The sequence below is a fragment of the Serratia sp. CoH_122_TC_1 genome, from assembly GCF_058191755.1.
This window is the reverse complement of the sequence record NZ_JBXWLA010000005.1, coordinates 115,344-170,899: the sequence shown is the minus strand read 5'-3', so window position 1 is coordinate 170,899 and position 55,556 is coordinate 115,344. Positions and strand designations below refer to the sequence as shown.

61 protein-coding genes (2 of these 61 cut by a window edge) are annotated in these 55,556 nt (G+C 54.1%); 24 read left to right on the top strand and 37 right to left on the bottom strand.

All coding sequences use genetic code 11. From position 1 onward, the window contains the following. On the bottom strand, positions 1–489 hold the 5' end (the start) of the coding sequence (gene arcB / locus AC2FC2_RS08385) for an aerobic respiration two-component sensor histidine kinase ArcB (protein WP_209637177.1). Its footprint begins 1,851 nt before the window's first position; 489 of the gene's 2,340 nt are visible here — the first part of the coding sequence; its start codon is at positions 487–489; its stop codon lies off the left edge, out of view. A 410-nt stretch (positions 490–899) separates the two neighbouring features. Here arcB and AC2FC2_RS08380 point away from each other — a divergent pair, with 410 nt between their 5' ends. Next, positions 900–1,607, top strand: coding sequence for an acid phosphatase (locus tag AC2FC2_RS08380; RefSeq protein ID WP_490659067.1), 708 nt, complete (start codon positions 900–902; stop codon positions 1,605–1,607). On the opposite strand, the gene mnmL is transcribed toward AC2FC2_RS08380, so the two are convergent. Further along, positions 1,602–2,534 carry a tRNA modification radical SAM protein MnmL/YtqA gene (mnmL, locus tag AC2FC2_RS08375; protein ID WP_490659101.1) on the bottom strand — a complete coding sequence of 311 codons (933 nt, stop codon included), beginning with the start codon at positions 2,532–2,534 and terminating at the stop codon, positions 1,602–1,604. The genes AC2FC2_RS08380 and mnmL overlap by 6 nt on opposite strands. Positions 2,535–3,228: 694 nt before the next feature. On the opposite strand from mnmL, the gene gltB reads away from it, so the two are divergent. The 3 genes from gltB (at position 3,229) to AC2FC2_RS08360 (ending at position 9,781) form a co-directional block, all read left to right on the top strand. Next, entirely contained in the window at positions 3,229–7,689 is a 4,461-nt protein-coding gene (gltB, locus tag AC2FC2_RS08370; protein WP_490659066.1) for a glutamate synthase large subunit, read from the top strand. A 10-nt stretch (positions 7,690–7,699) separates the two neighbouring features. After that, positions 7,700–9,118, top strand: a complete 1,419-nt coding sequence (locus tag AC2FC2_RS08365; protein ID WP_265555903.1) for a glutamate synthase small subunit — start codon at positions 7,700–7,702, stop codon at positions 9,116–9,118. Positions 9,119–9,301: 183 nt separating this feature from the next. Then, positions 9,302–9,781: a hypothetical protein gene (locus AC2FC2_RS08360; RefSeq protein WP_209637168.1), complete on the top strand. Its 480-nt coding sequence runs from the start codon at positions 9,302–9,304 to the stop codon at positions 9,779–9,781. Between the two features lie 65 nt (positions 9,782–9,846). Here AC2FC2_RS08360 and sspB read toward each other — a convergent pair whose 3' ends face one another. From sspB to zapE, 5 genes are all read right to left on the bottom strand, one after another. Then, the gene (gene sspB, locus AC2FC2_RS08355; RefSeq protein ID WP_209637166.1) at positions 9,847–10,341 is read right to left on the bottom strand and encodes a ClpXP protease specificity-enhancing factor; all 495 of its coding nucleotides are present in this window, start codon (positions 10,339–10,341) and stop codon (positions 9,847–9,849) included. A gap of 5 nt (positions 10,342–10,346) precedes the next feature. Continuing rightward, positions 10,347–10,988: a stringent starvation protein SspA gene (sspA, locus tag AC2FC2_RS08350; RefSeq protein ID WP_037416363.1), complete on the bottom strand. Its 642-nt coding sequence runs from the start codon at positions 10,986–10,988 to the stop codon at positions 10,347–10,349. A gap of 458 nt (positions 10,989–11,446) precedes the next feature. Beyond that, complete coding sequence (gene rpsI, locus AC2FC2_RS08345; RefSeq protein WP_020831838.1) at positions 11,447–11,839, bottom strand: 30S ribosomal protein S9; 393 nt, start codon at positions 11,837–11,839, stop codon at positions 11,447–11,449. A gap of 15 nt (positions 11,840–11,854) precedes the next feature. Further along, complete coding sequence (rplM, locus tag AC2FC2_RS08340) at positions 11,855–12,283, bottom strand: 50S ribosomal protein L13 (RefSeq protein WP_209637165.1); 429 nt, start codon at positions 12,281–12,283, stop codon at positions 11,855–11,857. Between the two features lie 276 nt (positions 12,284–12,559). Beyond that, positions 12,560–13,687, bottom strand: coding sequence for a cell division protein ZapE (gene zapE / locus AC2FC2_RS08335; RefSeq protein ID WP_490659100.1), 1,128 nt, complete (start codon positions 13,685–13,687; stop codon positions 12,560–12,562). 353 nt (positions 13,688–14,040) lie between these two features. On the opposite strand from zapE, the gene zapG reads away from it, so the two are divergent. The 3 genes from zapG (at position 14,041) to degS (ending at position 17,162) form a co-directional block, all read left to right on the top strand. Next, positions 14,041–14,442, top strand: coding sequence for a Z-ring associated protein ZapG (gene zapG / locus AC2FC2_RS08330; protein ID WP_006317094.1), 402 nt, complete (start codon positions 14,041–14,043; stop codon positions 14,440–14,442). A gap of 194 nt (positions 14,443–14,636) precedes the next feature. After that, the gene (gene degQ, locus AC2FC2_RS08325; protein WP_209637164.1) at positions 14,637–16,007 is read left to right on the top strand and encodes a serine endoprotease DegQ; all 1,371 of its coding nucleotides are present in this window, start codon (positions 14,637–14,639) and stop codon (positions 16,005–16,007) included. Positions 16,008–16,103: 96 nt separating this feature from the next. Then, a complete protein-coding gene (degS, locus tag AC2FC2_RS08320) occupies positions 16,104–17,162 on the top strand; it encodes an outer membrane-stress sensor serine endopeptidase DegS (protein ID WP_061807832.1) in 1,059 nt (352 codons plus the stop codon). A gap of 69 nt (positions 17,163–17,231) precedes the next feature. Here degS and murA read toward each other — a convergent pair whose 3' ends face one another. The 7 genes from murA to mlaF all read right to left on the bottom strand — a co-directional run bounded on the left by murA (position 17,232) and on the right by mlaF (position 22,046). Next, positions 17,232–18,491, bottom strand: coding sequence for a UDP-N-acetylglucosamine 1-carboxyvinyltransferase (gene murA / locus AC2FC2_RS08315; RefSeq protein ID WP_209637162.1), 1,260 nt, complete (start codon positions 18,489–18,491; stop codon positions 17,232–17,234). A 55-nt stretch (positions 18,492–18,546) separates the two neighbouring features. Beyond that, on the bottom strand, positions 18,547–18,801 hold the full coding sequence (ibaG, locus tag AC2FC2_RS08310; protein ID WP_017894138.1) for a BolA family iron metabolism protein IbaG: 255 nt from the start codon (positions 18,799–18,801) through the stop codon (positions 18,547–18,549). A gap of 140 nt (positions 18,802–18,941) precedes the next feature. Continuing rightward, positions 18,942–19,244 (bottom strand): lipid asymmetry maintenance protein MlaB, encoded by a 303-nt coding sequence (gene mlaB, locus AC2FC2_RS08305; protein WP_490307890.1) that lies wholly within the window; start codon positions 19,242–19,244, stop codon positions 18,942–18,944. Beyond that, positions 19,244–19,873, bottom strand: coding sequence for a phospholipid-binding protein MlaC (mlaC, locus tag AC2FC2_RS08300; protein ID WP_209637159.1), 630 nt, complete (start codon positions 19,871–19,873; stop codon positions 19,244–19,246). Before mlaC ends, mlaB begins: the two co-directional genes overlap by 1 nt. A 14-nt stretch (positions 19,874–19,887) precedes the next feature. Next, positions 19,888–20,439, bottom strand: coding sequence for an outer membrane lipid asymmetry maintenance protein MlaD (gene mlaD, locus AC2FC2_RS08295; RefSeq protein WP_209637157.1), 552 nt, complete (start codon positions 20,437–20,439; stop codon positions 19,888–19,890). A gap of 4 nt (positions 20,440–20,443) precedes the next feature. Then, a complete protein-coding gene (gene mlaE / locus AC2FC2_RS08290; protein WP_037416339.1) occupies positions 20,444–21,226 on the bottom strand; it encodes a lipid asymmetry maintenance ABC transporter permease subunit MlaE in 783 nt (260 codons plus the stop codon). 4 nt (positions 21,227–21,230) lie between these two features. Beyond that, positions 21,231–22,046 carry a phospholipid ABC transporter ATP-binding protein MlaF gene (gene mlaF / locus AC2FC2_RS08285; protein ID WP_037416336.1) on the bottom strand — a complete coding sequence of 272 codons (816 nt, stop codon included), beginning with the start codon at positions 22,044–22,046 and terminating at the stop codon, positions 21,231–21,233. On the opposite strand from mlaF, the gene AC2FC2_RS08280 reads away from it, so the two are divergent. From AC2FC2_RS08280 to npr, 12 genes are all read left to right on the top strand, one after another. After that, positions 22,045–22,416 carry a hypothetical protein gene (locus tag AC2FC2_RS08280; protein WP_490659065.1) on the top strand — a complete coding sequence of 124 codons (372 nt, stop codon included), beginning with the start codon at positions 22,045–22,047 and terminating at the stop codon, positions 22,414–22,416. The two genes, mlaF and AC2FC2_RS08280, sit on opposite strands and share 2 nt — an antisense overlap. Positions 22,417–22,436: 20 nt before the next feature. Then, the gene (locus AC2FC2_RS08275) at positions 22,437–23,414 is read left to right on the top strand and encodes a calcium/sodium antiporter (protein WP_265555901.1); all 978 of its coding nucleotides are present in this window, start codon (positions 22,437–22,439) and stop codon (positions 23,412–23,414) included. Positions 23,415–23,430: 16 nt separating this feature from the next. Then, positions 23,431–24,417: an arabinose-5-phosphate isomerase KdsD gene (gene kdsD / locus AC2FC2_RS08270; protein ID WP_209637147.1), complete on the top strand. Its 987-nt coding sequence runs from the start codon at positions 23,431–23,433 to the stop codon at positions 24,415–24,417. Between the two features lie 17 nt (positions 24,418–24,434). Further along, on the top strand, positions 24,435–24,989 hold the full coding sequence (gene kdsC, locus AC2FC2_RS08265) for a 3-deoxy-manno-octulosonate-8-phosphatase KdsC (protein ID WP_209637145.1): 555 nt from the start codon (positions 24,435–24,437) through the stop codon (positions 24,987–24,989). Next, positions 24,986–25,564, top strand: coding sequence for an LPS export ABC transporter periplasmic protein LptC (gene lptC, locus AC2FC2_RS08260; protein WP_209637143.1), 579 nt, complete (start codon positions 24,986–24,988; stop codon positions 25,562–25,564). Before kdsC ends, lptC begins: the two co-directional genes overlap by 4 nt. Further along, complete coding sequence (lptA, locus tag AC2FC2_RS08255) at positions 25,533–26,072, top strand: lipopolysaccharide ABC transporter substrate-binding protein LptA (protein ID WP_006317105.1); 540 nt, start codon at positions 25,533–25,535, stop codon at positions 26,070–26,072. The genes lptC and lptA overlap by 32 nt, the downstream gene beginning before the upstream one ends. 6 nt (positions 26,073–26,078) lie before the next feature. Next, positions 26,079–26,804: an LPS export ABC transporter ATP-binding protein gene (lptB, locus tag AC2FC2_RS08250; protein ID WP_037416315.1), complete on the top strand. Its 726-nt coding sequence runs from the start codon at positions 26,079–26,081 to the stop codon at positions 26,802–26,804. Between the two features lie 49 nt (positions 26,805–26,853). Next, positions 26,854–28,287: an RNA polymerase factor sigma-54 gene (rpoN, locus tag AC2FC2_RS08245; RefSeq protein WP_209637141.1), complete on the top strand. Its 1,434-nt coding sequence runs from the start codon at positions 26,854–26,856 to the stop codon at positions 28,285–28,287. 23 nt (positions 28,288–28,310) lie between these two features. Continuing rightward, positions 28,311–28,598 (top strand): ribosome hibernation promoting factor, encoded by a 288-nt coding sequence (hpf, locus tag AC2FC2_RS08240; RefSeq protein WP_004948547.1) that lies wholly within the window; start codon positions 28,311–28,313, stop codon positions 28,596–28,598. Between the two features lie 154 nt (positions 28,599–28,752). After that, positions 28,753–29,214, top strand: coding sequence for a PTS IIA-like nitrogen regulatory protein PtsN (gene ptsN / locus AC2FC2_RS08235; RefSeq protein WP_172479792.1), 462 nt, complete (start codon positions 28,753–28,755; stop codon positions 29,212–29,214). A 130-nt stretch (positions 29,215–29,344) separates the two neighbouring features. Beyond that, on the top strand, positions 29,345–30,199 hold the full coding sequence (rapZ, locus tag AC2FC2_RS08230; RefSeq protein ID WP_012147065.1) for an RNase adapter RapZ: 855 nt from the start codon (positions 29,345–29,347) through the stop codon (positions 30,197–30,199). Then, the gene (npr, locus tag AC2FC2_RS08225; RefSeq protein WP_020831874.1) at positions 30,196–30,468 is read left to right on the top strand and encodes a PTS phosphocarrier protein NPr; all 273 of its coding nucleotides are present in this window, start codon (positions 30,196–30,198) and stop codon (positions 30,466–30,468) included. Before rapZ ends, npr begins: the two co-directional genes overlap by 4 nt. 55 nt (positions 30,469–30,523) lie before the next feature. Here the strand turns inward: npr and AC2FC2_RS08220 are convergent, their stop codons facing one another. From AC2FC2_RS08220 to AC2FC2_RS08175, 10 genes are all read right to left on the bottom strand, one after another. Next, on the bottom strand, positions 30,524–32,440 hold the full coding sequence (locus AC2FC2_RS08220; protein WP_265555900.1) for a BglG family transcription antiterminator: 1,917 nt from the start codon (positions 32,438–32,440) through the stop codon (positions 30,524–30,526). Between the two features lie 52 nt (positions 32,441–32,492). Further along, entirely contained in the window at positions 32,493–33,707 is a 1,215-nt protein-coding gene (locus tag AC2FC2_RS08215; protein WP_404760522.1) for a lactonase family protein, read from the bottom strand. A 148-nt stretch (positions 33,708–33,855) separates the two neighbouring features. Further along, positions 33,856–34,596 (bottom strand): 2-dehydro-3-deoxy-phosphogluconate aldolase, encoded by a 741-nt coding sequence (gene dagF, locus AC2FC2_RS08210; protein ID WP_209637135.1) that lies wholly within the window; start codon positions 34,594–34,596, stop codon positions 33,856–33,858. After that, a complete protein-coding gene (locus AC2FC2_RS08205; RefSeq protein ID WP_490659064.1) occupies positions 34,593–35,711 on the bottom strand; it encodes a DgaE family pyridoxal phosphate-dependent ammonia lyase in 1,119 nt (372 codons plus the stop codon). The genes dagF and AC2FC2_RS08205 overlap by 4 nt, the downstream gene beginning before the upstream one ends. Continuing rightward, positions 35,695–36,834: an amidohydrolase/deacetylase family metallohydrolase gene (locus AC2FC2_RS08200; RefSeq protein ID WP_490659063.1), complete on the bottom strand. Its 1,140-nt coding sequence runs from the start codon at positions 36,832–36,834 to the stop codon at positions 35,695–35,697. Before AC2FC2_RS08200 ends, AC2FC2_RS08205 begins: the two co-directional genes overlap by 17 nt. Before the next feature lie 62 nt (positions 36,835–36,896). Continuing rightward, positions 36,897–37,547, bottom strand: coding sequence for a DUF4310 family protein (locus AC2FC2_RS08195; protein ID WP_037416299.1), 651 nt, complete (start codon positions 37,545–37,547; stop codon positions 36,897–36,899). Positions 37,548–37,558: 11 nt separating this feature from the next. Then, a complete protein-coding gene (locus tag AC2FC2_RS08190) occupies positions 37,559–38,335 on the bottom strand; it encodes a DUF4311 domain-containing protein (protein WP_012147073.1) in 777 nt (258 codons plus the stop codon). A gap of 30 nt (positions 38,336–38,365) precedes the next feature. Beyond that, complete coding sequence (locus tag AC2FC2_RS08185; protein WP_209637127.1) at positions 38,366–38,662, bottom strand: DUF4312 family protein; 297 nt, start codon at positions 38,660–38,662, stop codon at positions 38,366–38,368. Beyond that, positions 38,662–39,027 carry an SFCGS family glycine-rich protein gene (locus AC2FC2_RS08180; RefSeq protein WP_209637125.1) on the bottom strand — a complete coding sequence of 122 codons (366 nt, stop codon included), beginning with the start codon at positions 39,025–39,027 and terminating at the stop codon, positions 38,662–38,664. Before AC2FC2_RS08180 ends, AC2FC2_RS08185 begins: the two co-directional genes overlap by 1 nt. Positions 39,028–39,062: 35 nt before the next feature. Continuing rightward, the gene (locus tag AC2FC2_RS08175; protein ID WP_314590645.1) at positions 39,063–39,410 is read right to left on the bottom strand and encodes a glycine dehydrogenase; all 348 of its coding nucleotides are present in this window, start codon (positions 39,408–39,410) and stop codon (positions 39,063–39,065) included. A 425-nt stretch (positions 39,411–39,835) separates the two neighbouring features. On the opposite strand from AC2FC2_RS08175, the gene rnk reads away from it, so the two are divergent. Then, on the top strand, positions 39,836–40,246 hold the full coding sequence (rnk, locus tag AC2FC2_RS08170) for a nucleoside diphosphate kinase regulator (RefSeq protein WP_209637123.1): 411 nt from the start codon (positions 39,836–39,838) through the stop codon (positions 40,244–40,246). 39 nt (positions 40,247–40,285) lie between these two features. Here rnk and AC2FC2_RS08165 read toward each other — a convergent pair whose 3' ends face one another. The 3 genes from AC2FC2_RS08165 to AC2FC2_RS08155 are packed head-to-tail and all read right to left on the bottom strand — an operon-like array spanning position 40,286 to position 43,399. Continuing rightward, on the bottom strand, positions 40,286–41,074 hold the full coding sequence (locus tag AC2FC2_RS08165) for a sulfite exporter TauE/SafE family protein (protein WP_490659062.1): 789 nt from the start codon (positions 41,072–41,074) through the stop codon (positions 40,286–40,288). Beyond that, positions 41,067–41,948, bottom strand: a complete 882-nt coding sequence (locus tag AC2FC2_RS08160; RefSeq protein ID WP_490659061.1) for a formyltransferase family protein — start codon at positions 41,946–41,948, stop codon at positions 41,067–41,069. The genes AC2FC2_RS08165 and AC2FC2_RS08160 overlap by 8 nt, the downstream gene beginning before the upstream one ends. Further along, entirely contained in the window at positions 41,945–43,399 is a 1,455-nt protein-coding gene (locus AC2FC2_RS08155; protein WP_490659060.1) for an FAD/NAD(P)-binding protein, read from the bottom strand. Before AC2FC2_RS08155 ends, AC2FC2_RS08160 begins: the two co-directional genes overlap by 4 nt. A 282-nt stretch (positions 43,400–43,681) precedes the next feature. On the opposite strand from AC2FC2_RS08155, the gene AC2FC2_RS08150 reads away from it, so the two are divergent. After that, positions 43,682–44,467 carry an AraC family transcriptional regulator gene (locus AC2FC2_RS08150; protein ID WP_490659059.1) on the top strand — a complete coding sequence of 262 codons (786 nt, stop codon included), beginning with the start codon at positions 43,682–43,684 and terminating at the stop codon, positions 44,465–44,467. Here the strand turns inward: AC2FC2_RS08150 and cybC are convergent. After that, on the bottom strand, positions 44,464–44,850 hold the full coding sequence (cybC, locus tag AC2FC2_RS08145; RefSeq protein WP_265555889.1) for a cytochrome b562: 387 nt from the start codon (positions 44,848–44,850) through the stop codon (positions 44,464–44,466). The two genes, AC2FC2_RS08150 and cybC, sit on opposite strands and share 4 nt — an antisense overlap. Positions 44,851–45,127: 277 nt before the next feature. After that, a complete protein-coding gene (gene pmbA, locus AC2FC2_RS08140) occupies positions 45,128–46,468 on the bottom strand; it encodes a metalloprotease PmbA (RefSeq protein WP_404760527.1) in 1,341 nt (446 codons plus the stop codon). Positions 46,469–46,645: 177 nt separating this feature from the next. Here pmbA and yjgA point away from each other — a divergent pair, with 177 nt between their 5' ends. Further along, on the top strand, positions 46,646–47,194 hold the full coding sequence (yjgA, locus tag AC2FC2_RS08135; protein ID WP_209637109.1) for a ribosome biogenesis factor YjgA: 549 nt from the start codon (positions 46,646–46,648) through the stop codon (positions 47,192–47,194). A gap of 30 nt (positions 47,195–47,224) precedes the next feature. Here yjgA and AC2FC2_RS08130 read toward each other — a convergent pair whose 3' ends face one another. The 5 genes from AC2FC2_RS08130 to aaeX form a co-directional block, all read right to left on the bottom strand. Continuing rightward, positions 47,225–47,524, bottom strand: a complete 300-nt coding sequence (locus AC2FC2_RS08130) for a barstar family protein (protein WP_209637107.1) — start codon at positions 47,522–47,524, stop codon at positions 47,225–47,227. A 5-nt stretch (positions 47,525–47,529) separates the two neighbouring features. Beyond that, positions 47,530–47,979 (bottom strand): ribonuclease, encoded by a 450-nt coding sequence (locus AC2FC2_RS08125; protein ID WP_209637105.1) that lies wholly within the window; start codon positions 47,977–47,979, stop codon positions 47,530–47,532. Between the two features lie 244 nt (positions 47,980–48,223). After that, a complete protein-coding gene (gene aaeB, locus AC2FC2_RS08120) occupies positions 48,224–50,191 on the bottom strand; it encodes a p-hydroxybenzoic acid efflux pump subunit AaeB (protein ID WP_209637103.1) in 1,968 nt (655 codons plus the stop codon). Further along, positions 50,191–51,126 (bottom strand): p-hydroxybenzoic acid efflux pump subunit AaeA, encoded by a 936-nt coding sequence (aaeA, locus tag AC2FC2_RS08115; protein ID WP_209637101.1) that lies wholly within the window; start codon positions 51,124–51,126, stop codon positions 50,191–50,193. Before aaeA ends, aaeB begins: the two co-directional genes overlap by 1 nt. A gap of 7 nt (positions 51,127–51,133) precedes the next feature. Next, a complete protein-coding gene (gene aaeX, locus AC2FC2_RS08110; RefSeq protein ID WP_004936952.1) occupies positions 51,134–51,337 on the bottom strand; it encodes a p-hydroxybenzoic acid efflux pump operon protein AaeX in 204 nt (67 codons plus the stop codon). Between the two features lie 433 nt (positions 51,338–51,770). Here aaeX and aaeR point away from each other — a divergent pair, with 433 nt between their 5' ends. Next, entirely contained in the window at positions 51,771–52,682 is a 912-nt protein-coding gene (aaeR, locus tag AC2FC2_RS08105) for an HTH-type transcriptional activator AaeR (RefSeq protein ID WP_265555887.1), read from the top strand. Here the strand turns inward: aaeR and AC2FC2_RS08100 are convergent. Further along, positions 52,645–53,022, bottom strand: a complete 378-nt coding sequence (locus AC2FC2_RS08100) for a hypothetical protein (RefSeq protein WP_490659058.1) — start codon at positions 53,020–53,022, stop codon at positions 52,645–52,647. The genes aaeR and AC2FC2_RS08100 overlap by 38 nt on opposite strands. Further along, positions 53,019–53,306 (bottom strand): zinc ribbon domain-containing protein, encoded by a 288-nt coding sequence (locus AC2FC2_RS08095; RefSeq protein ID WP_490659057.1) that lies wholly within the window; start codon positions 53,304–53,306, stop codon positions 53,019–53,021. Before AC2FC2_RS08095 ends, AC2FC2_RS08100 begins: the two co-directional genes overlap by 4 nt. Positions 53,307–53,515: 209 nt before the next feature. On the opposite strand from AC2FC2_RS08095, the gene uriH reads away from it, so the two are divergent. Next, the gene (uriH, locus tag AC2FC2_RS08090) at positions 53,516–54,460 is read left to right on the top strand and encodes a uridine-preferring nucleoside hydrolase UriH (protein ID WP_490659056.1); all 945 of its coding nucleotides are present in this window, start codon (positions 53,516–53,518) and stop codon (positions 54,458–54,460) included. Positions 54,461–54,534: 74 nt separating this feature from the next. Here the strand turns inward: uriH and tldD are convergent, their stop codons facing one another. Beyond that, on the bottom strand, positions 54,535–55,556 hold the 3' portion of the coding sequence (gene tldD, locus AC2FC2_RS08085; RefSeq protein WP_209637092.1) for a metalloprotease TldD. It continues 424 nt past the right edge of the window; only the last 1,022 of its 1,446 coding nucleotides appear in the window; its start codon lies off the right edge, out of view; its stop codon occupies positions 54,535–54,537.

Sequence of the window (55,556 nt, the reverse complement as noted above, 5' to 3'; positions counted from 1 at the left end):
GGCATCGAGGAATGAACGTAACAGTGCCGACTGCTGACCCAGTTCGATCTGCGCTAACTCACGCTGTTCCATCTCTTCGGTCAGCTTGTCCATCACCTGCTGGCGTTCTTCTTCTGCCTTGATACGGTCGGCGATTTCCTGATTCAGTTGGCTGATGTTGTCCTTAAGCTGTTGATTAAGCTCGAGGTCGCGGTGGCGCATTTCTTCCAGCTTATCAACCAGCCGCGCCAGACGCTGGCGTGACTCCTCAAGCTGTTCGACCACCACAGACAGAAAGTAAACCGCCCACGGCGTAATCAATAGACCGAAGAAAATTGAGCGCACCACGTCAATGCTTTCTACTTCGCCACGCAGCAGCATGGTCACCGCCATCTGCACCACCATCGCCAGCACCACCAATGCCGACGCCAGCAGCAGCGAAAAACGCACTAGCCCCAGTTTTACCATTAAATCAACGTAGTACTGGGCTAACACCCTGATTTGCTTCATAGCGGCTCCCATCAGACATAATCTTTTGAATCATACCGCAAATTTTTCCGCCGTGTCTGAGAGTCAAGTCCTGCTAACGGAAAATAGCGGCGTCTGGCGTGCAAAAGGCAGTTCATCGCCCTGCCGCAGTCCAAAACCACATTAATCAACCCGCTCATACTTAGGGATTAATCACTTGTAGCGAAAAGATTTTTTCTGTGACCCACCCCACACCTCAGCCGCTTGAGAGCGCCTTTCCGTTAATATATTAATGATGCACCGTGCATGCGCTTGCTTTCGCAGACACGGATAGCGAAGCCTTGAGGCTTGAAGTAAGGGAAAGGATTTCATCCCGCGGTTTACTTTCACCGGCAGCAGCGCTGTGGCCGGCCCCGGCAGGCTTCCTCATTTCCCTGATGTGAGGATTGACCATGTTAACCATCTATCGCACCACCCTGCTCGCCCTGTTTCTGACCGTTATTTTTCCCCTGAAGGCCGCAGCCACCGTTACCGGCTATCTGAGTGCGGAACAGCGGCAAATCGCCCCGTTGTTGCCACCGCCCCCCTCAATGGATACGCCGCTGAACCGGGCGGATCTGCAGGCGGTGTTGGCCCTACAGGCTAGCCGCACCACGGAACAAATCGCCAAAGCCAAGCGGGATGATCATCTGGCGGACGCCGCATTTCCCTTCGCCCGCGATATCTTCGGCCCGACGTTCACCGCCGATCGTCATCCGATCACCGCGGCCCTGTTCCGCCGGGTCTATCAAGATTTTGAACAAAGCCTGATGCCCGCCAAAGCCTTCTATGGTCGCCCGCGCCCTTATGAGGCCGACAACCGCGTGAAGCCGCTGTTGCCGCCGCCAGAAGGCGACTCTTACCCCAGCGGACACGCGATGGACAGCTACCTGACGGCGATCCTGCTGGCGCAGATGGTGCCGGAAAAACGCAGCGCGCTGTTTGAACAGGCGGCGAGTAATGCGCAAAGCAGGGTGATTGCCGGCGTTCACTACCCGAGCGATTTGGAAGGCGGCAAATTGGCGGCGACGGCGCTCGCCGCTCGGCTGATGGCGAACCCGCAGCTGCAGGCCGACTTGCAACGCGCACGATCGGAAGTTCGCACCAGCCTGCAGTTATAGCGTCGGTGAATAACACAGGGCGGCGTCCAGCGCGCTGCCCTGCCCGCCGTGACGTTGCAAGTAGCCACCGACTGCCTGCATACCGTTCCAACGGTTTTCGCACCATAATGGTGCCAATAACGTCGGCCTGCGTGCGCTGGCAGAGATACGGTGATACACCACGTCTTTCGGCGTATGGCGGATCATCTCACCCGCACTGGTGGCATACTCATCAAGCGCTAACTCGGGCAGCCTGCCAGCCCGCCAGGCCCGCGCCAGCGTGCTCCCCGTAACAATATGCAGCGGATGCAGTTTGATGCCATCCACACCGCAGTCCACCACCTGTTCCAGCGAAGCCAAGTGGTCGGCGGCGCTTTCCCCAGGCAACCCGACGATCAGGTGACTGCACACCTTCAGCCCGCGCTCGCGTGCCAACCGGGCCGTATGTTGATAACAGGAGAAATCATGGCCTCGATTGATGCGTTTTAGCGTTTTATCGTGCGCCGTCTGCAACCCAAGCTCCAACCAGACTTCGTAGCCCTGCTCGAGGTAACTCGCCAGCAAATCCAGTGCGGCGGGTGGCACACAGTCCGGGCGCGTGCCGACGCAGATACCCACCATATCCGCCTGTGCCAGCGCCTGTTGGTACATCTGCGCCAACAGGCTCACTTCTGCATAAGTACTGGTATAAGCCTGAAAATAGGCGAGGTAGCGCTTTGCGCGATTCACTCTGACGGCCTGATGTGCCAGCTGTTCAGCTATGCTCTGTTGTTGCATCTGCTCATCGGCAAAAGAGGCAACATGACAAAAGGTGCAGCCACCGCGCCCCAGCGTGCCGTCGCGGTTAGGGCAACTAAAACCGCCGTGTAGCGTGAGTTTATGGATCTTTTCACCGTGTCGGCGCTGAAGATCAGCGCCAAACATATTGACTAATTGCGGCAACTGCATAATCTTGATTGTCTCTGTGCTCAAAGCCCGTGATGCTAATAAGAAACGGCTTTTCCCGCGATGACAGAGATCAACGCTTTCCTCGCAAGGCTTCACCAGGCATAACTATTCATTATAAATGCAAATAAAATCATCTTGGCTGAGATGAATTTTTCTTATTTGCACGCAACCGTTAACGCCAGTGTGACAAAGCGATGAAAAATAGTTTCAAACAACAAAAAATAATAAATTACTAGAATAAAACTCTGACATTCCCGCCCGCACTAGCATGGTGCAGAGATTCAGGCGTTGCACTATAGTGAGACAGCTCACATTTCTCTGGGACCTTGCGCGCCGTCACACAACCTCAAAAATTGAAATAAATCATTATATATCAAATCATTAATTACCATTAATTCAATAAAAAACCCCCTTAGGCCTATATTTGACCTGCGTATTCTTTCTCGCTAAGTTGGAAGTCCGCTGGAAGCTTTCTGGACGGGCAAACGTCTCGTCATATTTATGCAGTAATTTAAGACTCCCTCTTAAAACAAGTCATGTACCACTTGTGAGAACCGTCACGAGAGGCCATTAACGGAGGGCGGAAAAGCAGATCGGCGATATCAAGCTTGCTGATTGGACTTCTGCCAACGTTGGGAAGCCCGCTCGTGAGTCGGTTGTGAGAGTCACGCAGAGCCTGGGGAGGTTCACTGATATGTTGTACGATAAATCCCAAGAGCGGGACAACTGTGGTTTCGGCCTGATCGCCCACATAGAAGGCGAACCTAGCCATAAGGTCGTGCGTACCGCGATTCACGCATTGGCCCGTATGCAGCACCGTGGCGCAATCCTTGCTGACGGCAAGACTGGCGACGGTTGCGGCCTGTTATTGCAAAAGCCCGACCGCTTTTTCCGCATGGTGGCGGAAGAGCGCGGCTGGCGTTTAGCTAAGAACTACGCCGTTGGCATGATGTTCCTCAGCCAGAATGAAGAGGAAGCCCGTGCCAGCCGCCGCATTGTCGAAGAAGAACTGCAAAATGAAACGCTGTCCGTTGTCGGCTGGCGTGAAGTGCCGACCAACCCGGACGTGCTGGGCGAGATTGCCCTCTCTTCTCTGCCGCGTATTGAGCAAATCTTTGTTAACGCCCCGGCCGGTTGGCGCCCGCGTGATATGGAACGTCGCCTGTTTATCGCGCGCCGCCGTATAGAGAAACGCGTTAAGGACGACAGTTTCTATGTGTGCAGCTTCTCGAATCTGGTTACGATCTATAAAGGTCTGTGCATGCCTGCGGATCTGCCACGCTTCTATCTTGATCTGGCGGATCTGCGTTTGGAATCGGCTATTTGCCTGTTCCACCAGCGTTTTTCCACCAACACCGTGCCGCGCTGGCCGCTGGCACAGCCGTTCCGCTACCTGGCGCACAACGGCGAGATCAACACCATCACCGGCAACCGCCAGTGGGCTCGCGCACGTACTTATAAATTCCAGACGCCGCTGATTCCGGACCTGCAAACGGCAGCGCCGTTCGTTAACGAAACCGGCTCCGATTCCAGCTCGCTGGATAACATGTTGGAGCTGCTGCTGGCAGGCGGTATGGATTTGATCCGCGCCATGCGTCTGCTGGTACCGCCTGCCTGGCAGAATAACCCGGACATGGATACCGATCTGCGTGCCTTCTTCGACTTCAACTCGATGCACATGGAACCGTGGGACGGCCCTGCCGGTATCGTGATGTCCGATGGTCGCTACGCTGCCTGTAACCTGGACCGTAACGGTCTGCGTCCGGCGCGCTACGTCATCACCAAAGACAAACTGATTACCTGCGCTTCGGAAGTCGGCATTTGGGATTACCAGCCAGATGAAGTGGTAGAGAAAGGCCGTGTTGGCCCAGGCGAACTGATGGTGATCGACACCCGCAGCGGTAAGATCCTGCATTCCGCCGAGACCGATGACGATCTGAAAAGCCGCCATCCGTATAAAGAATGGATGGAAAAGAACGTTAAGCGCCTGGTGCCGTTTGAAGACTTGCCGGCCGATCAGGTTGGCAGCCGTGAACTGGACGACTCGCAGCTTGAAACTTACCAGAAGCAGTTTGGCTACAGCAGCGAAGAGCTGGATCAGGTGATCCGCGTGCTGGGCGAGATTGGTCAGGAAGCTACCGGCTCAATGGGTGACGATACCCCGTTCGCCGTGCTCTCCAGCCGTCCGCGTATTATTTACGACTATTTCCGCCAGCAGTTCGCCCAGGTGACCAACCCGCCTATCGATCCACTGCGCGAAGCGCATGTGATGTCGCTGGCGACCAGCATCGGCCGGGAAATGAACGTGTTCTGCGAGGCCGAAGGCCAGGCGCACCGTTTAAGTTTTAAATCGCCGATCCTGCTGTACTCCGATTTCAAACAGCTCACCACGCTGGAAGGCGAATACTATCGCGCCGACACGCTTGATCTGACCTTCGATCCGGCCGAGCAGGATTTGGAGCAGACCATCCGCGCCCTGTGCGACGAAGCGGAACGTAAAGTCCGTGACGGCGCCGTGCTGCTGGTGCTGTCCGACCGCGCTATTTCCACCAGCCGTTTGCCGGTGCCTGCGCCTATGGCCGTCGGTGCAATCCAGACCCGTTTGGTCGAGAAGAGCCTGCGCTGTGACGCCAACATTATCGTTGAAACCGCCAGCGCCCGCGATCCACACCATTTCGCCGTGCTGTTGGGTTTCGGCGCGACGGCCGTCTACCCGTATCTGGCCTACGAAACTTTGGCCAAGCTGGTAGATACCCAAGCGATCGACAAGAAATACCGTGATGTGATGCTGAACTACCGCAACGGCATCAACAAAGGCTTGTACAAGATCATGTCCAAAATGGGCATCTCGACTATCGCGTCTTATCGCTGCGCCAAACTGTTCGAGGCTGTCGGCCTGCATCGCGATCTGTCCGATTTGTGCTTCCAGGGCGTGGTCAGCCGCATCGGTGGCGCCAGCTTCAGCGACATCCAACAGGATCTGCAAAACCTGTCCAAACGCGCATGGCTGAAACGCAAACCGCTAGAACAAGGCGGCCTGCTGAAGTTCGTTCACGACGGCGAGTACCATGCGTACAACCCAGACGTAGTGAGCACGTTGCAAACCGCGGTTCACAGTGGCAAATACAGCGACTATCAGACATATGCCAAGCTGGTGAACGAACGCCCGGTCGCTATGCTGCGCGATCTGTTGGCCATTACGCCGAAAGGCACGCCAATTCCGGTTGATCAGGTTGAGCCCGCCGAATCGTTGTTCAAACGCTTCGATACCGCAGCCATGTCCATCGGTGCTCTAAGCCCGGAAGCGCATGAATCACTGGCGATCGCGATGAACAGCCTCGGCGGTTTCTCCAACTCCGGTGAAGGCGGCGAAGACCCGGCACGTTACGGCACCAATAAGGTGTCACGCATCAAACAGGTAGCGTCAGGCCGCTTCGGTGTGACTCCGGCCTATCTGGTGAATGCCGATGTGATCCAAATTAAAGTCGCGCAAGGGGCCAAGCCGGGTGAAGGCGGCCAGTTGCCGGGGGATAAAGTAACCCCTTATATCGCCAAGTTGCGTTATTCAGTGCCGGGCGTGACCTTGATTTCGCCACCACCGCACCACGACATCTATTCGATCGAGGATTTGGCACAGCTGATCTTCGATCTGAAACAGGTCAACCCGAAGGCCATGATCTCGGTGAAACTGGTTTCTGAGCCGGGCGTGGGTACCATCGCGACCGGTGTGGCAAAAGCCTATGCCGATCTGATCACCATTGCCGGTTACGACGGCGGCACCGGTGCCAGCCCGTTATCCTCAGTGAAATACGCCGGCTGCCCGTGGGAACTGGGTCTGGTGGAAACCCAGCAGGCTCTGGTGGCTAACGGCCTGCGCCATAAAATCCGCCTGCAGGTGGACGGCGGCCTGAAAACCGGCGTGGACATCGTTAAAGCGGCGATCCTGGGTGCGGAAAGCTTCGGCTTCGGCACTGGCCCAATGGTGGCGCTGGGTTGTAAGTACCTGCGTATCTGTCACCTGAACAACTGCGCTACAGGAGTGGCGACTCAGGATGAAAAACTGCGCCGCGATCACTACCACGGCCTGCCGGAGCGTGTGACCAATTACTTCCAGTTTATCGCACGTGAAACCCGCGAGATCATGGCGCAATTGGGGGTCAGCCAACTGGTGGATCTGATTGGTCGTACCGATTTCCTGACCGAGCTGGATGGCATCTCTGCCAAGCAAAACAAACTGGATCTGTCACCGTTGCTGAAAACCGCCACGCCACATCCGGGCAAAGCGCTATATTGCACCGAAAGCAGCAACCCGCCGTTCGACCAAGGGTTGATGAACAAAGATCTGCTGGCGCAGGCGGAACCGCATATTGAAGCAAAAAGCAGCAAAGCCTTCTACTTCGATATCCGCAACACCGATCGTTCCGTGGGCGCAACCCTGTCCGGGGCCATCGCCACCGTGCATGGTGACCAGGGCATGGCAGCCGATCCGATCAAGGCGTACTTCTCCGGTACCGCGGGCCAGAGCTTTGGCGTATGGAATGCTGGCGGCGTCGAACTGACACTGACCGGCGACGCCAACGACTATGTCGGCAAAGGCATGGCCGGCGGTCGTATCGCCGTACGTCCGCCGATCGGTTCTGCGTTCCGCAGCCACGAAGCCAGCATCATCGGCAATACCTGCCTGTACGGTGCTACCGGCGGCAAGCTGTTTGCAGCAGGCCGGGCGGGTGAACGCTTCGCCGTACGTAACTCTGGCGCCATCACCGTGGTAGAAGGCATCGGTGACAACGGTTGTGAATACATGACCGGCGGCATCGTCTGCGTCCTGGGCAAAACCGGCATCAACTTTGGTGCAGGTATGACCGGCGGCTTCGCCTACGTCATGGATGAAGACGGCGAATTCCGTAAGCGTGTGAACCCAGAGCTGGTGGAAGTGTTGGATGTCGACCAGTTGGCAATTCATGAAGAGCACTTGCGCGGGCTGATTACCGAGCACGTGCAGGCGACCGGTTCATCGCGTGCGGAAGAGATTCTGGCTAACTGGCCGGAATGGGCGCCGAAGTTCGCTCTGGTCAAGCCGAAGTCCAGTGATGTCAAAGCATTGTTGGGTCACCGTAGTCGTTCCGCAGCAGAGCTGCGGGTTCAGGCGCAGTAAGAGGTCATTAATGAGTCAGAATGTTTATCAATTTATCGACCTGCAGCGCGTTGATCCGCCCAAGAAGCCGCTCAAGATCCGTAAAATTGAGTTTGTAGAGATTTACGAGCCGTTTTCGGAAACTCAGGCGAAGGCGCAGGCGGACCGTTGTCTGTCCTGTGGTAACCCTTATTGCGAATGGAAATGCCCGGTTCACAACTACATTCCGAACTGGCTGAAACTGGCAAACGAAGGCCGCATCATGGAAGCTGCAGATCTGGCACACCAGACCAACAGCCTGCCGGAAGTATGCGGTCGTGTCTGCCCCCAGGATCGTCTGTGTGAGGGCTCCTGCACCCTGAACGATGAGTTCGGTGCGGTGACTATCGGTAACATCGAGCGCTATATCAGTGATAAAGCGATCGAAATGGGCTGGAAGCCGGACATGTCCCATGTGCTGCCAACCGGCAAGCGCGTGGCGATCATCGGTGCCGGCCCTGCCGGTCTGGCCTGTGCCGACGTCCTGACCCGCAACGGCGTGAAAGCGGTGGTTTACGATCGTCATCCCGAGATCGGCGGCCTGCTGACCTTCGGTATTCCCGCCTTCAAGCTGGAAAAAGAAGTGATGGTGAAACGTCGCGGCATTTTCAGCGAGATGGGCATTGAGTTCCAACTCAATACTGAAGTGGGCAAAGACATCGCCATGGAGACGCTGCTCAGTGAGTTTGATGCCGTATTCCTCGGTGTCGGGACTTATCAGTCGATGCGTGGCGGCCTGGAAAACGAAGACGCGCCGGGTGTCTATGACGCACTGCCGTTCTTGATCGCCAACACCAAACAGCTGATGGGTTACCAAGCCGAACAACACGAGCCGTATGTCAGCATGGAAGGCAAACGTGTGGTGGTGCTTGGCGGCGGCGATACCGCGATGGACTGTGTTCGCACCTCTATCCGTCAGGGTGCAACCGACGTTATCTGTGCTTACCGCCGTGATGAAGCCAATATGCCGGGCTCCAAACGTGAAGTGAAAAACGCCCGTGAAGAAGGGGTTGATTTCAAATTCAACCTGCAACCATTGAGCATCGAACTGAATAGCGCAGGCCGCGTAGCCGGCGTGAAAATGGTTCGTACTCAGTTGGGTGCACCGGATGCCAATGGCCGCCAGGTTGCAGAGCAAGTACCGGGATCTGAGCACATCATCGATGCCGATGCGGTGGTCATGGCCTTTGGTTTCCGTCCGCACCAAATGAACTGGCTGGCAGCTCACGACGTTGAGCTCGACAAACAGGGGCGTATTGTCGCACCGGAAAGCACCGAGAATGCCTTCCAGACCAGCAACCCGAAAATCTTCGCCGGTGGTGATGCGGTACGCGGTTCGGACTTGGTCGTTACCGCGATTGCCGAAGGCCGTAAGGCTGCTGATGGCATCATGAACTACCTGGAAGTTTAATCCTCTCCCGCTTTACCGCTAAGGGCCCGCAGTTCAGACTGCCGGGCCCTTTGTTTTCTCACTTCGCTCCCCACACGCTTTGTAACAACCTTACCCGCAGCCCAGCGCCTGGCGCGCTATAGTATTCTATTAATATCACTCAGGGCGCAGTTGCGCCTGGTATCTTGATAAGGATAGCTAACCATGAAATTGCCCGTTCCCCTATTAGCCAGCGCTTTGCTGGTTGTCAGCTTCAACTCGCTGGCAATGTCATTAGATTCACAGGAGGTGGGTTACAACATTGAGGCGCGCGGCGCGGCATCGGTAGTCGCTCAGTTGGCGAAAGCAGGCCAGCTGGCGGCGGTAGAAAACAGCATTAAACTGGGTGATGACAGTTGGATCGCATTAGCGCCCAAGCTGGCCAACGGCGGTAACGCCGCCTTTACCGCAGGCGTCAAATCCGCGCTGTCTTCTGCATTGGTCTACAACCCTGCGGCGGTATTGCATGCCCTCGACAAAGGCAATAATTTACCGATCAACGATATCTGCACCGCCCCCCCAGAAGTGCAAGGTGACACCGCCATCACCTCGTTTAAGCAGCGCGCGACTCACGCACTCACTACCGTGCGTATCGGCGATCTCAGCGCACCGCGTGACGCCTGCATTGCGTCACTGAAAAGCTGAAAACGCCCTATTTAGAGACAAAAAAAAGGTCGCCGAGGCGACCTTTAGTGTTCACTGCTACGGGATTATTTCACCACGCGCAATGCTGGGCGGCCACCACGTGGCGGCGGTGGCTCATCATCCGGATCGTGATCTTCACTCAGATCCGGGCGGTCGCCATCGATCACCGACATCAGGCTTTCCGATGGAATCGTCTCATTGTCCATGCCTTCAAACGTGCCTTCCGCTTCATAAGCGGCTTCAGGTTCGAACATGGTGCCTGCGCCGTTTTCACGCGCATAGATTGCCAGCACGGCAGCCATGGGTACCGAGACCTGACGTGGCACACCACCGAAACGCGCATTAAAGTGCACTTCTTCGTTGCCTAACTCCAGATTACCTACTGCACGCGGTGCGATATTCAGAACGATCTGACCATCACGCGCGAACTCCATAGGCACCAAAACGTCAGGACGCGTCACATCTACCACCAGGTGCGGTGTGAGCTGATTATCCAGCAACCACTCATAGAACGCCCGCAACAAGTACGGACGGCGTGGAGTCATCTGAGACATATCCATAATGCTTAGCCCCGAGTCTGCAGGCGCATTTCGCGCTCCGCTTCGGTCAGAGAGGCCAGGAAGGCGTCACGCTCGAATACACGGGTCATGTAACCTTTCAGCTCTTTGGAACCCGCGCCGATCAGATCGATGCCCAGCTGCGGCAAACGCCATAACAGTGGTGCCAGGTAGCAATCCACCAGGCTGAACTCTTCGCTCATGAAATACGGGGTCTGGCCAAAGATAGGGGCAATCGCCAGTAATTCTTCGCGCAGCTGGCGGCGAGCTGATTCAGCTTCCTGACCGTTGCTCTGCTCGATTTTATACATCAGCGAATACCAGTTTTTCTCGATACGCAGCATCATCAGGCGGCTCTCACCACGGGCAACCGGATAAACCGGCATCAATGGTGGATGCGGGAAACGCTCATCAAGGTATTCCATGATGATACGGGATTCATACAAGGTCAGCTCGCGATCGACCAGCGTAGGCACCGTCTGGTACGGGTTGAGGTCAATCAGGTCCTGCGGCAGGTTATCCAACTCAACCTGCTCAATCTCAACGCTGACACCTTTCTCCGCCAGTACGATACGTACTTGATGGCTAAAAATGTCGGTCGGGCCAGAGAACAGCGTCATTACCGAACGTTTGTTGGCAGCGACAGCCATGAAAACCTCCAAGTTATCTAGAAAATACTGCGAATAGCCAACTTCCCTTCATTTTTCATACCACAACAGCGCGGATTTACCTGTCTCACCCCAATGACTTAGCGCACTAAGTTCCAGGGACGAGTCCGGTTACCGCCTTGCTGCACCACGAAATATATCGGGTATACCAGGCTGCTATCCTGAATGATCTTGACCGCAGGCCAGCAACGCGCAGCTAAACCCGAGGTCTAAAAACCGGCCTTGGAAGTAAACTGATAACTGCTGCATGGCGAACAGGCGCAAAAGTGGGTGATAGTTTACCAGATTTTGCTTGTTTTGTGGGGGCTGTACGGCTAATTCGTATTGAATTGTCTGATATACCAAAGATTTTAGTAACGACAACTTGATTTTCAGGCATAAAAAAACCCGGTGAAGCACCGGGTTTTTTGCGTAAATTCCACTGCCAAGGCAGTAAAAAATTAACGCTTGGAGAACTGCGGACGACGACGTGCTTTACGCAGGCCGACTTTCTTACGTTCAACCTGACGGGCGTCACGAGTAACGAAGCCAGCTTTACGCAATTCTGCACGCAGAGTCTCGTCGTACTCCATCAGTGCACGGGTGATACCGTGACGGATAGCGCCAGCTTGACCAGAGATACCACCACCTTTAACGGTGATGTACAGGTCAAATTTACCAACCATGTCGGTCAGTTCCAGCGGTTGACGAACTACCATGCGGGCAGTTTCGCGACCGAAGTACTGTTCCAGGCTGCGCTGGTTAATTACGATGTTACCACTGCCCGGCTTGATAAAAACGCGAGCGGCGGAGCTTTTGCGGCGACCAGTGCCGTAGTATTGATTTTCAGCCATTGCCTATAATCCCGATTAGATGTCAAGAACTTGCGGTTGCTGTGCCGCATGAGTGTGCTCGTTGCCCGCGTAAACTTTCAGTTTACGGAACATCGCACGACCCAACGGACCCTTTGGCAGCATGCCTTTAACCGCGATTTCAATCACGCGCTCAGGACTGCGGGCAATCATCTCTTCAAAGGTCGCTTGCTTGATACCACCGATGTGGCCAGTGTGGCGGTAATACACCTTGTCTGTACGCTTGTTGCCGGTTACAGCAACTTTTTCTGCGTTCAGAACGATGATGTAGTCACCGGTATCAACGTGCGGGGTGTATTCCGCTTTATGCTTGCCGCGCAGACGACGAGCCAGTTCAGTAGCGAGACGGCCTAAAGTTTTACCATCTGCATCAACAACGTACCAGTCGCGTTGAACGCTCTCTGGTTTAGCTGTAAAAGTTTTCATTAGAAAGCTTACCCAATAATTAGTTACACGTTGGTGAACACCCAAACGCTCGAAAACAGTTGAGGCTCACACGACCATACAAGTCCAGCAAACCTACCCCTTCGAATAGCCATTGCCGGCACTATAAAGTTTTTGGGAAAAAAAACTTTGTTGTAACGTGGGGTCGCAAGATTATAGAGAAGTCGCTCACAAAGATCGAACGCTTTTTGAATGGAAATACAATTTATCGCTAGCAGAGGAAAAGCGGGGACTCCCATGACTGAATCCCCGCGAACCTTATGGCAGATGCGGCAGTTTCAAATACTCCTCACTCTGCATCTCTTGCAGGCGCGACAAGCAACGCTGGTATTCAAACTTCAGCCGCTCGCCCTGGTAGATTTCAAACATCGAGGTTTCGGCCGAAATAACCAGCTTAACGTGCCGTTCGTAAAATTCGTCCACCAATGCCAGAAAACGACGCGCGGTATTTTCCTTCAGCGGCCCCATCACCCGCACATTATACAGGATGACGCTGTGATACAGGCGCGATAATGCAATGTAGTCTAACTGGCTGCGCGCATCCTCACACAGGGTGTGGAAATCCACCGCCAGCACGCCATCTACCGCACGGATCGCTTGCAACGGCCGGTGATTGATCTGCAAGACCGGTGCAAACTCACCGTCTTTGCCCGCTAACTTCACAAACATCCGGTCCATGGTCTGCCGAGTCTGCTCATCAAGCGGCGTCAGGTAAAGATGCGCCTGTGTCAACGTGCGCAGGCGGTAGTCAATACCCGCATCGACGTTCATAACATCACAATATTCATTAATCAGATCTATCGCCGGCAGGAAGCGTGCACGCTGCAAGCCATTGCGATACAGATCGTTCGGCGGAATATTGGAGGTGGCCACCAGCGTGATACCACGGGCAAACAACGCCTGCAACAGCGTTGCCAGCAGCATGGCATCCGTGATGTCGGAGACAAAGAATTCGTCGAAACACAGCACATCGGTCTGCGCCTTGAAACCATCGGCAATGATTTCAAGCGGATTTTCCTGCCCTTGCAGCTCCGTCAGCTCTTCGTGCACGCGCAGCATAAAGCGATGGAAATGCAACCGCAGCTTGCGATCCCCCGGCAGGCTGTGGAAAAACATATCCATCAACCAGGTTTTGCCGCGCCCAACACCGCCCCACATATATAAACCCTGCGCCGGACGCCGCTTTGCCACTTCGTTACTCTTGCCCAGCAAACGACTGAGCTTGCCTCGCAACCCACCGGTTGGCGCACTGACAGTGGGTGTCTGCTGCAGTGCCTGATAGATGTGATCCAGTTGAGTCACGGCCTGACGTTGAACCGTATCGGCCTGGTATTCCCCCGCGTCCAGCGCCTGCTGGTAGCGAGATAGCGGTGATTGTGCCTGCATCTGTTCGATGTTCCCTAAGAACGCTATCCCCTTCATCTTCAAGCTGCCGCAGCGTTACCTTCTTTCTTATCTCAACAGCTTAGAAAGCTAAACGTTGGAAATCCGCACGGTTGCTGCCTTGTCGTAGCTTGAAACCTATTGGGCATAATAAATTATTTAGCCAATTTTGGCGGCAAGTTGATGCTGCTTCGCACCATTATCGCCACAAATACCTACTCCGGGCAATGCTGAAAAACCCTGTAAACATTAGGTAAAAGCTCATCAGGATTCCACTCGGACAAGGTTAACGGTTATAGTGGATATTATTAAGTGAAAAATCCCTGCGGAACAACGAAGTCAAAATAGGAGTCATCATGACCTGGGAGTATGCGCTGATTGGTTTGGTGGTCGGTATCGCCATTGGTGCGGTAGCGATGCGTTTTGGTAACCGTAAATTACGCCAACAACAAGTTTTGCAGAACGAGTTGGACAAAAGCAAAACCGAGCTGGAAGAATATCGTCAGGAGCTGGTCGGCCATTTTGCCCGCAGCGCTGAGCTGCTGGACAATATGGCACGTGACTATCGTCAGCTGTACCAACATATGGCGAAAAGCTCTAACAACCTGCTGCCAGACCTGCCGATGCAGGAAAACCCGTTCCGCTATCGCCTGACCGAAGCCGAAGCGGACAACGATCAGGCGCCGGTAGAAATGCCGCGTGACTACTCTGAAGGCGCATCTGGCCTGTTGCGTGGCGAACGTCCACGTCGCGACTAAACGCTTTTCTTGACCCGTGGGCCAACCCCACGGGTTTTTACCCTTCTCCTACTGCTTATCCCACTCTGAACTATCCTTAACGCTGGCGACAGAGTGAACTTTTCACGCAAATTCACGGTCTTACCCTTCACTATGGTATTGCTGCGGCTTTATCATCACTATTTCACCGGCAGGTATTGAGAGAGTTATTATCAATGAAGAAAAAGTCGTTAATTCTTAGTGCATTGGCAATGAGCATTGGCCTCACACTGACCTCCGTACCGGCAGCCACCGCGGCGATGCCCGTCGCCGTTCAGGGGCAGCCGCTGCCAAGCCTGGCGCCGATGCTGGAAAAAGTTTTGCCTGCAGTAGTCAGCGTGCATGTTGAAGGGACTCAGGTGCAGCGCCAACAAGTACCGGAGGAGTTTAAACGCTTCTTCGGCCCAGGCGGTCCTGGACAGCAACAAAGCTCACGTCCATTTGAAGGGCTAGGGTCTGGCGTCATTATCGATGCCGCCAAGGGCTATGTGCTGACCAACAACCACGTGATCAACAACGCCGACAAAATCAGCGTGCAGTTGAATGATGGCCGTGAAGTGGACGCCAAGCTGGTTGGTCGTGACGAACAGTCCGATATCGCCTTACTGCAACTGAGCGACGTGAAAAACCTGACTGCGATTAAAATAGCGGACTCAGATCAACTGCGGGTCGGCGATTTCGCTGTGGCCGTCGGTAACCCATTCGGCCTCGGCCAAACCGCCACTTCCGGTATTATTTCTGCGTTGGGTCGTAGCGGCCTGAACCTGGAAGGGCTGGAGAACTTCATCCAGACCGATGCCTCCATCAACCGTGGTAACTCAGGCGGCGCATTGGTTAACCTCAATGGCGAGCTGATCGGTATCAATACCGCCATTTTGGCACCCAGCGGCGGTAACGTCGGCATCGGCTTCGCCATTCCGAGCAACATGGCGCAAAACCTCAGCCAGCAGTTGATCGAGTTTGGTGAAGTGAAACGCGGCTTGCTGGGCATTAAAGGCAGTGAAATGACGGCCGATATGGCCAAAGCATTTAATACCGATGCCCAACGCGGTGCCTTCGTCAGTGAAGTGCTCCCGAAATCAGCCGCCGCCAAAGCGGGGATCAAAGCCGGCGACATTCTGGTTTCTGTTGACGGCAAACCGGTCAGCAGCTTCGCCGAGCTGCGTGCCAAAGTAGGGACTACCGCACCGGGTAAAACCATCAAGGTTGGATTGCTGCGTGACGGCAAGCCGCAGGAAGTTTCCGTTACGCTGGATAACAGCGAAAGTGCTTCCACCAATGCCGAAACGCTGTCACCGGCCTTGCAGGGTGTTTCACTCAGCAACAGTGCCCTTCCTGGCGGCGATAAGGGCGTGAAGATCGACCGGGTAGATAAAGGCTCTGCGGCCGCGCAGATTGGTCTACAAAAAGACGATGTGATCATTGGCGTCAACCGCCAGCGCATTGAGAACATCACGGCGCTGCGTAAGGTCCTCGAAGCCAAACCGCCGGTGATGGCGCTGAACATCGTACGTGGCGGTGAAACCCTTTATTTGCTGCTGCGTTAATCAGTAATTTGTTTAAAAACCGGGCTCAGTGACATACTGCGCCCGGTATTCTCATGTTATCCTCCGTGTATCTTTCATCTCACGTACTAAAACTCCATGTTTGCTAAGCTCTTGCGCTCCGTCGTTATTGGTCTAATCGTTGCCGGTTTGTTGCTGGTTGCTCTGCCTGCGCTACGTTCTTCCAATACTCTGTTCGCAGAAAAACATGACAATACCCGTGATGAAACGCCGGTTAGCTACAACAAGGCGGTACGCCGTGCCGCGCCTGCCGTAGTGAATATCTATAACCGTAATATGAGTGGCGCCGCCAACGTGCTGTCGCTAGGTTCTGGCGTGATCATGAACGATCGCGGTTATATCCTGACGAATCGCCACGTGATTAAAGATGCACAGCAAATTACGGTAGTACTCCAGGATGGCCGCCGCTATGAAGCCCTGCTGGTCGGCTCTGACAGTCTGACCGATCTGGCGGTACTGAAAATAGACCCAGGCAATCTCCCGGTAATCCCATTTAATAACGCCCGCACGGCACACGTCGGTGACGTCGTCTTGGCGATCGGCAACCCTTATAATCTCGGTCAGACCGTTACCCAGGGGATCCTTAGCGCCACCGGGCGTATCAGTATGAGCACAACCGGCCGCCAGACCTTTTTGCAGACGGATGCTTCGATTAACCGTGGCAACTCAGGGGGGGCACTAGTCAACTCACTGGGTGAACTCATCGGTATAAACACGCTGACCTACGACAAAATCACCGACGGTGAAACCCCGGAAGGTTTAGGGTTCGCTATTCCTATCGAACTGGCGACCAAAATCATGGATAAACTGATCCGCGACGGTCGCGTCATCCGTGGCTATTTTGGTATTCAGGGTAAAGAGATTATTCCCCTGCGTTCGTCCAATTCTGGCATTGATCGCCTGCAGGGCATTATCGTGACAGAAATTACGCCGAACGGCCCCGCAGGCAATGCGGGTTTCCATATCAACGACGTCATTATCAATGTGGATAACAAGCCAGCAATCTCGGTGCTGGAAACCATGGACCAAGTGGCAGAAATCCGCCCAGGGACTGAGATTCCGGTAGTCGTGCTGCGAGAAGGAAAACGTATCACGCTGAAGATGACGGTCGGTGAGTTCCCGGAAGACAGCAATTAAAAAGGGCCCGGCAATGCCGAGCCCCCATACTGCATTTCCGCCGGAGGCAACGCCCCGGCGTTTAACGAATTACTCGCCTTTCACACGCTCGATATTGGCACCCAGCGCACGCAGCTTGTCTTCAATACGCTCATAACCACGGTCAATGTGATAGATACGATCGACAACGGTCACGCCGTCGGCGATGCAACCGGCCAACACCAGGCTAGCAGAAGCACGCAGATCGGTTGCCATCACTTGAGCGCCTGACAGTTGCTCAACGCCATGACAAATCACCGTGTTGCTCTCGATTTCTGCGTGTGCACCCATACGGATCAATTCAGGCACGTGCATGAAACGGTTTTCAAAGATGGTTTCGGTGATCACACCGGTTCCTTCCGCGACCAGGTTCAGCAAGCTGAACTGGGCCTGCATGTCGGTCGGAAAGCCCGGATGCGGCGCGGTACGCACGGTGACCGCTTTCGGACGTTTGCCATGCATGTCCAGGCTGATCCAGTCTTCACCCACTTCAATATCTGCACCGGCTTCACGCAGTTTGGCTAACACGGCATCCAATGTATCTGGACGGGTGTCGCGGCACAGCACTTTACCGCCAGAAACTGCCGCGGCAATCAGGAAGGTACCGGTCTCAATACGGTCAGGCAGAACGCGATAAACACCGCCACCCAGGCGCTCAACACCTTCGATGGTGATGCGGTCACTGCCCGCGCCGGTAATTTTCGCACCCAGCGTGTTGAGGAAGTTGGCAGTATCAACAATTTCCGGCTCACGTGCGGCGTTTTCAATCACGGTGGTGCCCGTCGCCAGAGTGGCTGCACTCATGATGGTCACGGTAGCGCCGACGCTCACCTTGTCCATCACGATGTGTGCGCCCTTCAGACGGCCATCGACGGAAGCTTTAACATAGCCTTCTTCCAGTTTGATCTCTGCACCTAGCTGTTCCAGGCCGGTGATATGCAGGTCAACCGGACGTGCACCGATCGCACAACCACCCGGCAGTGAAACCTGACCACGACCAAAACGAGCAACCAATGGCCCCAGCGCCCAAATGGAAGCGCGCATGGTTTTCACCAAATCGTACGGCGCACAAAATTCGTCCACGCCGCTGGCGTCAACAAACACGGAACCGTTGCGCTCAATCTTGGTGCCTAACTGGCTGAGTAGCTTAATGGTGGTATCGATGTCCTTCAGCTTCGGGACATTCTGCAGCTCGACCGGTTCTTCCGCTAACAGTGCGGCGAACAAGATCGGCAGGGCGGCGTTTTTAGCCCCGGAAATAGCAACTTCACCGCTGAGGCGGGTCCGGCCCTGCACACGAAATTTATCCATTTGACTACTCTCTATTATCTAAACTGACGCTGCCCGCCCTGCTGGGCAAACAGCCTTAAAATCCGTTGAGTTTGCGGTCTCGCTGCCACTCTTCAGGGGTGTATGCCTTGATCGACAAAGCATGAATACGGTTGTCCGCAATGTATTCCATCAGAGGCGCATAGACCGCCTGCTGTTTCTTAACGCGGCTCATAGCAGCAAATAACTCGCCGACCACGATCACCTGAAAATGGCTGCCGTCGCCGGTAACATGTGCTTCATCCAGTGCCAATGCTCGCATCAACACGTCTTTTATCTCGTTATTTTCCATAGTATCCAGTTCTGCATCAAAAGGATCATAATCAGCCTGACATCTTAGTGGAATACGACGTTTTCTTAAACTAAAGAAAAAGCCCCTGCATGACAGGGGCTTTTTGAAAGATAACCGTCTTTAGACAGCCTAAAATAGGGCTAACCAGCGGTATCGACAGGCATTATTGCTTGCAGGTTGTACAGCGCGATCAGCGTTTTCAAACGATCGCTGGCACCAGAAATTTTTAATTCCACACCACGCTGACGCTGCTGTTCGCGCAGATGCACCAGCAGTGCCAACCCGGAAGAGTCCACGCGCTGCAGTTGCGTAACGTCGAGGACGGTTTTATCCGCCATCAACGTTTCCCGCTGTTCCCACAGCGGCAACAGCGTTTCCCGATCCAGTTCACCGCGCAGGATCAGGGTCTGTTGTTGCGATTCAAAGCTGAGTGCTGCGGACATCAGTTTTTCTGATCCAGCGTGATTGGACGCTGCGCCGCTGCCTGCAGCTGTTTCGTCAGGCCATCAATACCTTGGGTACGCAACGTAGATGCCCACTCGTTCTGTTTAGTGGTGATCATGCTGACGCCTTCGGCAATCATGTCATACGCCTGCCAATAACCGGTTTTGCTGTTTTTACGCCACTGGAAATCCAGACGCACCGGCGGACGACCACCTTGATCAATGATGGTTACGCGGATGGCCACGATATCGGCAGTGCCGAGCGGCTGTTCAGGTTCAATCTGATATGTCTGGCCGTGGTACATTGCCAGCGCCTGGCCGTAAGCTTGTTCCAGATAAGCCTGGAATGCGGTGAAGTAGGCTTCACGCTGTGCCGGTGTCGCTTCTTTGTAATAACGTCCCAACACCAGTGCCCCAGCGTATTTGACCTGTACAAACGGCATCAACTCCTGGTGCACGACGCTACGCAGGTAGTTAGGGTCTTGCTTGATTTTTGGCTGCTCTGTTTTCAGACGGTTGAAGGTCTTTTGAGCCGCATCTTGCATCAGGCTGTAAGGATTGGTTTGATCGACCGCATTCGCCAGCGGCGCAACCACCAGCAGCGCAACCATAAGTAAACGTTTAAACATGCAGGCTTCCTCTCTTAATGAATGTGGGCAGCAGATTGCGGCGCAGCACCGGCAGCCGGTGCAGAAGCCGCGTCTCCCGCTTTATCTGCGTTATCCTGACCGCCGCTCTTATACAAGAACTGGCCGATCAAATCTTCCAGAACCATGGCTGATTTGGTGTCCTGAATAGTGCCGCCGTCTTTCAAAATGGCAGTCCCCATATCCGGATCTTCAAAACCGACGTTCAGCGCCAGATATTGTTCTCCCAGCAGGCCGGAAGTACGGATCGCCAATGAACTGGTATCCGGGATCTGGTCAAATTTATCCTGGATATCCAGGGCGACACGCGGTGTATATGTTTTTGGATCAAGGGAGATATCAGCCACACGCCCGATAACCACACCACCGATTTTCACCGGCGAACGTGCTTTCAAACCGCCGATGTTATCGAAGGTCGCGTAAATACGGTATGTCGGCTCGTTACCGATCGACTTAATGTTCGCCACTTGCAGGCACAAGAATACGATGGCGCACAGCGCAATCAGCATAAATGCCCCAACCCAGATTTCACTCTTCTTCGTTTGCATCGAATCAATTCCCAAACATCAGTGCTGTCAGCACGAAATCCAATCCCAACACCGCCAGTGACGAATGTACCACGGTACGGGTCGTTGCCCGGCTAATCCCTTCAGAGGTCGGTACCGCATCATACCCGTTGAAAATGGCAATCCAGGTCACGGTGATGGCAAATACCACGCTCTTTATCAGGCAGTTGAGTAAGTCTTTTTTCCACTCCACGGCGCCCTGCATTGCTGACCAGAAAAAGCCACTGTCAATGCCTTTCCAGTCTACGCCAACTACCGAACCGCCCCAGATGCCAATCGCGACAAAGATAAGCGTCAATAGCGGCATGCTGATCAATCCAGCCCAAAAGCGTGGTGCAACAATACGCCGTAACGGATCAACCGCCATCATTTCCAGGCTGGAGATTTGTTCGGTTGCCTTCATCAGGCCAATTTCGGCCGTCAACGCAGAACCGGCGCGGCCGGCAAACAGCAGTGCGGTCACCACGGGCCCCAACTCGCGCAACAATGACAGCGCCACCATCATGCCCAGACTGGCCTCGGCGCTGTAGGTGGTGAGCACAATATAGCCCTGCAGCCCCAGCACCATGCCGATAAACAACCCGGAAACCATGATGATCAACAGTGACTGTACGCCAACGCTGTGCATCTGCTTGAGCAACAGCGGCCACTGTTTGCGCGGCTCAGGCCGCCCGACCAGCGCGCCCCACAGCATCAACCCTGCACGCCCAAAGCTGGCGCTGGTGTTGATGCCACGGCGTCCTAACGACGCTAACGCCTGTAATAACATCAGCTTATTTACTCCCTAAACCTAACAGCTCGGCCTGATAGTCGCCGGCCGGATAACGGAAGGGTACTGGCCCATCGGCAATACCATCCAGGAACTGGCGCACGCGCGCATCAGGATTGTTCTGTAATTCTTGCGCCGTGCCTTCGGCTATCACCCGATGATCGGCAACAATGTACGCGTAGTCGGCGATGCTCAGGACTTCTGGCACATCGTGCGAAACCACGATGCAGGTGATACCCAACGCGTGATTCAGCTCATCGATCAGCTTGACCAATACACCCATGGTGATCGGGTCCTGGCCGACAAAAGGCTCATCGAACATGATCATTTCCGGATCGAGCGCGATAGCCCTCGCCAGTGCGGCACGCCGTGCCATACCGCCAGACAACTCATTGGGCATCAGGTCAGCTGCACCACGCAACCCAACCGCTTCCAGCTTCATCATCACCGTGCTGCGCAGGAGAGGTTCCGGTAAACGGCTATGTTCGCGTAGCGGGTAAGCCACGTTCTCAAACACCGTCAAATCGGTGAACAGCGCCCCTGACTGGAACAACATGCTCATTTTCTTGCGCGCATCATACAGTTGATGGCGGGACAACGCAGGAATGTTGTCGCCATCGAACCAAATCTCGCCACAGTCCGGCGTCAACTGACCGCCGATCAGACGCAAAAGCGTCGTTTTGCCAATGCCGGACGGCCCCATGATCGCCGTCACCTTGCCACGGGGAACCGTCAGGTTGATATCTTCGAATATCAGTCGATCGCCACGCGAGAAACTCATGTCACGAACTTCGACCAGGTTCTCTGCCTTCTGGTGCATGTTAATTGATCCTTTACGGCTCATTTTTGCTAAATCTACCCGTGATGTTAAAGCAACGGGCGCAATGCGTCTTATCTTTACAAAAACTTACCGGCATTGCGTTACCAATGGTGCGCTGACTCGACTCACCAATCTCACGTCTCGCGCCTTGCTGCGCACTCAAATTGCCACCAGCGCTGCTCACGCACAAGGAGAAGCACAGCCTAATTTTACTTTTACGCGCCACCCGGTCAAAATTGGCACCATAACGAAAAAAAACGAAAGTGTTCATATATTAGCCGGGAAAACCCGTTGCTGCGGCTTTAGCGTGCACAACGGAGGGCAAAGCAAGATAGCCGAATTACGGCTTTTAACCAACGAACCGGGATAATACCCAACAAAGGACCCTGCATGTTTCTCGCGATAGCGTTATTAATCGTTGGTTTATTTTTACTGGTGTATGGCGCAGACCGCTTAGTTTACGGTGCTGCAGTAATTTCTCGTTCACTTGGCGTGCCGCCGCTGATCATCGGCATGACCATCGTAGGTATCGGCACGTCCTTACCGGAGCTGTTCGTATCAACGACAGCAGCGCTGAACGGGCAAATAGATATGGCCGTTGGGAACGTATTAGGTTCCAATATTACAAATATTTTGCTGATACTGGGGGTCGCCGCGCTGATACACCCTCTGGCGGCACGTTCCGAAGTGTTGCGGCGCGAACTGCCGCTGATGTTGGCGGTCACAGTACTGTGCGGTTTCGTGTTGATGGATGGCACCTTGAGCCGGTTGGATGGCGTGGTGCTGTTGGCCGCCGCCGCGGTCTTTATTCTATTGATGTTAAAAATTGCCCGACTGGCGCAGCGTGAAGGCAATGACAGCCTGACCGTAGAGCAAATGGCCGAACTGCCACAGGACAGCAGCAATACCGTCGCGGTGCTGTGGCTGGTGTTGGCGTTTATCATTCTGCCACTGTCTTCCAGAATGGTGGTCGATAACGCCACGGTGATTGCGCACTATTTCGGTATGAGTGAACTGGTTGTCGGTTTGACCATTATTGCTATTGGAACCAGCCTGCCTGAACTGGCCACCTCCATTGCCGGGGCACTAAAGGGTGAGGATGATATGGCGATTGGTAATATCATCGGCTCCAATATTTTCAATACCGTAATCGTGCTGGGGGTTCCCGCCCTGCTGTCCCCGGGCAGCGTCGACGCTGCCGCCTTCCATCGCGATTACTGGGTGATGCTGGCAGTCAGCATTGTGCTGAGTGCCCTGTGTATTGGGCGGAAACATCGCATCGGCCATCTGGCGGGCGCTCTGTTATTATGTGGTTTTATTGCGTATCTTGCGGTGCTGTTCTTTAACCCTTTCAGTACTTTCGGCTAAACCGACGGGAATGAGTATGTCAAACATTCAGTTGCAACCGGGCTTTGATTTCCAGCAGGCAGGCAAAGAAGTGCTGCAGATTGAACGTGACGGGCTGGCTCAGCTCAGTCAATACATCAATGCAGACTTCACCCGCGCCTGCGAGCTGATTGCCGGTTGCAGTGGCAAAGTGGTCGTGATGGGCATGGGTAAATCCGGGCATATCGGCTGCAAAATTGCTGCAACCTTTGCCAGCACAGGCACACCTGCGTTCTTTGTTCATCCCGCCGAAGCCAGCCACGGCGACCTTGGAATGGTTACTACGCAAGATATCGTGCTCGCCATATCAAACTCGGGGGAGTCTAACGAAATCCAGGCGTTGATCCCGGTGTTGAAGCGCCAGCAAATCCCATTGATCTGCATGACCAACAACCCAGACAGCTCGATGGGCAAAGCGGCCGATATTCACCTGTGCATCAAGGTGCCACAGGAAGCCTGCCCGTTGGGTCTGGCTCCTACCACCAGCACCACGGCGACGCTGGTGATGGGTGACGCCTTGGCCGTCGCACTGCTGAAAGCCCGTGGTTTCACACCGGAAGATTTTGCCCTTTCGCACCCAGGCGGTGCTCTGGGCCGCCGACTGTTGCTGCGTGTATGCGACATTATGCACAGCGGCGACGAAATTCCCCATGTCAGTGCCGACGCCTCTTTGCGCGACGCGCTGCTGGAAATCACCCGTAAAAATCTGGGCATGACGGTCATCTGTGACGATCTGATGAAGATCGCCGGTATCTTTACCGACGGTGACCTGCGCCGGATATTTGATATGGGCATTAACCTCAACGACGCCAGGATTGTCGATGTCATGACGCTGGGCGGCATCCGCGTACGCCCAAACCTGTTGGCCGTCGACGCGTTAAATCTGATGCAACAACGTCATATCACCGCGGTGCTGGTTGCCGATGGCGACCAATTGCTGGGTGTGGTACATATGCATGACATGCTGCGCGCCGGTGTCGTTTAATTATGGAAGAGAACTCAATGAGTCTGGTTGAAACCTGCTACGGGCCTGTAGAACAAGATGTCATGGCGCGTGCCGGGAAAATCCGCCTGCTGATTTGTGATGTCGATGGCGTGCTGTCAGACGGCCTGATTTTCATGGGCAACAATGGCGAAGAATTAAAAGCATTCAACGTCCGTGACGGTTACGGTATCCGTTGCCTGAAAACCTCAGATATCGAGGTGGCGATCATCACCGGTCGTTCCGCCAAGCTGCTGGAAGACCGGGCAAATACCCTCGGTATCACCCACCTTTATCAGGGGCAATCCGATAAGCTTTTGGCCTTCCGTGAACTGTTGGATACACTGTCGCTTACGGCAGATCAGGTCGCCTATATTGGTGACGATCTGATCGACTGGCCGGTGATGGCGCAAGTTGGCCTGGCCGTTGCGGTCGCAGATGCACATCCGTTGCTGCTGCCACGCGCCCACTACGTTACCCGCATTGCCGGCGGCCGCGGCGCGGTGCGCGAGCTGTGCGACATTATTCTTTTGGCTCAGAACAAGCTGGAGGACGCCAAAGGGCTGTCGATATGAGTAAAACCAAACTTTGGATCACCCTTTTGCTGGCGGTGATCGCATTGGCGCTGATTGGCTGGAACATGGCTGATTTCAATAATGACGCGGTCCCAGGGCCGGTGAACAGTCAGGACCCGACTTACCAGAGCCAGCACACGGTCACCATAGTGTACAATCCGACCGGCAAGCTGAGTTACAAGCTGGTAGCGGAAGATGTGAAGTATTATACCGCCGATGATTTAAGCTGGTTTACCCAGCCAGTGATGACGCTGTTTGATGAAAACGCGGTGGCTACCTGGTCAGTTCGCGCCGATCGCGCCAAACTGACTAAAGATCGGATGCTGTATCTTTACGGCCATGTCGAGGTGAATAGCCTGACCACCACCTCACAGCTGGAAAAAATTAAAACAGATAATGCTCAGGTGAACCTGGTGACCCAGGATGTGTCTTCGGATGACGAAGTGACACTCTACGGGACGAACTTCACCTCTAACGGCATGAAAATGCGTGGGAACCTGCGGACCAAAACCGCTGAGCTGATTGATAAGGTTAAGACCAACTATGAAATTCAGAACCAAAAAACAACGCCGTAATCTGTTGATCGGCAGCTTGATTTTGGCCGCCAGCGCCCCCGCTTGGGCGCTGAAGTCCGACTCCAATCAACCGGTGAGCATTGATTCACTGAAACAGTCTCTGGATATGCAGAGCAACGTCAGCACCTTTACTGATAACGTGGTGATTAAGCAAGGCACCATCGATATCAAGGCGGACAAGGTCGTGGTGACTCGGCCGGGCGGCGATCAGAACAAAACCTACATTGAAGCCTTTGGTAACCCAGTGACTTTTTACCAGATGCAAGACAGTGGCAAGCCGGTGAAAGGCCATGCCCAAAAGGTCCGTTACGATGTCGCCTCGCAGTTAGTGACCCTGACCGGGAATGCCTATCTGGAACAGCTCGACAGCAACGTAAAAGGCGATCGCATCACCTACCTGGTGCAACAGCAGCAAATGCAGGCGTTTAGCGATAAAGGCAAACGCGTGACTACGGTTCTGGTACCGTCGCAGTTGCAAGACAAAAACGGGCAAAAGAAGAGTAACTAATCACTTATGGCTACACTCATCGCAGAAAACTTGGCGAAAGCCTACAAGGGCCGCAAAGTTGTTGAAGACGTCAGTCTGAACGTGAAATCCGGCGAAATCGTCGGCCTTCTGGGGCCGAACGGTGCCGGTAAGACCACCACCTTCTACATGGTGGTGGGTATCGTTCAACGCGACGCCGGGCGTATCGTGATTGACGAAGAAGACATCAGCCTGTTGCCACTGCATGCGCGCGCGCGTCGTGGTATCGGCTATCTGCCGCAAGAAGCGTCAATCTTCCGCCGCCTGAGCGTGTATGACAACCTGATGGCCGTTCTTGAGATCCGTGATGACCTCAGCAGCGAACAGCGAGCAGACCGTGCGGTAGAGCTGATGGAAGAGTTCCATATCTCCCATCTGCGCGACAACCTGGGCCAGGCCTTGTCCGGTGGCGAACGCCGCCGCGTGGAGATCGCCCGAGCCCTGGCGGCCAACCCGAAATTCATCCTGCTGGATGAACCCTTCGCCGGGGTCGACCCCATCTCCGTTATCGACATTAAAAAGATTATCGAGCACTTGCGTGATAGCGGCCTGGGCGTGCTGATCACCGACCACAACGTGCGCGAAACGCTGGACGTATGTGAACGCGCCTACATTGTCAGCCAGGGCAAACTGATTGCTCACGGCACGCCGGATGCTATTCTGGCCGATGAGCAGGTGAAACGCGTTTATCTGGGCGAAGAATTCCGCCTCTGAGTACCAGCGCGCCCATTGGGCGACGGTTAACGGAAGTAAACAGAAGATTATGAAGCAAGGTTTGCAACTCAGGTTTAGCCAACAATTGGCTATGACCCCCCAACTCCAGCAGGCTATCCGCCTGTTGCAGTTGTCCACGCTTGAACTCCAGCAGGAGATACAGCTGGCGTTAGAGAGCAACCCATTGCTTGAACAGACTGACCTGCACGAAGAAATCGAAACCAAAGAAACCCTCGAAACCGAAGGTTTGGACACCCGCGAAGCGCTAGAACAGAAAGACATGCCGGAAGAGCTGCCGTTGGACGCTACCTGGGATGAAATCTATACGGCGGGTACCCCCTCCGGTACCCGTACTGATTACAGCGATGATGAACTCCCGGTTTATCAAGGTGAAACCACCCAGACCCTGCAGGACTATCTGATGTGGCAGGTGGATCTCACACCGTTTTCCGATACGGATGCCGCCATCGCCACCTCAATCGTTGACGCTGTCGACGACACCGGTTATCTCACCGTGCCGCTGGAAGACATTCTGGAGAGCATCGGTGACGAAAATGTGACAATGGACGAAGTCGAAGCCGTATTGAAACGCGTACAGCGTTTTGATCCGGTTGGCGTTGCCGCGCGCGATCTGCGTGATTGCCTGTTGGTTCAGCTTTCCCAGTATGCCGAAGACACGCCCTATCTGGCTGAAGCACGCCTGATCATCAGTGAACACCTGGACTTGCTGGCCAACCACGACTTTCGCAGCCTAATGCGAACAACGCGCTCAAAAGAAGATACACTGAAAGAAGCGATGCAGCTGATTCAGTCACTCGATCCGCGTCCGGGCCAGTCGATCAATACCGGCGAGTCTGAGTACGTGATCCCAGACGTGCTGGTACGCAAAGTGCAAGATGTTTGGACGGTTGAGCTCAACAGTGACAGCATTCCACGGCTGAAGATCAACCAGCAATACGCCGCCATGGGCAACAGCGCGCGTAACGACAGCGACGGACAGTACATCCGCAGTAATCTGCAGGAAGCCAAATGGCTGATCAAAAGTCTGGAAAGCAGGAACGACACTTTACTGAAAGTCTCACGCTGCATTGTCGAGCAGCAACAGGCCTTCTTTGAGCAAGGTGCAGAATTTATGAAACCCATGGTACTGGCGGACATCGCTCAGGCCGTGGAGATGCATGAATCGACAATCTCACGCGTGACTACGCAAAAGTTTTTGCACAGTCCGCGCGGCATTTTCGAATTGAAATATTTCTTCTCAAGCCATGTGAATACCGACAGCGGAGGCGAGGCTTCCTCTACGGCGATCCGGGCAGTCGTGAAGAAAATGATCGCGGCGGAAAACCCCGCCAAACCGCTCAGCGACAGCAAGCTGGCTACCCTGCTCTCCGATCAGGGGATCATCGTGGCGCGGCGTACCGTCGCCAAGTACCGAGAGTCTTTGTCCATCCCGCCGTCCAACCAGCGTAAACAGTTGGTTTGACCTCTATTGAGAAGGAAGACACTATGCAGCTCAACATTACCGGACACCACATCGAAATCACCGAACCATTGCGTGAGTTCGTGAACACCAAGTTCGCTAAACTCGAACAGTATTTTGACCGCATAAATCAGGTGTATGTCGTTCTTAGTGTGGAAAAAGTGCAACAGATTGCGGAAGCAACGGTGCACGTGAATGGAGGCGAGTTGCACGCCACCTCGGAAGACGAGAACATGTATGCTGCAATTGATACCCTGATCGACAAACTGGCACGTCAATTGAACAAACATAAAGACAAACTGAAGCAACACTGACATTCTGGGCCGTTTCCGTCCGCGGATTCGGCTCAAACGTAGATTCGGCCATCGGCGCGTTACCTGTTTGTCTATGGGTACCGCGCCGATAAGCCAACAGGCGAAAAATCACCTCACAAGCCTGCTTGCTGGTGTGGTTTTAAGTGAAGATGAGATGAACAACGAAACAATGCAATTAAGCTCGGTCTTAAACATCGAGTGCACCAGAAGCGCCGTCCATTGCACTAGCAAGAAACGCGCTTTGGAAATTATCAGCGAACTGGCCGCCAAGCAGCTAAACCTGTCACCACAGGTGGTGTTTGACGCGGTTCTCACCCGCGAGCGTATGGGCAGCACCGGTATCGGCAACGGTATCGCCATTCCCCATGGCAAACTGGAAGAGGACACATTGCGGGCTGTTGGCGTGTTTATCCGTCTCGACCAACCTATCGCCTTTGATGCCATTGATAACCAGCCGGTCGATCTGCTATTCGCCTTACTGGTACCGGCAGATCAATGTAAAACCCATTTGCATACCCTGTCCCTGGTCGCCAAGCGCCTGGCCGACAAAACCGTATGCCGTCGCCTGCGTGCCGCGCAAAGTGACGAAGAGCTTTACCAAATCATCACCGAGTAACGCCCGGCTGGCGTGACTTCCAGCCCGGATAACGATACTGTTTAGCCATGATGGATTCCGGTTCAGGCCGGAATAATAAAGTTTCTAAAGGTGGCGATAGACGCCACTGAGATGCCAGGGGAGTTTCCACATGGTGCTGATGATTGTCAGCGGCCGTTCCGGTTCAGGGAAATCCGTCGCCTTGCGGGCGTTGGAAGACATGGGTTTTTACTGCGTTGATAACCTGCCCGTGGTACTGCTACCGCAGCTTGCCAATACGTTGGCGGAACGCAACAGCTCCGCAGCGGTAAGCATCGACGTACGTAACATGCCGGAATCGCCGGAAGTGTTTGAATATGCGATGACTCAGCTGCCTGACAGCTTCTCGCCGCAGTTGCTGTTCCTCGACGCCGATCGCAATACGCTGATTCGCCGCTACAGTGATACACGCCGTCTGCATCCGCTCTCTAGCAAGAACCTGTCACTGGAAAGCGCTATCGATGAAGAGAGTGATCTGCTCGAACCCCTGCGTTCCAGAGCCGACCTGATCATCGACACGTCAGAAATGTCAGTGCATGAGCTGGCCGAAATGCTGCGTACCCGCCTGTTGGGCAAACGCGAGCGTGAGCTAACCATGGTGTTTGAATCCTTCGGCTTTAAACACGGTATCCCGATCGATGCCGATTACGTGTTCGACGTACGCTTCCTGCCGAACCCACACTGGGATCCAAAACTGCGCCCAATGACCGGTTTGGATAAACCCGTTGCCTCATTCCTCGATCGCCACACTGAAGTGCACAACTTCATCTACCAGACGCGCAGTTATCTGGAACAGTGGCTGCCGATGCTGGAAACCAACAACCGCAGCTACCTGACAGTGGCCATTGGCTGCACCGGCGGTAAACACCGTTCAGTGTACGTGGCGGAACAATTGGCCGACTACTTCCGCTCGCGCGGCAAGAACGTGCAATCACGCCATCGTACGTTGGAAAAACGCAAACAATGACGGTCAAGCAAACGGTTGAAATCAAAAACAAACTTGGTATGCATGCACGCCCAGCGATGAAGCTGTTCGAGCTGGTGCAGAGTTTTGACGCCGAAGTGATGCTGCGTAACGACAGCGGCACAGAAGCCGAGGCCAGCAGCGTGATTGCGCTGCTGATGCTGGACTCCGCACAGGGGCGCCATATCGAAGTGGAAGCCACAGGTCCGGATGAAGTAAAAGCGTTGGCCGCCGTGATTGAGTTGATTAATTCCGGTTTTGACGAAGATTAAAGAGTAAGGTGCGCTGCATGATGCGCACCGATTTTACAACACCTCATTCCTGCAGCTAGATCCGGCTCAAACAGTCCAGCGCCACGGCCTTAAAGCTATCAAAATTGTCACTGCCCAGCAGGCGACTCATCGATCGTTCACGCACGAAGGTGACGAACAGATCATAGATCGCCATCGCTTCTTCGTAATCGCTTTTACTGATTGCCAGCAGGAAGATCACGTGAGCGATCTCACCTTCGCCCCAGACGATGCCCTGTGGTGCCAGCAGCGTCACCACCACGGTTTTTTTCGCCAGTAACCCGAGTGAGTGTGGCAGTGCGATACCTTCACCCAACATCGTGGAAACAATGGCTTCGCGCTCAACTACCGACGGATAAAAATCATCACCAACATAGCCTTCACGTTCAAGCTGACTACAGACTTGCTGGAACAATTGCGCCTGGGTCAGCGATTCGTTGACCACCATAAAGTGGTCGGCATCGAAGAACTTCTCCAGCATGTAAGGTTTGGTGCGATCCACCAGAACCAGTTTGCCAAGCTGCTCTAGCTGATATTCAGTCGGGAACGGTGACATCACAACCACAGGCTTGTTCTTTTCGCTGACCCGCGCGTTGGAAATAACAAAATCTTCGTCAATATGGTTGAGCACCTCGTAATCACGTAGCGAAACGATCCTCGTCATGACCAGTTGTGGGTACTTACGCGCAATCTGTGCCTGGATCATCCGCACCGTCGAGTTGCCGGTATCACAGACCAACATCACCTGCGGGTGCCGCTCATAGCCGATGTTGTAATGCCGTTCCAGCCCAACACCAATGTGCAGTACCAGATACCCAATTTCGTTCTCACTCAGGGTATAAGGCGTGTATTTCCCCCAGCTAGACACTGCCGCCAGCGTCACATCATAGGCCATCGGGTAATGCTGCTTGATATTCGCCAACAGTGGATTGGGGATATTAATCTGGTACTTCACCCGAGTGATCATGGTTTTGATATGGGTGAGCAGATCGGCTCGCAGCTGTTTATCACCCTGCAGATTGTAGTTATAGTGCGCGTTGATGTAGGACAGAATGTAATCCACCAGCGCTTCTTCATCGTCTGCGTTGATCTCGGTCGGCTGCACCTCTTGCACCCGCCGCGCAGCAATATTCACCCGCAGGTAAGCCTCTTCCGCCATCGACACGTCTTTCCCGCTGGCTTTGCGCAGCTCCCCTGCCAACCAGGTAGATACCTTGCGTACCGCGTCATCGCCATCCTCAACGTCAAAGTCCGGTAACGGGTAGCCGTCGGTAATGCGCCGCAACGCCACCGCACAGTAGAAGATAAGGTACTGCTCGCCCTCATCGGTCAAACGAATGGCGTATTGCGACAACAGCGGATGCAGCAGCCCGGCGAAAGTAGACACCTGTGGTTGCAGCAGGATCTCATTGTTGAGTAGCGGGTTCTCCGCGTCGGCCAGATGCAGTTGGAATAAAAGATCGGTCAGACAAGCACGGATCGCCATCTCAGAGCCAAACAGCTTCATACCGTAACGCGGTTTGGTTTCGATGGTTAACTGGTAGTGCGCCAAGCGCTCTCTCACCTCAGCCATGTCGTTTTGCAGCGTACCGCGGCTGACAAACCATTCATCGGCTAAATCTTCAAGCTTTAGAGAAAAAGCTGAGGTCAAAAAACGAATCAGCAGATAGTGCACGCGTTCCTGTGCACTACGCGGCGTCGCGTGCTTTTTGCGTTCTTGATGCTGCAAGGCGCTGAACAGCGCAGCGTCATCAACCTGTAAGTGGTAGCCCGCACCACGGCTATGTACAAAGTGGGCCCCGTATTTTTCCAGAATATCGTTCAGTGCGGTGATATCAGCACGTACGGTTCGGGTAGACACGGCGAAACGCTTCGCCAGCTCATCCTGTGGCAAAGTCTCAGACTGTAAAGCATCAAACAGATAGGCTAAACGCGGGTAGGGAAATCGCACCATTCTCTTTCCGTCAATGTAAGGTGCCCGCCTGGGGAGTCAGACGGGCAGCGGGTTACTTCGCGAGCGGCAAAAACACCATTTGCGATGGGCTGCCTACCGGCGTGTAGCCTTCAGCAAAGCTGAGTTTGCCACTGGCCTTATCCACGCTGAATCGGGTGACATTATCGCTGCGCTGGTTCATCGCATACAGATAGTGCCCGTCCGGGCTCAGCGTCAGTGACCGTGGGTAATCACCGCGCGTCCAGATCTCAGCCACCGAGTGCAGCTCGCCATCAGGCCCAACGCTGAATTGCCCAATGCTGTTGTGCAGCCGGTTAGCAACATAAAGATGTTTACCGTCCTCGCTCAGGACCAGGCCTGCAGCAAAGTTGGTGCCCTTATAATCAGCGGGCAGCGAAGACACAACATGCTGCTGTTTCAGAGTACCTTTTTGGTTATCAAAACGGTAGCTGGTCAGCGTCGAGGCTTCTTCGTTCACCAACAGCAACGTTTTGCCGTTCGGGTGAAACACAAAGTGACGTGGGCCTGCGCCGGCAGAAGATGCCGTGATCCACGGCGGATCGTTTGGCGTCAGTTGACCGCTGGCATCATCAAAGCGCCATTGATAGATACGATCCAGCCCCAGATCGGTTGAAAACACATATTTACCGCCAGGATCGCTGGCGATCATATGCGCATGCGGACCATTGTGATCGCTGATGGCGAAGCTACCTTCCACCGCCGCTTCTGGCTTGCCGGCGCCTGCCGGCCCTTGCTGTTGCTGCACTGAGCTGGCGTTGCCGAGCTTGCCATCACTCTGAATCGGGAATACCGCCACGGTACCGCTGACGTAGTTCGCCACCAGTAGATGGCGACCGTTTGGCGTAGGAGAAAGGTAAACGGGCCCTGCCCCTTGCGAATCAACCTGATTGAGCTGAGTCAGGCTACCGTCAGTTGGGTTGATACGGTAAGCAATAATGCCGCCATGCTTAGTGCCGTTAAAGTCTGCCACTTCGCTGGCAACATACAGCGTCTGCCCTTTGGCATCCACGGCGAGCTGTGCCGGGTTCGCCTGGCTGCTGACCAATGTCCTGGCGCTCAGCGCGCCGCTGGCCGGATCAACCTGCACCCGATAAACACCTTCACCATTGGGATTGTAAGTACCAATATAAGCAAAATGAGATGACGTGGATTTCATTGCATCCTCAGCGTGCAGCACCGGGCTGGCCATCGCCAGTAGCGCCAAGGTTAACGCGGTGCGTAGGGGTGGAGACTGCCAGTTTCGCATAGTTATCCTTATGAGAGATAGCGGCGCGGTGTGACCGCGCCTGTGGATACAGAACCTGTCGCCTCCCTGCCTTACGTCATCCGATATGCCCTGCTTACGTGCAGCTGCAGCGTTGTTGGCTGCCGCTCCACGTAATTTGGGTACGTGATTAACCCACCAGTTTTTTGGTCATCGCCAGCAAGGTTTTAACGTCCTGCGGGCGCGTGTTGCCTGTGGCCGCATCAATGATTGAGCTGTAGATATGCGGGATCACACGTTTCACGCCGGCAGCCAGTGCGATCTCGACGATCGGCTCGAAGTTTTCCAGATCGATACCGCCAGTCGGCTCCAGCATAAAGTCATGTTCAGCACAGGCCTGGGCCACATACTGATATTCTTCTTTGCATGCCAGCCCGCCCATCGGGAAATACTTGATCGAACTGCCACCCATGTCTTTTAACAGGGCAATCGCGGTTTCCACCGGTACAATACCGTCCGGCGCAGACGCACTCAGTGGACCGGTGGAGATCTTCACCCAGCCGACGCGGCCGGTCGGTGAAACCAGACCGTTCACCACGCTGTCGTGTTGCCCCAACAATGCGCGGCTGGCACCGACACCGGTAAACACCTGGTTTACGTGCTGCGGTTGCACCCGTTGAGAGATCAAACTCACCATCGTCGATTGTTTCGGATCGCCCGCGCCCAGCCCCACCGACAGCGCATTCTCGATTAATCGCGCATAACGCTGCATGTCAGCAACCGCGCTATCAACGTCCGGATAATTCTTGGACAGAACGCCCACCAGTACATGCCCTTCCGCCGCCGCATAAATGTCCTGCGCATTGTCTTTCGAGCCGGCCAATACGTTTAGGCACACACGGTCACGATAGTAGTTAGGTTGCAGCTTCATGCTTGTTTCTCCGTAAACAGATTTTTAATACAGGTGAAGACAGTCATCAGTTGTTGCTGGTCAACGCTGCGCACATCCACTTCAATCTTGCCTTCGTTTGCCTTATAACCACGGAAGTAGATAGCGATATCGCCAGTTTTCAGCGCCTGTACGATGTCGTAGGTCGAACGCCCGAGCACAGCCTCATCAAAGGTAATTTCCGCTCGTGCGATATCGCGACCGGCACTGTCCCAAACGGTTTTGGCACTGATACCGCTCAGGGTGTTCAGGCTATCGATAAACGGCGTCATTCTTTCGACCATTTGCTGACCGGTAGTTTTCTCCAGCGTCAGGTAGCTTTCTATCGCCTGAGTCAGACCGAGAATGCCCTCTTTGCCGACCTTCATCGCTCGGCCGATGCCGCCGGATTGCAGCTTCACCCATTCAACGTACTGTTTCTTACCGATCACCAGACCGCTGGTTGGGCCTTCGATGGCTTTGGCGCCGCTGTAAATCACCAGATCGGCTCCCATTTGGGAGTAACACAGCAGATCTTCTTCCGCTGCGGCATCAACGATAAGCGGCAGGTTATGTTTGCGTGCCACCACAACCGCCTGCTCAACGGAAAGAATGCTTTTCTGCACACAGTGATGTGATTTGATGTAGAGAATGGCCGCGGTTTGCGGCGTGATGCAGGCTTCAAGCTGCTCAGCAGAGCATTCATTGGCGTAGCCCGCCTCCACGACTTTACCGCCGCCCAGCGCCACCATGGTGTCGACCGGCGCACCAAAGTTAACGTTATGGCCGCGCGGCAGTACAACCTCACGTGGGACGGTAATAGGTGCTGAGTGCAGGTTCACCAGCAGGTTGGTGTTGTCTTTGACGATCAGCGCCGCCACCGACTGGGCGATGCCCGCGGAAGCGCAGGAAACGATCACCGCAGCGTCAACATTCAGCAGGTTGGCGATGTAAGCACCGGTCTTGTCGACCAGATCCTTGATTTCGAAATAGTGATTCAGGCCATAGTCAACGGCGTCAACGACATCCTGGCGCGGCGTGGACACACCGAGCATAGTCATGCGGCCGGAAGTGTTAATTACCTGTTTTAAATTATATTTTTCATAAATTGAAGACATGAGCGGCTTTCCCTTCATCGGTTAATAGGATTTCCCCGGCCACCACCGCGGCCAGCGGAACCAGCAATTGTTGGCCCGTGGCCGATTGCCCGTCTGAATCGGCAAACACCTGTGGCCCTTGGCGGAGTTCAAACAGGGTGAAATCAGCGTCATAGCCCGGTTCCAGCCGCCCTTTGTGGGCCAGATGCAGCGCCGAGGCGGCGTTTTCCGTAACGCAGGCGATCACCTGCGGTAGGGACAGCCCGACGCTGAAGAATTTGGACATCACCATCGCCAGGCTATGTACCGGGCCGGCGATACGGTTGCGGCAGTAGATATCGGAGCTGATGGTGTGCGGCAAAATGCCAAGCGCAATCGCCTGCCTCGCCACATCAAAGCTAAAGCTGGCCGTACCGTGGCCGACGTCGAGCAACACGCCACGTTTCAACGCGCGCTGAATGGACTCACGCAGCGTACCTGCAGGCGTCAGAATACGGTTCGGCTTGCCGTTGTAGCAGTGGGTGATAATGTCTCCACGCGTCAACAAATCGGCTATTTCATCCAGATCCGGCGGGTTATTACCGATATGTACCATCAACGGTAATTGGTTATTTTCCTGTTGGATCTCTTTGGCAAGCACCAATGGCCGCGTGCCATTTTGACCGACGACGCTGCTGCTCATGCGCGCCTTTATGCCGATGATAAAACCCGGGTGCTTACCGATCGCCTGGCTGACTTTTTGCTTATCGATATCGGCCAAATCGGCCAGTTCGTTTTGCCGTAACAAGCCGATGCGTGAAATATTCAGAAAGGCGAAAACGTTGGTTTTAACATTGCGCGTCAGCGCATAGAACGCCTCGACATCATCGGTACCGGTACTACCAGCATCGATCACTGTCGTGACGCCGCAGGCTGTACCAACCAGATCCGGCTCGTCATGGTAGATCGGAGAAGAAGGGTAACAATGGACATGAGAGTCGATCCAGCCGGCGCTCAAGCGACAGTTGCCCGCCAGATCCAGTTGCTGATGGCCACGGACGTCGTCGGCTAACTGTCCAACCTCGGCAATCTTGCCGCCCTGAACCGCTATATCGACCAGCTGCTCATCCGCCAGTCTGGCACGTCTGATGACTAAGTCATACATACTGCATTACTCCTTTTCAAGCAGGGGAGCGGTGTGCCGCTCCCCGACAATCACACGTGTGATCAAGCGATGGCGACCGGGAAAATCGCCCCTAACAACATCGCGCCGAGGATCGCCCCGCCGGTGATTGGCTTGTTCCAGATATAGAACAACAGTGCGCCTAGCAGTGAACCTATGCCAATAGGAATAGAGGCCGTCATGGCAGACAGGATGATCAATGGCCCCAGGAAACGCCCAGAGGAGTTACCGGCCCCCATCATCACATCTGCCCCGTAGGTGGAGTTGCTCTGGTTGATGGTAAATTTACGCGCCAGGATGATCAGGTAGCCAATTGCCAAACCAATCACCAAACCGGTTATCAGCGACGCAGCAAAGTTGGCGACCGGGAAGATGATCCCCGCACCGAGTAACAGGGCCGGAACCCCCAACCCGACACCGGTTTGGATCGCACCACCGATGTCCAGGATCCCCACCAGCGAGCCTTCGATGATGCGCGCAAACAGGAAGCTGGCACCGAATGCCGCTACAGCACCATAAACACCGGTATCCATGCCGGCACGCAGCATGGAAACGAAGGCGACTTCGTTAAATGCGCCGATGCCATACAGGTAGTACATGTGCGTCCCGGCGAACACGCCGGAAGAGAGCAGGCCAACAAAAATCGGGAATGACCAGTCGGCATACCAGAAGCCTTTTTGGGTTTGTTCTTCCATTTTCCAGCTCCTTATTTACCGCTCAGGGTATTGTGAATGGCGTCAAGCCAGCCCGGTACACCAAGGCTGAAGGACTCGAGGACTTTCATGTCGAAGCCGCGGAAGAAGCCGCTAAGCACGAACAACAGCACAATTACCGCCATCATGATCTTGGTGATTTTGTTCCAGCCGCTTTCTTCGACCCCTTTACCGATCAGGATACCCAGCACCAGACCCGGTACGGCGTTACCCATGATCAACTGCGCCAGACCACCAAAGATGGTGCCCCAGAAACCGGAGCGACGCCCAGCGTCGATCGCCGCCAGCCAGAAGATCACCGGCATCACGGTATTCACCAGCAGGTTAGCGGCCGGCACCAACACTTTAATCGCCGTGACCTGCAGTGCAGCAGGCACTGCAGAGGCCGTGGTATTGAGGAATGCCACCACCAGCATGCCGATAATGCCGCAGGCGATAGCCATTTTTTTCGGGTCGTGCAGCGTTTGCGCCAGATTGCGGTTCTTGACCATCAGCGCAGCAGCCCCCCAGTGCGGGATGATGCGGTGGTCAACGTCCTGCGTGAAGGCCCCCGCCGCCACAGAAGACGCCCAGGCGTTGAAGAAGAAGCCCAGACCGAATGAGAAATGGGAAGCCGGGTCACCCTCACACGAGTTCAGCTCGCCCAGAGTACGGAAAGCGCCCATGCCCTGTGTTGTTGGTGCATGGAACATTCGTGCGGCGCCGGCCCCTACGCCAACCCCCACCAGTCCGCCGATAATAAGCGACTTAAATAAGATGATTAAAAACATCAGTATACCCTTTGATTTATGCTAACGTTTTTATTTCGTGACGAAGACAACTTTTTCTGTATTGATTATTGTCACGTTCACGGTTATTTCCAGAGTAACGGAATAATGCTTTCTTTCGCGCGGTAGAAAGAAGAATAGAAACTTTTCTTTTGTTATTTTCTCTTCCGCTTTTAATACGCTGACATCCTGCGGTTCAATACGCAGCAGAATATTACTGGTGGATTTTAATACCGCGCCCTGCACATTGGCCAAGGCGGAAGCAAAAGCTTTCGCTTTGCTGTCGCCTTTACCCTCCACCTTCACCGACGTTGTATATTGCTCTTTCATTACGGATTGCCGTGTTTTTTAACGTAGGCTTCAACCAGTTTTTGCCCCAGCTCTTCTTTATCCATAAAACCAAAACCTAGCACCGTGCACCCTTCATTGATTGCCGTCACGCCTTCATCAATGGAACGCATACCGTATTTGGCTTTGTAACCGTATTTCGTTTGCGCGGTAATCGCGCCGGCACCGCCACTGCCACAGAAAGAAATCCCCAGCTGTGCGCCTTCTGCTTTCATCACGTCGCCCAGCTTCATGTCTGCCGCTACGCCTGGGATAACAATGGCTTTTCCGCCTGCGTTTTCAATACCCTGACCTACTTTCTGGCCTTTGCCTAAACGATCGCCGATCACTACTGTAATTTGACCCATGGTATTTTCTCCTGATTAATGTAATTCGCTAATAGCTATTGGTTATTATCTTTTGCCACTTCAAAATGCACGGAAAGCAAATAAGCTTCTTCGATCGGCAGAGTGGTAAACTGATCGACCACTCTTTCAGCCATTTGCATTGACTCCGCTGAGATCTCATCAAACAGTGATTTATCAACTTCCGGTAGTGGCTCGCCGGTTATTGAACGCAACACCATAGCGCGAATATGCGACTCCAACATCTGTTGCTGTACCGCATTGGTATAAATACCGTCCTCATTCAGCATGGCGGTAATATCTGACAATACCTGTTCAGTTATCGCCCCGGCCATACTGACATCAGGCTGTTCATTATTTTCTCTCGCAGCAGATCCATCATTCACTTTTCAGTACCCCTAGATCCCAACATGATTCTGTCAATCTCACAGCGCATCACTTGAATAACCCGCCTTCTCTGATGCCTTTACCCTAACCCCGGGACGATTTTCTGTGTAGCGTGTTTTTTTCCAGTTGGAAGTGGAAATTCAGTGAGCATCAGGGATCCATTTCGCAAAATAAGGATTTATTAGATAATTCAATTAAATTACAAAAAGATAACGCCACAAGCTGTTTCCAGTTAGCCCAGCGGCGGTGAAAAGCTTCGTGATCGGGATCTCTTTCTTTTCCCCGCTTAACCGCCTACTATCGGTAAGACAATTCGACATCAACAACACCCCCGCTCCTCTGGCGCGGGGGTGTTGCTTTTGTGTTGTTTTTCCGAATTTATGGGCGCGTGACCCGACGCCTTTTGATTTGACTGGAGAGTGGAATGACCAAGCCAACCATTACTATTAATGAGCTGGATGCGGAACGCCTGGATGCGCTATTGGAACAACCGGCCTTTGCCAACACCGACGTCGCCGCCGCGCTGAACGTCGAACTGGATCGCGCCGAAATCCTGCCGCCGTCCCAGATCCCGGCCAACGTGGTGACCATGAACAGCCGCGTGCGTTTCCGCGATCTGCATACTGCAGAAGAACATGTGCGTACTCTGGTTTACCCGGCGTCGCTGAAAGATAGCCACGAGCAGCTTTCGGTGATGGCGCCCTTGGGCGCAGCACTGTTGGGTATGCATATCGGCAACCAGATTACCTGGCAGTTACCGAATGGCGAAGAAGCACGAATCGAAGTGCTGGAACTGTTGTACCAGCCAGAAGCGGCAGGTGAATACCACCGCTAAGCGGTTATCAGGGCGGTGACGATACCGCCCTTTCTGCGTTTATAGGCTGATGGCGATCAATACCAGGATCAACAACAGCACGTAAATTCTGGCATGCAGCCTGTCATTAACCTTCGGCAACCATTTTTTGGCGAACACAATTCCCATGATACCCGCCGCGACAAGCAACCCCAGAATGGTCAAATTGACATAGCCCAAATATTGGGGCCCAGCCATTTCCTTCCAGCCCAAACCGATATACATCAGTGCGCCAATGATGGCGACCGGGATCGACAGTGGATTGGCCGCGCTCACGCAATGTTTCATCTCGTAGCCATGCCGGCGTAATAAAGGCACCGTTAGTACGCTCCCTCCCACACCGAGCATAGTGGCAATCACCCCGATGAGTGGACCACCGACAAATAGCGTCACCTTAGACAAGGTTGCTCGGGGCGGTTTGACCAAAAACCCCTGCCTGAACAAACAGTCCGCAATCGTTACCAGCATATAAATCACAAACAGGAGCCTGACCACGCCGTCTTCCAACAGGCTTGAGGCGAAGGCCCCCAATGCAGCACCAATAGCGATAAAGTAAATCAGCGGAACAATGGTTTCACGCAACAGATTACCACTGCGCCAGTTGGTGAAGGTGGCGTAACCCGCGTTCAGGATCATCACCGCCGTTGAGGTTGCCACGGCAACATGCATCGCCTGACCCGACTGTTCGCCCGAAGAGGCAACCAGGTGATACACAAAAGGCACCACGACGAAGCCGCCACCGAAGCCGAATAAAATGGTGGTAATGCCGGTAATAAAACCGGCACCAAGAATGACCAACATCTCAATCATGGCTATGCGCCCGAATGAAATCGTCGAAACCAGCAGCGAACTGACCAGCCAGCTCATGGAACTCATCGCCCACAAACAGCGACAGGTAATGGTGGCAAATGGCATCATGGTCGATCAGTTCAATCCCAAGCGCCTCCGCCTGCGCCAGAGCTGGCGCGTCAGGAAATCCCCAGTAACGGTAGTCGCCCTGTAGCTCAACGGCCACCGCTTCCCGCTCGCCCGCCTGCATCAACTGATTCGCCAAAAATGCCCCAGAACGGCACCCCAGCAGCAACATGTTTTCCAAAAATGAAAGGTCATAGCGCAGCTCAGCCGGCTGTCGGGCGATCACCGGACCGGCATCCCATTGCTCGTCCATTTCATGCAGCGTCAATGCACAATTTTTCTCGCCGTTGACCATCGCGCGGAACAGCGTCATGACACCGCGATAATGTGGCAAATCCCCTGGATGCAGGTTCCACAGCAATTTACCGCGCTGGCTGAAGGCCCGCACATAATCTGCAGAGAATTTCTGATAACAACGCAACGAAATGACCGCATCCATATTGCCCAAACTGCTGATGAAGGTTGCATCATTAATGTCGGCAATACGGTGGGCCCTGACTGCTGCTCCGGCCAGGAAAATCTGCGGAGCCTGATAAGCACCCTGACAAATATCTGCATGTCGAGTGACGAACGGAAAGACAAAGTCATTCAATACCTGACGTTCATAGAGACCCAACTGCCGCACTGCCGGTTCTTGCAAACGGCCTGAGGCTTTCACCAGTGGAAAATAAACCGTAAAGGCACATTCCTTGTTTAAGGCGCTAATAACATCCTGGCATGCCAACCAAGAAAAAATATCGTTGCCAACAAATAGCGCTACGTTTTTCATACTGTCGCCTTCTTTGTATTAAATATGCTGTTATTAAAAACTATTTTGCTGATATCTCGGGTAATGGACTCCATTGCCGAGGTATAAAAAAGATCCCCTTTGGCTGGGGCGCCAAGAGAGTACAGGTTTTGTTCATTGCCCTGTTCATCCGGGACTTTTAACGTGATGGGATTACACTTCACACCACCGAATCTATTTTCCTGCACCAGTCCACCCTGAAGAAGCGTGTCATTTAACCGGTTTGGCTTCATTTGATATGAAGGGGCAGTACAATTGAGTAAATATTGAGTATGTACCGTTGCATTGTGGCAGAAAACTTTGAACCCGTTATTATCCTTGTCGATATTTACCACACCGCCAAAGACCCGTAAGCGTTGACACTCTAATCCAGTAATAATTTTATAGGCATTCTTTAAGGGCATAGCGTGCCGATTACGCATCCAGGAAGAATTATAAAAACGCATAAATACTTGTCGGTTATTTTCATCCATTTTAACCCAGGCTTCACACACTGCCGGGTGGATCGCGGCCAGGTAGCTGCAGATATGCTCACGCGCAAAACGTGCCCGATCCAGGCTTTCGGCCAGGTCACGATAACAATCTCTGCCAGCCCCCATAGAGGACAATACCGTCAACCGTTCCGGCCCAGGGTAGTATTGTTCCAGCGCCGCATTAATCATGTGAACTAACTGATGCGCATCGATAGAGTTATTGTTGGCGACAAAACGGATCAATTGCTGCTTGAATCCTGGCGGCGGTGCACGCATTAGCGCGGGTTGAACACTGGGAAACAATCCGGATCGCGACAAAGCCGAGATATCGCTAGCCCCCACCCGCTCAATCAGTTCAATAATGGCATCGATCGCCGTTAGGCTGCAGCCAATCACGCCGATGGCTGAAACAGGGTTAATAGCGGGAAGATCTCGATTCGCCTGATAAGAAATCACGCCATCAATGGGATACAGGCTTTCCGCTTCATTATGCCCTGAGCACAGCACCAGCGCATTCATCTGCTCCGCAACACCATCCGCCGTGGTCAGCAAATATCCCGCAGGATGCGTGCCTATTTCCTCAACTTCTGCGGTAATGAAATTCAGGGTGACGTTACTGTCGGCAGCCATAAAGACCGACATGTCACGGATAAAATCGAGATACTCTTTATAAAGCCAACGCGGCGGGTAACGGTCTTTACTGTAGCGAGGAAAATGCATCGTGATCCAATCTGAAAAATGCGCACGATCAAAAATATCTGCCGACATGTTCTCCGGCGTCATATTTAAAATATGGCTATCGAAATCGCTGCTGTAAGCCATGCCACCGTTAAAACCTTGCTTGTCAAAAACCTTCAGAGAAAGATGTTTACTGCAATTATTAACGGACTTATTCTTAATAAAGTTGTAAACAAAGGAAATGCCAGCTGCCCCACCACCAATCACACCGATCTTACACATGAAATATCACCTTATAGTCACAGCATTAAAAGAAGAACTATTGCTTCAGGTGTGGAATAAAAAAGATAACTTATTCCTTATTAACTTCTTGTATTGTGCAGACGAGAGACCTCGCCCTGCCCCGGCGTTTAAAATAAGAGGGTTCAATCAACAATAAAAATATCTCACTGCCAAGGCAGCGTTATTTCTCTTCCCTGATAGTAAAGTGATGGCGATTGGCTTGCTTTATATGAAGGGCCAACTATCATTGCATTTCGGTCAAAATACTCAACGATGGGGCTTATGCGCAACGTACGTATAGATGACCTCGATCACGTGTCCAGAGCCGTGATCGCCATTGGCACCGATTATCCGTCAGGCCATCTGCTGCCCATGCACTGTCACCGTCGCGCCCAGCTCCTGTATGGCGCGACCGGTGTGATGCACGTGTTTACCCGTCAGGGGAATTGGATTGTGCCGCCGCAGCGCGCGGTATGGTTACCACCGCAGATGCCGCATGAGGTCAGAATGGTCGGTGTCACTACGCGGAGCCTATACATTGAGCCGACGGCTCTACTGCCCAATCAACCACAGGTTTGCCAAGTGGTTAGCGTGACGCCACTGATGCGCCAACTGTTGATGGCAGCCGTCGATATGCCTCTGGAATACGATCCACAAGGCCGGGATGGCGCGCTGGTCAGCCTGTTATTGCATGAACTTGCTCATCTGCAGGCCTTGCCGTTGCATATCCCGCTGCCCACGGACTCACGCTTGGGTGAACTGTGCCAACGTTTCCTGCAACAACCTGACGCCCATGACTCACCGCAGGAATGGGCCGCACGCCTGTACATGAGTATCCGCAGCTTCAGCCGTCTGTTTCGCGCTCAGACCGGCATGTCATTTTCGCAGTGGCGCCAGCGAGCCTGCGTGGTGTTGGCATTGGCCAGGCTGACCGAAGGCAGCAGCGTGACACAGGTCGCTCTGGACTTGGGTTATGAAAGCAGCGCGGCATTTGCAACGATGTTTCGACGCGTGCTGGGACAAGCGCCGTCCTGCTATCTGGCGTCAGAACGGCGCGAAAAGGCTTAGCGGAATTTCTTGTGATTGGCGTCGCGGGTTTGCTTGAAGCCCTGAGCGACTTGCTTGGCTTCAGCCAATTTGCCTTGATTAGCCAGCGCCAGCGATTGATCGATCTGGCCGATCAACGTGTCCAGGCCATGATGGAAATCTTTTATTTCCGGGCTATTGGCCGCTTTATCTTCCAGTTTAGGTGGCTTACTTTGCTTCGCATCCACTGCAGCAGCACGCATATTCTGCAAGCTTTGCTTCATGGTATCCGTGGAGTCGGTGCTCAGCACCGTTTTGTAATTGCCTGCGATGGTATCCATATCGTCGGCCAGATCGGCTGCGACGGCCAGTGAACTGGCACCCAGCAGCGTCAATGCCATAAGCGCTTTCAGTTTGTTCGACATGCTTGCTCACCTTCCAGTTGTACCCAAAAATAATTGGAGTTGCATCAAGGCGGCAAGAACGTGAATCCTCAGAAACTTACTCAAGTAAGTGACTGGGGTGAACGCTCGCAGCCAACACAGATGCGGCTTCAAGTATGACGGGTATATTGTTTTATTTGACCCAGCCTAACCATAGGCAAGGGAGTCGAAAACTGAAACAGAAGATTTGTAAGCAAGGTTAAAAGGGGGAAAGGGGAGTGATACGGCTGGCAACCGGAGCGGCCAGCCGTGGCAGAGATTACTGACCGGCGATTTTCATGTCCGGCAACAACACGGAACCGCACTGGATGTTGCTGCGGGTTTCGATATCGCTGCCCACGCTGACGATGTTACGCAACATATCCTTCAGGTTGCCCGCAATGGTGATCTCGCTGACCGGATATTGGATCTCGCCGTTTTCCACCCAGAACCCCGCAGCACCGCGCGAATAGTCGCCGGTAATACCGCTGACACCCTGGCCCATCAGTTCGGTCACCACCAGACCGGTCCCCAACTGCTTCAACATGCCGGCAAAGTCATCGCCCTGCCCCTTGATTCGCCAGTTGTGGATACCGCCCGCATGGCCGGTGCTGTGCATACCAAGCTTACGTGCCGAATAGCTGGTCATCAGCCAGGTTTGCAGCACGCCATCTTTGACAATGTCGCGGCGTTGGGTACGGACCCCCTCGCTGTCGAACGGCGTGGAGGCCAGCCCTTTCAGCAGATGCGGGTGCTCCTCGATAGTCAGCCAGTCCGGCAGTATTTGCTTACCCAGAGAATCCAACAGATACGTGGATTTACGGTAAACGCTGCTCCCACTGATGGCGCCGACCAAATGCCCGAACAACCCTGTTGCCACTTCAGAAGCAAACAAAACCGGGGCGGTCATGGTCGACAGCTTACGCGGTGCCAAGCGCGACAGCGTACGGCGGGCACATTCCTGACCGACCCATTCAGGGCTTTCCAGATCGCCCATCGCGCGGCCAATGGTGTAGGCGTAATCACGCTCCATGTCACCATTGTGTTCCGCAATCACGCAGCTCGACAGTGAATGCCGGCTGGAACAGTAACTTTGCAACATGCCGTGGCTGTTGCCGAAGACCTTGATACCGTAGTGGCTGTTAAAACTGCCCCCTTCGGTATTGGTAATACGTTTGTCTGCTGCCAGTGACGCCTGCTCTGCTCGTGCAGCCAGCTCGATACCGCGCTCGGCGTCCAGCTCTTCCGGGTGGAACAGGTCCAGATCCGGTGCGTCAAACGCCAGCAGGTCTTTTTCTGCCGGGCCAGCGTTAGGATCTACCGAGGTATAACGGGCAATATCCAGTGCCGCCTGCACGGTACGGGCAATCGCATCCGGGCTGAGATCGGTAGAAGACGCACTGCCTTTACGCTGCTGGTGATAAACGGTAATGCCCAACGCGCCATCGCTGTTGAACTCAACGTTCTCCACCTCGCCAAAGCGGGTGCTGACGCTGATACCGGTAGATTTGGTCACGGCAACTTCTGCCGCATCGGAGCCGGCGCGTGCCAGTTCCAAAGCCTGTGAAACGGCCTGTTCCAGCGCCTTGCGCTGTTCTGCAACTTGAGTGACTACTTTCATCAATCTGCCATACTTAATCAGAAAATCGTTGAGAAAAGTGCCGTGGCGGCGTGGTTGCGCGTGGAGTCACGCGCAAAAATCATGGGATTTATACTTTTGAGTCTAACAGGAACCGCGCGGAATTTCGCATAAAGCCGGCAACCTGTTAGGATTAGCCTCTTTTTAACGGAGCCTACTATGAACAAACAGCCTGAAGACTGGCTCGACGATGTCCCGGAGAACATTGACGAGGAAGATGACGAGATTATCTGGGTCAGTAAAAGTGAAATTAAACGTGATGCCGAAGCGCTGAAAGACCTGGGTGTAGAACTGGTCGAACTGGGTAAAAATGCGCTGGACCGCATCCCACTGGACGAAGATTTACGCACGGCGATTGAACTGGCGCAGAAGATCAAGAAAGAAGGCCGCCGCCGTCAGCTGCAACTGATTGGCAAGATGCTGCGTGCCCGCGATGTAGAGCCAATCCAGACCGCGCTCGACAAGCTGAAGAACCGCCATAACCAGCAGGTTTCGCTGTTCCATAAGCTGGAAGTACTGCGCGACCGCCTGGTAGAAGAAGGCGATGATGCGATCCCGCCTATCCTGGCGCTGTATCCAGAGGCCGATCGCCAACAGTTGCGTTCACTGGTGCGTAACGCACAGAAAGAGAAAGCCGCTAACAAGCCGCCGAAAGCTTACCGTCAAATATTCCAGTACCTGCGCGATTTGGCCGAGACAGCCGAATGATCGCCGCCGTCACCACGGGATGAACCCAGTTCATCCCCGGTGATGTGCAGGTTCACCGCTGCTTTCTCGAATATTGAAACGCAAACTGCCTTCCAGTTCTTCTTCCGCTTCTTCAAACAGCAGGATAATCGCGCCAAAACGACGTTTGCTGCGGGCATTGAGATGGGTAAATTCAATCTCGACCGGCAAGCTGATGTCTGCGGTTACCACGTCCCAGAGCGCATCCAGATTGGCGCCAAACGCCTCATCCAGCGCAAACTTATCTGCAAAGTCGCGGTAGAACGCCGGTAAATCGTTAATCTGATTAAAATCGAACTCTACTTTTGCCATCAAGCTCACTCCACCCGAATGAAGTTTTTATAATGGTCACGCGTGACAAAAATCAGGCCGTCGCTGGAATACAGTAAGCGATCGGCACCGCGCCGGCCGCATTGATAATTGATATCCGCTTCGCGCCATACCCGGCTGCGGGCGGTAGGCAGTTGCCCTTCACGGTTTGAGAAACGGTCGCCACCAATGGCTTTACCCGGCAACACCGAACACAAATTCCCGTTGCGTGCATCCCACCCCTGTTCCCGCGCCTGCTTCTTGGTGATGTAATAGTCCGGTAACCGCTGATGCTGCTGCAGATAACTCACTACCCTTTTCTGCTGCGTCAGCTGGTCAATACTCTGACCTTCGGCCACCGCCGGCACGTTGGCAATCACCCGATCGGTGCCGCGCAGTGCATTAAAACCGGCCAACACAACGGCGATGACTATCGCCACGAGGATCCGCTTATTCATTGCTGTCCCTGAATTATGGCAGACAGGGGTGCATCAGCACCCATGCTAGTTGGATTTATAGATGAAAAGGATGAAGCAGAGATGACTGGCATATAACGTTTTCGCTTCAGGGGAAACCGCGCTGAACCACTTGCATCACCCATCCATGCTAATCATGCCATTTTGCAGCGCGTCTGGCACTCAGTGCAACTCCGAAACAGGCTCTTCTTTGGCAAGTATAGCCCCCGCAGGGGCATTTGGCGTGTCAGTCGATCAACGCATGGCGATAGCGATGCAGCATGTCAGCCAGACGTTTTACTGGCCCAGTGACGCTAAGTGGTGCCTGATAATCCACCAGCTTTTGCTGATAGTCATTCATTTCGCCCAATAACCGATCGTAATAGTACGCACGCTTCACATCGTTTTTAGCCGAAACGACATGGTCGGCGGTATTGCGGATCTGCTTATGGAATGCTGAAAGCTCCTCGCTGGCTGGGATCTCCGCTCGCTGCATACGCTGGTGAGCGATGATCAGGTTGAGCGCCAGACGGTACTTCGCGATATCGTTCGGGAACATCATCAGCAGTTGATTGAGTTGTTGGTACAGTGCCGGCAGATGGTTTTGTCGACGACGCGACGCCTTGGTGGTCAACGCCGATACCGCACTGCTGACAAACTGGTTCAGCAACGTACGCCCCGTACGTTCACGTGAGTTATCCCGAATCAGTAACAGCACCATCAGCCCCACGCAGCTGCCGAGGAACTGACCGAGCGCCCCGTCGAGGAACTGCGTCACGTTGAACTCCATCGGATTGCTCAGCACCAGTATGTTGATGGTCCCGGCTAACAGGCCGAGCGATCCCAGCCGCCGTTTCTGCACTTCGATACCGATGAAGAAGGCCAACAGGCCCAGGCTGAGACACAGCAGTAAAATACTTTGCTGGGTCGCGGGCAGGATCACCATAAAGAACAGTGAACCAACCGGGATCGCCGCCAGCATACCCAGTACAAAGTCCATCGCCACCATACGCGGCGCAGGAGTACGCATCGCCAATGAAGTGATCACCGCGATGATCACCATAAAACCACTGCCGGACGTCCAGCCAGTCCATAGCCACAATAAGCTACCAAACGCCGTTGCCACAAAGGTGCGCAGGCCGTTAATCATCGCGTGGTGTCTTTCCGCCGAGGTGGGTTTGACCACAACCTCACTGCTTAACACCCCTTCCTCCACCACACTAATGCTGCTGTTGGTATGTACACCTTTGGCCAGCAGCAGATAGCGGGTGGCTGCGCCAACCCAACTGGTGATGGTCACTAAAGTCTCGTCGGTACGGTTGGTCGTCAGCACCTGCCGTAGCAACTTCATGCGTTTATGGATTTCCTGCGGCGTTTCCGCCGGTACCATCAATAACTCGCGGATGTTCTCTTTCAGCGCATCTGGGTGGTTCAGCAGGATTAAATAGGTCTCACAAGCCTGGGTGATCAGCGTCAGCGACAAGGTATGCAGCGCCAGAACGCGGCGGTTCACTTTCTGCCAGCGTGATGACTCCATCATCAAATTGCTGCGCATACCGTTCAGCGCCGTGGTGCTTTTCACCAGGTTGCTCCAGGCGCGGTCAATGTCTTCTTTCTCGCCGTTGCTAATACACATCTGCATCAATCGGTACTGATCCACCAACAGTTGATCCACCGCGCGATCGATGTCCTGCTTGATTGAACGCGGTGAGAACAGCAGATCCGCCAGTACAGCACTGACGATCCCCAGCACGATCTCGCTACAGCGCTCAATGGCAAACTGCGGCGCTTCTAACAGATGGGATTCACTGCTGGCGACGGTCACAATGATGATCAACGCCGTGTAGCCCGCCAACCCCCAGGCATAGGAGTTTTCGACTTTAATCAGCGAGGACAGCCAGGTACAGAAACCAGCCCAGATACAGCACAGCAATAGCATCACCACCGGCGCACGCGCTGTCGTGACGATAATCACCAAGCCGACAAAGCAACCGATGAAGGTACCGATAATGCGCAACCAACCGCGATGACGAATCGCGCCGGAGAAGGGTTCGCCGCCCGCCGCAAAGGCCGGGCCGGCAGCCACGATGGCGGCCGTCATCGCCGACCAGCGTGGGGTTTCCAGGTTGAGATGGAAACCGACAAACAGCGCAAACACAATCGCAAAGCTGAGCTTGAAGGCAAATCTCAGCCGGATAAAGGTTGGGTTATTCATTAACCGAACTCACGCAGCCGATGCATCAAACGCACAAAAGGCGAGCCGCTATCGACAGCGCGATCGTTCTTACCGGTGATCACCACCGTGGCGGTGGTCCCAGCCGGATAAGGATGTAACTGGTCTTTGTCGTCCAACAGAATTTTCACCGGTACGCGCTGCGCCAGACGCACCCATTCAAGGTTGCTGTCGATCGACGCCAAGCCTTTGCTGTTCATAGTGCTGCTGCTGTTGTTGACGGCAGCGGCCACGCTATCGACAGTACCGTGCATAATCCGGTTACTGCCCAACGGGGTAATTTCTGCACGGTCGCCTTTATTCAGGCCATTGAGCTTGGTTTCTTCCAGATAGGCCAGAATGTAGAAACTGTTTTTCTTCACCAACGCCACAGCAACCGAGCCACGTGTAATGTATTCGCCTGCGTGTACGTTCAGGTTGGTGATCCAACCGTCAGCCGGTGCACGTACCGTGGTACGTTCCAGATCCAACTGCGCCAGTTCGCGTGTCGCGACGGCCTTGGCTAACTGATGCTCGACCGTCTGCAGTACGTTATTCGCCTGGTCTATCTCTTCTTGCGACATCGCCTGCACACCTAAACGTACGCGGCGGCCAGCCTCACGTCTTTTTTCCGCTGCCAACGTCTGGTAATAGGCAACATCGGCGCTGGCTTGCGCCAATGCCTGCTGATAACGCGGCTGATCGATCACCAACAGCACCTGCCCTTTCTTCACCAGTTGGTTATCTACCAAAGGCACGTCGGTGAGCAGACCGCTGACATCTGGGGCTATCGCGACCACGTCAGCAGTAAACTTGGCGTCTCGCGTCCAGGGGGACTCGGTGTAGAACACCCACGCTTTGAAGATGGCGATTATCCCCAGCAGGACCAGGATCAGTGTGATCGCGATTCGGGCTATTTTTATTGAAAAATTTTTCACAGCGACCTCAAACGAAAAGACATGAAATCAGATAGAACAAACAGCAATACAGCGCGGTATTAAACAACGCTGGATGCCAGACAAAATCGTAAATCCCGGTGGGCTGCAGCAACCGGCGCAGCAAAAAAAACAGCGCTAGCGAAACCAGCAACTCAAAAAAGACCGGGGGAAACGACAGTCCGAAAATGACCATAACCGGAAGCAAACTCATCAATTTTTCCTTATTACTCACTGCACCGGGCATTAACCTTTATACCCGTCATCTTTCAAGTTGCAGCGTTGTTACCTGCACGCTATCACCCCAGTGACTTACTAAAGTAAGTGCCTGAGGATGAGCAAGTTGGGCGCCTGGCTGCAACTTGAAAGCTATAGGGTATATTCCCATTCACATTCTCTTTACATTTTAGCGTGCGCGCACCACAAATTCCGGCCCAGACAGGTCAGGAACCTGAAAAAAGAGTAAACTCTGGAACGTACATCCGCGATAGGAATTGCGAGGATACCTGAGGGTTCGGCCCCAATGACGCTGCCGATCACACTCACGCGTTGGTAAGGTCTTTCCACCCGACTACGTTATATTAGCTTGCTTACTATCAACTCATCAACAATCTGTGATCTAAATCACTTTTAAGCCAGAGTGAATAATGGAAAGACTAAAACGGATGTCAGTATTCGCCAAAGTGGTTGAATGCGGGTCGTTTACGGCGGCTGCGCGTCATCTTGATATGAGCGTTTCATCTATCAGCCAGACCGTCTCCAAACTGGAAAATGAGCTACAGGTTAAGCTGCTTAATCGCAGCACGCGCAGTATTGGCCTGACGGAAGCCGGAAAAATTTACTATCAGGGGTGTCGTCGCATGTTGCTGGAAGTCAGCGAAGTGCACGAACAGCTGTACGCCTTTAACAATACGCCGACCGGCACGTTGCGAATTGGCAGCTCATCCACCATGGCGCAAAACGTGTTGGCCACCATGACCGCCGATATGCTGAAAGAGTATCCCGGTCTGACCGTGAACCTGGTGACCGGCATTCCGGCACCGGATTTGATCGCTGATGGATTGGACGTGGTGATTCGCACGGGTGCGCTGCAGGACTCTAGCTTGTTTTCCAAACGACTGGGTTCAATGCCAATGGTGGTGTGTGCCGCCAAAAGCTATCTCAGCCAGTACGGTACACCACAAAAACCGAGCGACATGGTCAATTTTTCCTGGTTGGAATACAGCGTGCGGCCGGATAGTGAATTCGAACTGATCGCACCGGAAGGCATCAGTACACGTATTGCACCGCAGGGGCGTTTCGTCACCAATGATTCACAGACCATGATCCGCTGGTTAAAAGCCGGGGCAGGCATTGCCTATGCACCGCTGATGTGGGTGATCGAAGAGATCAAACGCGGCGAGATCGAGATCCTTTTCAAAAGTTATCATTCGGATCCTCGCCCGGTGTACGCCGTGTACACCGAGAAAGATAAGCTGCCGCTCAAAGTACAGGTGTGCATCAACTACCTGACCGACTACTTTAAGCGCGTGGGTGAGGTCTATCAGGGCTATCGTTGAGCAGAACACGACGAGCCAAGGCACCCAGAATCAGTAATACCAGCATGCCCAGCCCCCAGATTAACCAGACGGCATATCCCGCCCAGGTGAGCAGGCGCGGGAAAGAACCTGCCAACCCGCTCGCCAGCTGCTGCAACAAGGGCAACCCGGTATCCAACAGCGTCTGCGGTACCAGGCTGAGCAGACCGGTAAGCGGTGGCGTTAACTGGGCCGCCCCGCTCTGCGCCAGCCCCGTCAGTGCAGGCAACCAGCCCAAGATACCGGAAGCCCCCCACGCCAACAGCGTCCATAACGCCATGGCAACCAACAGCACTATGACACTCCCTCCGCGTTTCGTCATGGCTGCCCTCCGCTAGCCGCCTTGCCACATTGCTGGCAAAAACGGCTGCCTGCCGGCAGAGTTGCGGAACACCCGCTGCATTGTGCTGCGGGCGTTTCAAAAGGCTGCCCACAACGGTGGCAATAACGCGCACCGGGCTTGTTAGGCGCCTGACATTGCAGGCATTGCGGCCCCTGATCGCCATACTGATTATAACGGTTGCCATGATGCCCACGCCCATGGCCAGAACCTTGATGACTGCCACCGAAACCGCCTTGCCCCAAGAGCCTTTTCAACATGCTCATCACGCTTCTCCTCTCTGCGTTACGCCAGGTTTCACCTTAAACCCTGGAGTAAACTCCAGGGTAAAGAGCAATGAAGGCGGATTTACGTTTAATTACATCACTGAATCAGCAACGCTTTGATGTAGTTAACAAAAAGCATTATCGGTCATTACCTGGCCTGCCGTCGGTGCGCTATGCTGCGGGAACCTCTCCCTGCATCAGGAATAAAAATGAAAAAAATCATACTGGACTGCGATCCGGGGCATGACGATGCGATCGCCATGCTGCTGGCCTGGGGTAACCCGCAGATTGATCTGTTGGCTGTGACCACCGTGGTAGGTAATCAAACACTGGATAAGGTCACCCGTAATGCGCTGGCCGTCGCGCGCATCGCCAATATCACCGGTGTCCCCTTTGCCGCCGGCTGTCCGCGCCCGTTAGTGCGCCAGATCGAAGTCGCACCCGATATCCATGGCGAGTCCGGCCTGGATGGCCCCGTGTTGCCATTGCCAACATTGGCACTGGAACCCTGCCATGCAGTCGATCTGATCATCAATACCATCATGGCCCACCCGCCAGGCAGTGTGACGCTTGTCCCGACCGGCGGTCTGACCAATATCGCCATGGCGGTGCGTAAAGAACCCCGCATTGCGGAACGTGTTAAAGAGGTGGTGTTGATGGGCGGTGGCTATCACGTGGGCAATTGGAGCGCGGTGGCAGAATTTAATATCAAGATTGATCCGGAAGCCGCGCACATCGTGTTCAATGAAAAATGGCCGCTGACGATGGTTGGGCTGGATCTGACCCACCAGGCGCTTGCCACGCCGGAGGTGTGCGCACGCATCGCCGCCATCCACACAGGGCCAGCCAGGTTTGTTGGCGAACTGCTCGAGTTCTTTGGCAAGATGTATCAGCAAGCGCAGGGCTTTAGCGCCCCACCGGTACACGATCCTTGCGCGGTGGCCTATGTCATCGATCCTGAAGTCATGACGGTGCGTAAAGTGCCGGTAGATATTGAGTTAACCGGTACCCTGACGCTGGGTATGACGGTGGCCGACTTCCGCGCCCCGCCGCCGCCTGATTGCCATACTCAGGTAGCCGTGACGCTGGATCAGGAAAAATTCTGGGATTTGGTGGTGGACGCATTGGAAAGGATTGGGGAAGTGAAGGTTTAAACCAGGGCTTAAATACAACGCGAGCCGCAAAACGAAAGCTGACAGGGGCCGTAAATCGGCCCCTGGAAAAAAAATTACGCGGTACCACCAACGGTCAGGGTATCCAGCTTCAGGGTCGGTTGACCGACGCCCACTGGCAGGCTTTGCCCTTCTTTGCCGCAAACGCCAACGCCTTTATCCAGCGCCAGATCGTTGCCGACCATCGATATCTGCTGCATCGCCTCAATCCCTGAGCCAATCAACGTCGCCCCCTTCACCGGTTTGGTAATGCGGCCTTTTTCGATCAAATAGGCCTCGGTGGTGGAGAAAACAAATTTGCCGGAGGTGATATCCACCTGGCCGCCGCCAAAGTTAGGCGCATACAGGCCGTATTCAACGCTGGCGATGATCTCTTCCGGCGTGGACTTGCCCGCCAACATATAGGTGTTGGTCATGCGCGGCATTGGCAGATGCGCGTAAGACTCACGACGACCGTTGCCCGTCGGCGCAACGCCCATCAAGCGAGCGTTAAGTTTGTCCTGCATGTAGCCTTTCAGGATGCCGTTCTCGATCAGCACGTTGTACTGGCCCGGCACGCCTTCGTCATCGATCGCCAGAGAACCTCGGCGACCTTGCAGGGTACCATCATCCACTACCGTACAAAGTTCAGAAGCCACCAACTGCCCCATCTGACCGCTGAACACCGACGTACCGCGGCGGTTGAAGTCACCTTCCAGGCCGTGACCTACCGCTTCATGCAGCAACACGCCCGGCCAGCCAGCACCCAGCACCACCGGCATATTGCCGGCTGGCGCCGCTACGGCAGAAAGGTTAATCAACGCCATGCGCACCGCCTCTTTGGCGTAAGCATCAGCGCGGACTTCGCCCTCGGCCATCTCCAGGAAATAGTCGTAACCGAAACGGCCGCCGCCGCCACTGGAACCGCGTTCACGCTTACCGTCTTCTTCCACCAGCACGCTGACAGATAAACGGACTAATGGGCGAACATCCGCCGCCAGCGTCCCGTCGGTTGCCGCAACCAGGATCTGCTCATACACGCCGGTAATGCTGGCGCTCACTTCCTGTACCCGTTTGTCGGTAGCACGGGCGACCTTGT

Coding starts and splice junctions, on each gene's coding strand:
- pmbA (WP_404760527.1), bottom strand. CDS start 46,468: ATGAAAGTAGTCACTCAAGTTGCAGAACAGCGCAAGGCGCTGGAACAG.
- ibaG (WP_017894138.1), bottom strand. CDS start 18,801: ATGGAAAATAACGAGATAAAAGACGTGTTGATGCGAGCATTGGCACTG.
- lptC (WP_209637143.1), top strand. CDS start 24,986: ATGAGTAAAACCAAACTTTGGATCACCCTTTTGCTGGCGGTGATCGCA.
- mlaE (WP_037416339.1), bottom strand. CDS start 21,226: ATGTTATTACAGGCGTTAGCGTCGTTAGGACGCCGTGGCATCAACACC.
- AC2FC2_RS08160 (WP_490659061.1), bottom strand. CDS start 41,948: ATGAAAAACGTAGCGCTATTTGTTGGCAACGATATTTTTTCTTGGTTG.
- AC2FC2_RS08220 (WP_265555900.1), bottom strand. CDS start 32,440: ATGGTGCGATTTCCCTACCCGCGTTTAGCCTATCTGTTTGATGCTTTA.
- rpsI (WP_020831838.1), bottom strand. CDS start 11,839: ATGGCTGAAAATCAATACTACGGCACTGGTCGCCGCAAAAGCTCCGCC.
- cybC (WP_265555889.1), bottom strand. CDS start 44,850: ATGTCGAACAAACTGAAAGCGCTTATGGCATTGACGCTGCTGGGTGCC.
- gltB (WP_490659066.1), top strand. CDS start 3,229: ATGTTGTACGATAAATCCCAAGAGCGGGACAACTGTGGTTTCGGCCTG.
- AC2FC2_RS08360 (WP_209637168.1), top strand. CDS start 9,302: ATGAAATTGCCCGTTCCCCTATTAGCCAGCGCTTTGCTGGTTGTCAGC.
- sspA (WP_037416363.1), bottom strand. CDS start 10,988: ATGGCTGTCGCTGCCAACAAACGTTCGGTAATGACGCTGTTCTCTGGC.
- mlaC (WP_209637159.1), bottom strand. CDS start 19,873: ATGTTTAAACGTTTACTTATGGTTGCGCTGCTGGTGGTTGCGCCGCTG.
- AC2FC2_RS08280 (WP_490659065.1), top strand. CDS start 22,045: ATGTTAATTGATCCTTTACGGCTCATTTTTGCTAAATCTACCCGTGAT.
- AC2FC2_RS08180 (WP_209637125.1), bottom strand. CDS start 39,027: ATGGGTCAAATTACAGTAGTGATCGGCGATCGTTTAGGCAAAGGCCAG.
- AC2FC2_RS08365 (WP_265555903.1), top strand. CDS start 7,700: ATGAGTCAGAATGTTTATCAATTTATCGACCTGCAGCGCGTTGATCCG.
- dagF (WP_209637135.1), bottom strand. CDS start 34,596: ATGAAGCTGCAACCTAACTACTATCGTGACCGTGTGTGCCTAAACGTA.
- rpoN (WP_209637141.1), top strand. CDS start 26,854: ATGAAGCAAGGTTTGCAACTCAGGTTTAGCCAACAATTGGCTATGACC.
- aaeR (WP_265555887.1), top strand. CDS start 51,771: ATGGAAAGACTAAAACGGATGTCAGTATTCGCCAAAGTGGTTGAATGC.
- lptA (WP_006317105.1), top strand. CDS start 25,533: ATGAAATTCAGAACCAAAAAACAACGCCGTAATCTGTTGATCGGCAGC.
- AC2FC2_RS08095 (WP_490659057.1), bottom strand. CDS start 53,306: ATGAGCATGTTGAAAAGGCTCTTGGGGCAAGGCGGTTTCGGTGGCAGT.
- AC2FC2_RS08190 (WP_012147073.1), bottom strand. CDS start 38,335: ATGTTTTTAATCATCTTATTTAAGTCGCTTATTATCGGCGGACTGGTG.
- AC2FC2_RS08185 (WP_209637127.1), bottom strand. CDS start 38,662: ATGAAAGAGCAATATACAACGTCGGTGAAGGTGGAGGGTAAAGGCGAC.
- AC2FC2_RS08205 (WP_490659064.1), bottom strand. CDS start 35,711: ATGTCTTCAATTTATGAAAAATATAATTTAAAACAGGTAATTAACACT.
- rnk (WP_209637123.1), top strand. CDS start 39,836: ATGACCAAGCCAACCATTACTATTAATGAGCTGGATGCGGAACGCCTG.
- AC2FC2_RS08155 (WP_490659060.1), bottom strand. CDS start 43,399: ATGTGTAAGATCGGTGTGATTGGTGGTGGGGCAGCTGGCATTTCCTTT.
- AC2FC2_RS08195 (WP_037416299.1), bottom strand. CDS start 37,547: ATGGAAGAACAAACCCAAAAAGGCTTCTGGTATGCCGACTGGTCATTC.
- npr (WP_020831874.1), top strand. CDS start 30,196: ATGACGGTCAAGCAAACGGTTGAAATCAAAAACAAACTTGGTATGCAT.
- AC2FC2_RS08200 (WP_490659063.1), bottom strand. CDS start 36,834: ATGTATGACTTAGTCATCAGACGTGCCAGACTGGCGGATGAGCAGCTG.
- degQ (WP_209637164.1), top strand. CDS start 14,637: ATGAAGAAAAAGTCGTTAATTCTTAGTGCATTGGCAATGAGCATTGGC.
- mnmL (WP_490659101.1), bottom strand. CDS start 2,534: ATGCAGTTGCCGCAATTAGTCAATATGTTTGGCGCTGATCTTCAGCGC.
- zapG (WP_006317094.1), top strand. CDS start 14,041: ATGACCTGGGAGTATGCGCTGATTGGTTTGGTGGTCGGTATCGCCATT.
- AC2FC2_RS08215 (WP_404760522.1), bottom strand. CDS start 33,707: ATGCGAAACTGGCAGTCTCCACCCCTACGCACCGCGTTAACCTTGGCG.
- murA (WP_209637162.1), bottom strand. CDS start 18,491: ATGGATAAATTTCGTGTGCAGGGCCGGACCCGCCTCAGCGGTGAAGTT.
- zapE (WP_490659100.1), bottom strand. CDS start 13,687: ATGCAGGCACAATCACCGCTATCTCGCTACCAGCAGGCGCTGGACGCG.
- sspB (WP_209637166.1), bottom strand. CDS start 10,341: ATGGATATGTCTCAGATGACTCCACGCCGTCCGTACTTGTTGCGGGCG.
- AC2FC2_RS08165 (WP_490659062.1), bottom strand. CDS start 41,074: ATGATTGAGATGTTGGTCATTCTTGGTGCCGGTTTTATTACCGGCATT.
- ptsN (WP_172479792.1), top strand. CDS start 28,753: ATGAACAACGAAACAATGCAATTAAGCTCGGTCTTAAACATCGAGTGC.
- AC2FC2_RS08130 (WP_209637107.1), bottom strand. CDS start 47,524: ATGGCAAAAGTAGAGTTCGATTTTAATCAGATTAACGATTTACCGGCG.
- mlaD (WP_209637157.1), bottom strand. CDS start 20,439: ATGCAAACGAAGAAGAGTGAAATCTGGGTTGGGGCATTTATGCTGATT.
- AC2FC2_RS08125 (WP_209637105.1), bottom strand. CDS start 47,979: ATGAATAAGCGGATCCTCGTGGCGATAGTCATCGCCGTTGTGTTGGCC.
- mlaF (WP_037416336.1), bottom strand. CDS start 22,046: ATGCACCAGAAGGCAGAGAACCTGGTCGAAGTTCGTGACATGAGTTTC.
- kdsC (WP_209637145.1), top strand. CDS start 24,435: ATGAGTCTGGTTGAAACCTGCTACGGGCCTGTAGAACAAGATGTCATG.
- rplM (WP_209637165.1), bottom strand. CDS start 12,283: ATGAAAACTTTTACAGCTAAACCAGAGAGCGTTCAACGCGACTGGTAC.
- yjgA (WP_209637109.1), top strand. CDS start 46,646: ATGAACAAACAGCCTGAAGACTGGCTCGACGATGTCCCGGAGAACATT.
- aaeB (WP_209637103.1), bottom strand. CDS start 50,191: ATGAATAACCCAACCTTTATCCGGCTGAGATTTGCCTTCAAGCTCAGC.
- AC2FC2_RS08100 (WP_490659058.1), bottom strand. CDS start 53,022: ATGACGAAACGCGGAGGGAGTGTCATAGTGCTGTTGGTTGCCATGGCG.
- aaeX (WP_004936952.1), bottom strand. CDS start 51,337: ATGAGTTTGCTTCCGGTTATGGTCATTTTCGGACTGTCGTTTCCCCCG.
- rapZ (WP_012147065.1), top strand. CDS start 29,345: ATGGTGCTGATGATTGTCAGCGGCCGTTCCGGTTCAGGGAAATCCGTC.
- uriH (WP_490659056.1), top strand. CDS start 53,516: ATGAAAAAAATCATACTGGACTGCGATCCGGGGCATGACGATGCGATC.
- mlaB (WP_490307890.1), bottom strand. CDS start 19,244: ATGTCCGCAGCACTCAGCTTTGAATCGCAACAACAGACCCTGATCCTG.
- kdsD (WP_209637147.1), top strand. CDS start 23,431: ATGTCAAACATTCAGTTGCAACCGGGCTTTGATTTCCAGCAGGCAGGC.
- AC2FC2_RS08275 (WP_265555901.1), top strand. CDS start 22,437: ATGTTTCTCGCGATAGCGTTATTAATCGTTGGTTTATTTTTACTGGTG.
- degS (WP_061807832.1), top strand. CDS start 16,104: ATGTTTGCTAAGCTCTTGCGCTCCGTCGTTATTGGTCTAATCGTTGCC.
- AC2FC2_RS08150 (WP_490659059.1), top strand. CDS start 43,682: ATGCGCAACGTACGTATAGATGACCTCGATCACGTGTCCAGAGCCGTG.
- hpf (WP_004948547.1), top strand. CDS start 28,311: ATGCAGCTCAACATTACCGGACACCACATCGAAATCACCGAACCATTG.
- AC2FC2_RS08380 (WP_490659067.1), top strand. CDS start 900: ATGTTAACCATCTATCGCACCACCCTGCTCGCCCTGTTTCTGACCGTT.
- lptB (WP_037416315.1), top strand. CDS start 26,079: ATGGCTACACTCATCGCAGAAAACTTGGCGAAAGCCTACAAGGGCCGC.